Origin of the sequence: Microbacterium sp. ZKA21 (assembly GCF_050434165.1) — a bacterium.
Classification (GTDB): Bacteria; Actinomycetota; Actinomycetes; order Actinomycetales; family Microbacteriaceae; genus Microbacterium.
In genome coordinates, this window is sequence record NZ_JBNPVV010000001.1 from 1 (window position 1) to 55,568 (window position 55,568).

57 protein-coding genes, 2 tRNA genes, 1 other RNA gene and 1 pseudogene (1 of these 61 running past the window's edge) are annotated in these 55,568 nt (G+C 67.8%); 29 read left to right on the forward strand and 32 right to left on the reverse strand.

Annotation, left to right across the window (positions count from 1 at the left end; genetic code table 11):
• Positions 1-157: 157 nt before the first annotated feature.
• The gene (locus M2317_RS00005) at positions 158-1,342 is read right to left on the reverse strand and encodes a RimK family alpha-L-glutamate ligase (RefSeq protein WP_429456146.1); all 1,185 of its coding nucleotides are present in this window, start codon (positions 1,340-1,342) and stop codon (positions 158-160) included.
• 26 nt (positions 1,343-1,368) lie between these two features.
• On the opposite strand from M2317_RS00005, the gene M2317_RS00010 reads away from it, so the two are divergent.
• Positions 1,369-1,848, forward strand: coding sequence for an ATP-dependent zinc protease family protein (locus tag M2317_RS00010; RefSeq protein ID WP_429456148.1), 480 nt, complete (start codon positions 1,369-1,371; stop codon positions 1,846-1,848).
• An 8-nt stretch (positions 1,849-1,856) separates the two neighbouring features.
• On the opposite strand, the gene M2317_RS00015 is transcribed toward M2317_RS00010, so the two are convergent.
• Positions 1,857-2,219 (reverse strand): RDD family protein, encoded by a 363-nt coding sequence (locus M2317_RS00015; protein WP_429457613.1) that lies wholly within the window; start codon positions 2,217-2,219, stop codon positions 1,857-1,859.
• Positions 2,220-2,406: 187 nt separating this feature from the next.
• Between M2317_RS00015 and glnA the strand changes: the two genes are divergently transcribed.
• Both glnA and M2317_RS00025 read left to right on the forward strand, forming a co-directional pair.
• Entirely contained in the window at positions 2,407-3,831 is a 1,425-nt protein-coding gene (glnA, locus tag M2317_RS00020) for a type I glutamate--ammonia ligase (RefSeq protein WP_429456150.1), read from the forward strand.
• Positions 3,832-3,946: 115 nt separating this feature from the next.
• Complete coding sequence (locus M2317_RS00025; RefSeq protein ID WP_429456151.1) at positions 3,947-4,636, forward strand: HAD-IA family hydrolase; 690 nt, start codon at positions 3,947-3,949, stop codon at positions 4,634-4,636.
• On the opposite strand, the gene M2317_RS00030 is transcribed toward M2317_RS00025, so the two are convergent.
• Genes M2317_RS00030 through M2317_RS00050 form a run of 5 tightly spaced genes read right to left on the reverse strand, consistent with a single transcriptional unit; the run spans position 4,630 to position 10,663 of the window.
• On the reverse strand, positions 4,630-5,157 hold the full coding sequence (locus M2317_RS00030) for a GNAT family N-acetyltransferase (RefSeq protein WP_429456153.1): 528 nt from the start codon (positions 5,155-5,157) through the stop codon (positions 4,630-4,632). The two genes, M2317_RS00025 and M2317_RS00030, sit on opposite strands and share 7 nt — an antisense overlap.
• Positions 5,158-5,190: 33 nt before the next feature.
• Positions 5,191-6,102 (reverse strand): diacylglycerol/lipid kinase family protein, encoded by a 912-nt coding sequence (locus tag M2317_RS00035; protein WP_429456155.1) that lies wholly within the window; start codon positions 6,100-6,102, stop codon positions 5,191-5,193.
• Positions 6,103-6,137: 35 nt separating this feature from the next.
• On the reverse strand, positions 6,138-9,116 hold the full coding sequence (locus M2317_RS00040; protein ID WP_429456157.1) for a bifunctional [glutamine synthetase] adenylyltransferase/[glutamine synthetase]-adenylyl-L-tyrosine phosphorylase: 2,979 nt from the start codon (positions 9,114-9,116) through the stop codon (positions 6,138-6,140).
• A gap of 6 nt (positions 9,117-9,122) precedes the next feature.
• Positions 9,123-10,460: a glutamine synthetase family protein gene (locus tag M2317_RS00045; protein WP_429457615.1), complete on the reverse strand. Its 1,338-nt coding sequence runs from the start codon at positions 10,458-10,460 to the stop codon at positions 9,123-9,125.
• Between the two features lie 8 nt (positions 10,461-10,468).
• A complete protein-coding gene (locus M2317_RS00050) occupies positions 10,469-10,663 on the reverse strand; it encodes an SPOR domain-containing protein (protein WP_429456159.1) in 195 nt (64 codons plus the stop codon).
• 68 nt (positions 10,664-10,731) lie between these two features.
• Between M2317_RS00050 and ppgK the strand changes: the two genes are divergently transcribed.
• A complete protein-coding gene (ppgK, locus tag M2317_RS00055; RefSeq protein WP_429456161.1) occupies positions 10,732-11,478 on the forward strand; it encodes a polyphosphate--glucose phosphotransferase in 747 nt (248 codons plus the stop codon).
• A gap of 63 nt (positions 11,479-11,541) precedes the next feature.
• Here the strand turns inward: ppgK and rnpB are convergent.
• From rnpB to M2317_RS00075, 4 genes are all read right to left on the reverse strand, one after another.
• Positions 11,542-11,898: RNase P RNA component class A (gene rnpB, locus M2317_RS00060), an RNA gene on the reverse strand.
• A 15-nt stretch (positions 11,899-11,913) separates the two neighbouring features.
• The gene (locus M2317_RS00065) at positions 11,914-13,599 is read right to left on the reverse strand and encodes a bifunctional 3'-5' exonuclease/DNA polymerase (RefSeq protein WP_429456163.1); all 1,686 of its coding nucleotides are present in this window, start codon (positions 13,597-13,599) and stop codon (positions 11,914-11,916) included.
• Positions 13,600-13,620: 21 nt separating this feature from the next.
• On the reverse strand, positions 13,621-14,352 hold the full coding sequence (locus M2317_RS00070; protein WP_429456164.1) for a zinc ribbon domain-containing protein: 732 nt from the start codon (positions 14,350-14,352) through the stop codon (positions 13,621-13,623).
• A gap of 32 nt (positions 14,353-14,384) precedes the next feature.
• Positions 14,385-14,756 carry a YchJ family protein gene (locus M2317_RS00075; protein WP_429456166.1) on the reverse strand — a complete coding sequence of 124 codons (372 nt, stop codon included), beginning with the start codon at positions 14,754-14,756 and terminating at the stop codon, positions 14,385-14,387.
• Positions 14,757-14,808: 52 nt separating this feature from the next.
• On the opposite strand from M2317_RS00075, the gene M2317_RS00080 reads away from it, so the two are divergent.
• Positions 14,809-15,648 carry an aldo/keto reductase gene (locus M2317_RS00080; protein WP_429456167.1) on the forward strand — a complete coding sequence of 280 codons (840 nt, stop codon included), beginning with the start codon at positions 14,809-14,811 and terminating at the stop codon, positions 15,646-15,648.
• A 2-nt stretch (positions 15,649-15,650) separates the two neighbouring features.
• Here the strand turns inward: M2317_RS00080 and M2317_RS00085 are convergent, their stop codons facing one another.
• A complete protein-coding gene (locus M2317_RS00085; RefSeq protein WP_429456169.1) occupies positions 15,651-16,118 on the reverse strand; it encodes a hypothetical protein in 468 nt (155 codons plus the stop codon).
• A 103-nt stretch (positions 16,119-16,221) separates the two neighbouring features.
• On the opposite strand from M2317_RS00085, the gene M2317_RS00090 reads away from it, so the two are divergent.
• The 10 genes from M2317_RS00090 (at position 16,222) to M2317_RS00135 (ending at position 26,054) form a co-directional block, all read left to right on the forward strand.
• Positions 16,222-16,297, forward strand: a tRNA-Val gene (locus M2317_RS00090).
• A gap of 78 nt (positions 16,298-16,375) precedes the next feature.
• A complete protein-coding gene (locus M2317_RS00095) occupies positions 16,376-17,074 on the forward strand; it encodes a hypothetical protein (protein ID WP_429456171.1) in 699 nt (232 codons plus the stop codon).
• Between the two features lie 3 nt (positions 17,075-17,077).
• Positions 17,078-17,734 (forward strand): polymorphic toxin type 15 domain-containing protein, encoded by a 657-nt coding sequence (locus M2317_RS00100; RefSeq protein WP_429456172.1) that lies wholly within the window; start codon positions 17,078-17,080, stop codon positions 17,732-17,734.
• Between the two features lie 9 nt (positions 17,735-17,743).
• Positions 17,744-18,304: a T6SS immunity protein Tdi1 domain-containing protein gene (locus tag M2317_RS00105; RefSeq protein WP_429456174.1), complete on the forward strand. Its 561-nt coding sequence runs from the start codon at positions 17,744-17,746 to the stop codon at positions 18,302-18,304.
• Positions 18,305-18,449: 145 nt separating this feature from the next.
• Complete coding sequence (aceE, locus tag M2317_RS00110) at positions 18,450-21,176, forward strand: pyruvate dehydrogenase (acetyl-transferring), homodimeric type (protein WP_429456176.1); 2,727 nt, start codon at positions 18,450-18,452, stop codon at positions 21,174-21,176.
• 31 nt (positions 21,177-21,207) lie between these two features.
• Positions 21,208-22,401 (forward strand): PucR family transcriptional regulator, encoded by a 1,194-nt coding sequence (locus tag M2317_RS00115; RefSeq protein WP_429457617.1) that lies wholly within the window; start codon positions 21,208-21,210, stop codon positions 22,399-22,401.
• Between the two features lie 85 nt (positions 22,402-22,486).
• Entirely contained in the window at positions 22,487-23,407 is a 921-nt protein-coding gene (locus M2317_RS00120) for an ACP S-malonyltransferase (protein WP_429456178.1), read from the forward strand.
• Positions 23,404-24,405: a beta-ketoacyl-ACP synthase III gene (locus M2317_RS00125; RefSeq protein WP_429456180.1), complete on the forward strand. Its 1,002-nt coding sequence runs from the start codon at positions 23,404-23,406 to the stop codon at positions 24,403-24,405. The genes M2317_RS00120 and M2317_RS00125 overlap by 4 nt, the downstream gene beginning before the upstream one ends.
• A gap of 68 nt (positions 24,406-24,473) precedes the next feature.
• Complete coding sequence (locus M2317_RS00130) at positions 24,474-24,722, forward strand: acyl carrier protein (protein WP_017830435.1); 249 nt, start codon at positions 24,474-24,476, stop codon at positions 24,720-24,722.
• Positions 24,723-24,818: 96 nt separating this feature from the next.
• A complete protein-coding gene (locus M2317_RS00135; RefSeq protein WP_429456183.1) occupies positions 24,819-26,054 on the forward strand; it encodes a beta-ketoacyl-[acyl-carrier-protein] synthase family protein in 1,236 nt (411 codons plus the stop codon).
• 142 nt (positions 26,055-26,196) lie between these two features.
• On the opposite strand, the gene M2317_RS00140 is transcribed toward M2317_RS00135, so the two are convergent.
• The gene (locus tag M2317_RS00140; protein WP_429456185.1) at positions 26,197-26,700 is read right to left on the reverse strand and encodes a DUF3145 domain-containing protein; all 504 of its coding nucleotides are present in this window, start codon (positions 26,698-26,700) and stop codon (positions 26,197-26,199) included.
• Positions 26,701-26,848: 148 nt separating this feature from the next.
• On the reverse strand, positions 26,849-27,622 hold the full coding sequence (locus tag M2317_RS00145; protein WP_429457619.1) for a hypothetical protein: 774 nt from the start codon (positions 27,620-27,622) through the stop codon (positions 26,849-26,851).
• A gap of 175 nt (positions 27,623-27,797) precedes the next feature.
• Between M2317_RS00145 and M2317_RS00150 the strand changes: the two genes are divergently transcribed.
• From M2317_RS00150 to M2317_RS00165, 4 genes are all read left to right on the forward strand, one after another.
• Complete coding sequence (locus M2317_RS00150; RefSeq protein ID WP_429456186.1) at positions 27,798-29,795, forward strand: DUF262 domain-containing protein; 1,998 nt, start codon at positions 27,798-27,800, stop codon at positions 29,793-29,795.
• Positions 29,796-29,854: 59 nt separating this feature from the next.
• Positions 29,855-30,088: a hypothetical protein gene (locus tag M2317_RS00155; RefSeq protein ID WP_429456188.1), complete on the forward strand. Its 234-nt coding sequence runs from the start codon at positions 29,855-29,857 to the stop codon at positions 30,086-30,088.
• 94 nt (positions 30,089-30,182) lie between these two features.
• Positions 30,183-30,359, forward strand: coding sequence for a hypothetical protein (locus M2317_RS00160; protein ID WP_429456190.1), 177 nt, complete (start codon positions 30,183-30,185; stop codon positions 30,357-30,359).
• On the forward strand, positions 30,356-30,562 hold the full coding sequence (locus M2317_RS00165; RefSeq protein ID WP_429456192.1) for a hypothetical protein: 207 nt from the start codon (positions 30,356-30,358) through the stop codon (positions 30,560-30,562). Before M2317_RS00160 ends, M2317_RS00165 begins: the two co-directional genes overlap by 4 nt.
• Before the next feature lie 2 nt (positions 30,563-30,564).
• On the opposite strand, the gene M2317_RS00170 is transcribed toward M2317_RS00165, so the two are convergent.
• The 3 genes from M2317_RS00170 to M2317_RS00180 all read right to left on the reverse strand — a co-directional run bounded on the left by M2317_RS00170 (position 30,565) and on the right by M2317_RS00180 (position 32,201).
• Positions 30,565-31,518 (reverse strand): L-lactate dehydrogenase, encoded by a 954-nt coding sequence (locus M2317_RS00170; RefSeq protein WP_429456193.1) that lies wholly within the window; start codon positions 31,516-31,518, stop codon positions 30,565-30,567.
• 36 nt (positions 31,519-31,554) lie between these two features.
• Positions 31,555-31,631: transfer RNA gene (locus M2317_RS00175), tRNA-Ile, on the reverse strand.
• A gap of 33 nt (positions 31,632-31,664) precedes the next feature.
• The gene (locus M2317_RS00180) at positions 31,665-32,201 is read right to left on the reverse strand and encodes a gamma carbonic anhydrase family protein (RefSeq protein WP_429456195.1); all 537 of its coding nucleotides are present in this window, start codon (positions 32,199-32,201) and stop codon (positions 31,665-31,667) included.
• Positions 32,202-32,341: 140 nt separating this feature from the next.
• Between M2317_RS00180 and M2317_RS00185 the strand changes: the two genes are divergently transcribed.
• Entirely contained in the window at positions 32,342-32,827 is a 486-nt protein-coding gene (locus M2317_RS00185; RefSeq protein WP_429456197.1) for a Dps family protein, read from the forward strand.
• A gap of 47 nt (positions 32,828-32,874) precedes the next feature.
• Here M2317_RS00185 and M2317_RS00190 read toward each other — a convergent pair whose 3' ends face one another.
• The 6 genes from M2317_RS00190 to M2317_RS00215 form a co-directional block, all read right to left on the reverse strand.
• Positions 32,875-34,338, reverse strand: a complete 1,464-nt coding sequence (locus M2317_RS00190) for an amidohydrolase (RefSeq protein ID WP_429456199.1) — start codon at positions 34,336-34,338, stop codon at positions 32,875-32,877.
• On the reverse strand, positions 34,335-34,979 hold the full coding sequence (locus M2317_RS00195; protein ID WP_429456201.1) for an FMN-binding negative transcriptional regulator: 645 nt from the start codon (positions 34,977-34,979) through the stop codon (positions 34,335-34,337). The genes M2317_RS00190 and M2317_RS00195 overlap by 4 nt, the downstream gene beginning before the upstream one ends.
• Positions 34,980-35,044: 65 nt before the next feature.
• On the reverse strand, positions 35,045-36,508 hold the full coding sequence (locus M2317_RS00200) for an alanine/glycine:cation symporter family protein (protein ID WP_429457621.1): 1,464 nt from the start codon (positions 36,506-36,508) through the stop codon (positions 35,045-35,047).
• Positions 36,509-36,607: 99 nt separating this feature from the next.
• A complete protein-coding gene (locus M2317_RS00205) occupies positions 36,608-37,639 on the reverse strand; it encodes an Fpg/Nei family DNA glycosylase (protein WP_429456203.1) in 1,032 nt (343 codons plus the stop codon).
• Position 37,640: 1 nt separating this feature from the next.
• Complete coding sequence (locus tag M2317_RS00210; protein WP_429456205.1) at positions 37,641-38,126, reverse strand: ribose-5-phosphate isomerase; 486 nt, start codon at positions 38,124-38,126, stop codon at positions 37,641-37,643.
• A 42-nt stretch (positions 38,127-38,168) separates the two neighbouring features.
• Entirely contained in the window at positions 38,169-39,353 is a 1,185-nt protein-coding gene (locus M2317_RS00215; protein ID WP_429456207.1) for a ferrochelatase, read from the reverse strand.
• Between the two features lie 123 nt (positions 39,354-39,476).
• Between M2317_RS00215 and pepN the strand changes: the two genes are divergently transcribed.
• The 4 genes from pepN (at position 39,477) to M2317_RS00235 (ending at position 45,301) form a co-directional block, all read left to right on the forward strand.
• The gene (gene pepN, locus M2317_RS00220) at positions 39,477-42,029 is read left to right on the forward strand and encodes an aminopeptidase N (protein WP_429456209.1); all 2,553 of its coding nucleotides are present in this window, start codon (positions 39,477-39,479) and stop codon (positions 42,027-42,029) included.
• Between the two features lie 76 nt (positions 42,030-42,105).
• Positions 42,106-43,197, forward strand: coding sequence for a mechanosensitive ion channel family protein (locus M2317_RS00225; RefSeq protein WP_429456211.1), 1,092 nt, complete (start codon positions 42,106-42,108; stop codon positions 43,195-43,197).
• Positions 43,194-43,637: a globin gene (locus M2317_RS00230; protein ID WP_429456213.1), complete on the forward strand. Its 444-nt coding sequence runs from the start codon at positions 43,194-43,196 to the stop codon at positions 43,635-43,637. Before M2317_RS00225 ends, M2317_RS00230 begins: the two co-directional genes overlap by 4 nt.
• Positions 43,637-45,301, forward strand: coding sequence for an FAD-binding dehydrogenase (locus tag M2317_RS00235; protein WP_429456215.1), 1,665 nt, complete (start codon positions 43,637-43,639; stop codon positions 45,299-45,301). Before M2317_RS00230 ends, M2317_RS00235 begins: the two co-directional genes overlap by 1 nt.
• On the opposite strand, the gene M2317_RS00240 is transcribed toward M2317_RS00235, so the two are convergent.
• Positions 45,298-45,963 carry a hypothetical protein gene (locus tag M2317_RS00240; protein WP_429456216.1) on the reverse strand — a complete coding sequence of 222 codons (666 nt, stop codon included), beginning with the start codon at positions 45,961-45,963 and terminating at the stop codon, positions 45,298-45,300. The genes M2317_RS00235 and M2317_RS00240 overlap by 4 nt on opposite strands.
• A 50-nt stretch (positions 45,964-46,013) precedes the next feature.
• Between M2317_RS00240 and M2317_RS00245 the strand changes: the two genes are divergently transcribed.
• Positions 46,014-46,904 carry an acyl-CoA thioesterase gene (locus tag M2317_RS00245; RefSeq protein ID WP_429456218.1) on the forward strand — a complete coding sequence of 297 codons (891 nt, stop codon included), beginning with the start codon at positions 46,014-46,016 and terminating at the stop codon, positions 46,902-46,904.
• Positions 46,905-46,934: 30 nt separating this feature from the next.
• On the opposite strand, the gene M2317_RS00250 is transcribed toward M2317_RS00245, so the two are convergent.
• From M2317_RS00250 to M2317_RS00265, 4 genes and pseudogenes are all read right to left on the reverse strand, one after another.
• Positions 46,935-47,447: an acyl-CoA thioesterase gene (locus M2317_RS00250; RefSeq protein WP_429456220.1), complete on the reverse strand. Its 513-nt coding sequence runs from the start codon at positions 47,445-47,447 to the stop codon at positions 46,935-46,937.
• Positions 47,398-49,077, reverse strand: coding sequence for an energy-dependent translational throttle protein EttA (ettA, locus tag M2317_RS00255; RefSeq protein WP_429456222.1), 1,680 nt, complete (start codon positions 49,075-49,077; stop codon positions 47,398-47,400). Before ettA ends, M2317_RS00250 begins: the two co-directional genes overlap by 50 nt.
• A gap of 73 nt (positions 49,078-49,150) precedes the next feature.
• Complete coding sequence (locus M2317_RS00260; RefSeq protein WP_429456224.1) at positions 49,151-49,663, reverse strand: DUF6993 domain-containing protein; 513 nt, start codon at positions 49,661-49,663, stop codon at positions 49,151-49,153.
• A gap of 44 nt (positions 49,664-49,707) precedes the next feature.
• Positions 49,708-50,061 (reverse strand): annotated as a pseudogene (locus tag M2317_RS00265) (single-stranded DNA-binding protein); the annotation flags it as partial.
• Positions 50,062-50,099: 38 nt separating this feature from the next.
• Here M2317_RS00265 and M2317_RS00270 point away from each other — a divergent pair.
• From M2317_RS00270 to M2317_RS00280, 3 genes are read left to right on the forward strand one after another with little or no spacing between them, the layout of a single operon-like run.
• Positions 50,100-51,590, forward strand: coding sequence for a recombinase family protein (locus tag M2317_RS00270; RefSeq protein WP_429456225.1), 1,491 nt, complete (start codon positions 50,100-50,102; stop codon positions 51,588-51,590).
• A 17-nt stretch (positions 51,591-51,607) separates the two neighbouring features.
• The gene (locus M2317_RS00275) at positions 51,608-51,781 is read left to right on the forward strand and encodes a hypothetical protein (protein WP_429456227.1); all 174 of its coding nucleotides are present in this window, start codon (positions 51,608-51,610) and stop codon (positions 51,779-51,781) included.
• Entirely contained in the window at positions 51,778-52,056 is a 279-nt protein-coding gene (locus M2317_RS00280) for a hypothetical protein (RefSeq protein ID WP_429456228.1), read from the forward strand. Before M2317_RS00275 ends, M2317_RS00280 begins: the two co-directional genes overlap by 4 nt.
• Positions 52,057-52,121: 65 nt before the next feature.
• Here the strand turns inward: M2317_RS00280 and M2317_RS00285 are convergent, their stop codons facing one another.
• The 4 genes from M2317_RS00285 to M2317_RS00300 form a co-directional block, all read right to left on the reverse strand.
• Positions 52,122-52,580 carry a hypothetical protein gene (locus M2317_RS00285; RefSeq protein WP_429456230.1) on the reverse strand — a complete coding sequence of 153 codons (459 nt, stop codon included), beginning with the start codon at positions 52,578-52,580 and terminating at the stop codon, positions 52,122-52,124.
• A 105-nt stretch (positions 52,581-52,685) separates the two neighbouring features.
• Positions 52,686-54,515, reverse strand: coding sequence for an AAA family ATPase (locus M2317_RS00290; RefSeq protein ID WP_429456232.1), 1,830 nt, complete (start codon positions 54,513-54,515; stop codon positions 52,686-52,688).
• The gene (locus M2317_RS00295; RefSeq protein WP_429456234.1) at positions 54,512-54,847 is read right to left on the reverse strand and encodes a hypothetical protein; all 336 of its coding nucleotides are present in this window, start codon (positions 54,845-54,847) and stop codon (positions 54,512-54,514) included. Before M2317_RS00295 ends, M2317_RS00290 begins: the two co-directional genes overlap by 4 nt.
• Entirely contained in the window at positions 54,844-55,035 is a 192-nt protein-coding gene (locus M2317_RS00300; protein WP_429456236.1) for a hypothetical protein, read from the reverse strand. Before M2317_RS00300 ends, M2317_RS00295 begins: the two co-directional genes overlap by 4 nt.
• Before the next feature lie 364 nt (positions 55,036-55,399).
• Here M2317_RS00300 and M2317_RS00305 point away from each other — a divergent pair, with 364 nt between their 5' ends.
• A protein-coding gene (locus tag M2317_RS00305; RefSeq protein WP_429456238.1) for a helix-turn-helix domain-containing protein crosses the window boundary here: on the forward strand, positions 55,400-55,568 show its beginning. It continues 203 nt past the right edge of the window; 169 of the gene's 372 nt are visible here — the first part of the coding sequence; it begins with the start codon at positions 55,400-55,402; its stop codon lies beyond the right edge, outside the window.

A 55,568-nucleotide genomic window follows, 5' to 3' on the forward strand; every position in this document is an offset into this window, starting at 1 on the left:
CGCGCCGGGCGCCCTGAGACCCCCCCCCCGCCCCCCGCGCGCCGCCCCCCCCGCCGCCCCCCCCCCCCCCCCCCCCCCCCCCCCGCCCCCCCCCCCCCCCCCCCCCCACCACCCCCCCCCCCCCCCCCCCCCCCCCCCCCCCCCCCCGCTTCTGCATTCACCCGCGTGCGTCCTTGGGCAGGCGCCGCACCTTCGCTCGGCGACGACGCCGCTCCGGGATCATGGAGCGCATCTCGTCGAGCTTGCCGAAGCAGAGCAGGCGATCGCCCGCCTCCAGGACGACGTGCTTGCGCGGATTCGGGATGACCGTGACGCCGCGGTGCAGAGTCAGCACGGTGATGTCGCGATCCCACAGGCCGAGTTCACCCAGTTGCTTGCCCACCTGCTCCGCCCCCGAGTGCATGAGCAGCTCGGCAACGCCGTACCCGGTCGACACGCTCAGCCGCTGGCGGACGTCGATCTCTGGGAAGGCGACCTGTCCGGCGATGTAGTCGATGATCGCGCCGGCGACGTCGAGATTCGTCGCCTGCTCGATGCCCTGCAGCCCCGGCGACGAGTTCACCTCCATGACGAGCGGGCCATCATCGCCCTCCAGCATGTCCACGCCGGCGACGCGCAGTCCCATGATCTGCGCCGAACGGACGGCCGTCTGCTCGTAGATCGGGTCCAGCTCGACCGGTTCGACCGTGCCTCCGCGGTGCACGTTCGAGCGGAACTCGTCGCCCGCCGCCACCCGGCGCATCGCCGCGACGACGCGGTCGCCGACGACGAGGGCACGGATGTCGCGCCCTCGGCTCTCCGCGATGAACTTCTGGATGAGAACGTTCTGCTTCGTCGAATGCAGGGTCTCGATGATCGCTTCGGCGACCTTGACCTGCGGAGCGAGGATCACGCCGATGCCCTGCGTTCCTTCGAGGAGCTTGATCACGACCGGAGCCCCTCCGACCAGCTCGATCGCTGGCCGCACGTCTGCGCGATTGCGCACGAAGGCGGTGGCGGGCATCGCGATGTTGTGCCGGGACAGGATCTGGTTGGCACGCAGTTTGTCCCGCGCCTGTGAGATGCCGTTCGCTGTGTTCGGCGTGTAGACGTCCATCTGCTCGAACTGGCGGACGACCGCGGTCCCGAAGTACGTGATCGAGTTGCCGATCCGCGGAAGGATCGCGTCGTAGTCGCTGAGCCGGCGTCCTCGGTACTGCAGGTCGGGTTGATCCTCGGTGAGATCGATCGCGAACCGCAGCGTGTTGAGCACCTTGACGTCGTGTCCGCGCTGCAGCGCAGCCGTACGCAGCCGCTGGGTCGAGTAGGCGTGCGGCGCACGAGAGAGAACGGCGAGCTTCACAGAGATTTCCTGCCAGGATGTAGAGCATGAGTCGGACACCCCATTCAAACACCCTCACGGGGTGGCGTGAATGGGTCAGCCTTCCGGATGCCGGAGTCGACTGGATCAAGGCCAAGATCGACACCGGTGCGCGCACTTCGTCCCTGCATGCCTACGACGTCGAGGAGTTCCAGCGCGAGGGCGAGGACTGGGTCCGCTTCCGCGTGAAGCCGTGGCAGGAGAGCCACGCCGACGCCACGATCGTGGAATGCCCCGTGCACGACAGGCGACGGGTGCGCAGCTCGTCCGGCCACCAGCAGGACCGGATCGTCGTCCTGCTGGCGATCCGTCTCGTCGATCGGCTCGTCGTCTCGGAGGTCACGTTGAGCAATCGCGACGAGATGGGCTTCCGGATGCTGATCGGGCGCGAGGCTCTGCGCCGCGGCTTCGTGATCGACCCGGCGCGCTCGTTCCTGGGCGGTCGTGCGCCGAAGGAGATGCGCAGGCGCAACCGGGGGCGCAGCTGATCGCTGTGTCAGGCGCGCAGCAGGATCGTGCCGGCCGCCTTGTCGTGCAGTCCGCGCTGATCCTGGTCCCAGATGACGGCCGGGATTACCACGACCAGCAGGAGCGTCCGGACGATCGGACGCCAGAGACCGGGCCACGCGCCGTCGGCGCGCATCACGCGCAGCCCGACGATGCGGTGGCCGGGGCTACCGCCCAGCGTCGGGATGAAGACGATCTGCAGCACTGCGAACACGATCATGGGCGCGAACATCGTGACGCCGGCCTCGGCGGGGAGCGCGAACTGGTCGTAGCCGAAGAACGCCGTGGCGAGGATGGTGGCGGCCGCGTAGTCGATGACGAGAGCGGCGATCCGTCGGCCGATGCGTCCCATGCTCCCGGATCCGGTTTCGGGAAGCCCCAGTCCTTCGCCCGGGTAGGTGTTCGCAGCATCCGTCACACCCTGATTCTACTGAGCCGCCGTAACATGCCGGAAACATTCAGGACACGGCAGAGAAACCCCGCCACCCTAGCCTTCACGAAGACCTCTGGTCCCCAACCCGCGTTATCAGGAGTGATACATGTTCACTGATTCATCCGAGGTGCTGAGCTACATCAAGGAGAATGACGTCAAGTTCCTTGACATCCGCTTCACCGATCTGCCCGGCGTTCAGCAGCACTTCAACATCCCCGCGTCGACGGTCGACGAGGACTTCTTCACGGACGGTCAGCTGTTCGACGGCTCCTCGATCCGCGGCTTCGCGTCGATCCACGAGTCCGACATGCAGCTCATCCCCGACGTCACCACCGCGTACCTCGACCCGTTCCGCGAGGCGAAGACCCTCGTGATGATCTTCGACATCTACAACCCCCGCACCGGCGAGATCTACTCGAAGGACCCGCGTCAGGTCGCCAAGAAGGCCGAGAAGTACCTCGCCTCCACCGGCATCGCGGACACCGCGTACTTCGCCCCCGAGGCCGAGTTCTACATCTTTGACGACGTCCGCTACTCGGTCACCGCAGGCGAGAGCTTCTACAAGGTCGACTCCGAGGAGGCCGCGTGGAACACCGGCCGCGAGGAGGAGGGCGGCAACCTCGCCAACAAGACCCCGTACAAGGGCGGCTACTTCCCCGTCTCCCCCGTCGACAAGACGGCGGATCTCCGCGACGACATCACGCTCAAGCTCATCGACGCGGGGTTCATCCTGGAGCGTTCGCATCACGAGGTCGGCACCGCCGGTCAGCAGGAGATCAACTACCGCTTCGACACCATGGTGCACTCGGCGGATGACATCCTGAAGTTCAAGTACATCGTCAAGAACACCGCCGAGGAGTGGGGCAAGGTCGCGACCTTCATGCCCAAGCCACTGTACGGCGACAACGGCTCCGGCATGCACACGCACCAGTCGCTGTGGAGCGACGGCAAGCCGCTGTTCTACGATGAGGCCGGTTACGGACAGCTCAGCGACATCGCCCGCTGGTACATCGGCGGCATCCTCGCGCACGCCCCAGCGCTGCTCGCCTTCACCAACCCGACGCTGAACAGCTACCACCGCCTCGTCAAGGGCTTCGAGGCACCGGTCAACCTGGTCTACTCGGCCGGCAACCGCTCCGCCGCGATCCGCATCCCGATCACCGGCTCCAACCCGAAGGCCAAGCGCATCGAGTTCCGTGCTCCGGATGCTTCGGGCAACCCGTACCTCGCCTTCGCCGCGCAGCTGATGGCGGGCCTGGACGGCATCAAGAACCGCATCGAGCCGCACGAGCCCGTCGACAAGGACCTCTACGAGCTTCCCCCGGAGGAGGCCAAGAACATCCCCCAGGTCCCGAACTCGCTGCTGGACTCGCTGGATGCCCTGCGTGAGGACCACCAGTTCCTCCTCGAGGGCGGCGTGTTCACCGAGGAACTCATCGAGACCTGGATCTCGTACAAGATCGAGAACGAGATCCTGCCGATCGCGCAGCGTCCGCACCCGTTCGAGTACGAGCTCTACTTCGGAGTCTGACGACAGCCGAACGCGCTTACCGAGAACCCGCCTCAGCAGCCGCTGAGGCGGGTTCTCGCGTCTGAGCGGGCGCATGTCGGGGAATAGACCGCCTGCAGTCCCGATTGTCTCCGGTATGAGCCAGAACGCACCGGAGCGGACGACGCTCGTCTTCGACGTCCTCGGCACGCTGGTGGATCAGACCGGAAGCCTCGAGCGCGAGGTCGAGGCGGCCACCGGCTTCGACGCAAGCTCCGTCTCCGATCTCGTCCGGCGCTGGCTCGAGTACGTCACCTCCCAGGAGCAGGCCATCACCGCAGGACAACGGGCCTTCGCGCCCAGTGAAGTGCTGGATGCCGAGGCGCTCGCGAACCTGTCAGTGATCGGCTTGGTCTCCCCCGACGTGCCCGCCCGGCTCGACGGCGCTTCGGAACGCCTCTCACTCTGGGACGACACGCTGGACGGCATGAGCGCGCTCGCGACGGAGAACGCCGTCTTCGGACTGTCGAACGCCAGTAGACGTGTACTCACCGACCTGAGCGCTGGCACAGGCATGCGATGGCACGGGTTGCTCTCCGCCGAGGATGCCCGTGTCTACAAGCCGGATCCGGCCGTGTACCGGCTCGCGCTCGCAGATGTCCCGACACGCGTGGCGCCGCCGATCATGGTGGCGGCGCACGCGTGGGATCTCCGTGCGGCGAAGGCCGCCGGGATGCGCACCGCCTACGTGCCGCGCCCGAACGGCGATCCCCCGTTGCCGCGCGAGCGATTCGACATCCACGCCGTCGATCTCGAGGACCTGGCGGTGCAGCTGCGACGCTACTGATCCACTGACGATGAGTCGCCGACGGCGTCGAGATCGAGGGCCCATTCATTGCTTCTGAGAGGGGCGCCGCGGAACTCACCGTCCACCGCCCCCATGAGCGTGAAGCCGTTGCGCCGGCACACGCCGTTCGAAGCCGGGTTCTCGACCGAGGGGAATGCGGTGAGGTAGCGCCCGCGACCGGGCTGCCGTCGCGCCACCTCGATCACCATCGACAACGCTCCGGAAGCGACGCCATGCCCCTGGAAATCCGGCAGGACGAACCAGCCGGATTCCAGAGCCGGTTCACCGCGCCACTCGGTCGACCAGCACCCGATCGACCCGAGTCGACGATGCTCAACGTCCTCGATCACGAAGACCCTGGCCTCGCCGGTCTCCTCGTACCGCAGGTAGCGGGCGTGGCGATCGTCCACCTGATCCTCGGTTTCGGGCCCGTTGAGGTTCGCCGTCATCTCGGGGGTGTTCGCGGCGCGCAGCAGGTCTGCGTCGCCTGTGGACCACGGTCTCAGTCGGAGGTCATCCATCCACGAATCCTGGCACGGACCTCCGACAGCGCATCAGCGCACCGTGAGCGCCGCCGGTTGGACGCGCACCGTGAACTCCGACACCTCGCCGATCTCCTCGCCGTCGATCTCGAAGATCAGCGGCTTCTCGAGGCGCACACCGATGCGCTCCGCCGTCACATGATTCGTCGAGTCCGTGCTGACGGCGACGGCCTCACGGTCGAACATGCGCCGGATCCCGTTGTCCCACACCACGGATCGGACCGTGTCCATCCACTGCAGCGCGCCGTCGGCGCTGACCAGCAGGAGATCCAGTCGCCCGTCGTCGAGCACGGCGTCCGGCAGGAGACGGATGCCGCCCTGCAGCATCCCGCAGTTGCCGATCAGCAGCGTGTGGCCGCGGACCTCCTGCGCCTCGCCGTCGTCGATCGTCAGGGTGATGCCGGTCATCTCGGTGCCGGCCAGAGCCCGTCCCATGGCCTCGACGTACGCGAGCCATCCGGCGCGATCCTTCAGGTCGTCGTCGGTCTCCACGAGCATCTGGGCATCCACGCCGAAGCCCACCATCACCGCGAACGCCCGTTCGACGCCGTCGATCTCCACCCAACCGAGGTCGATGCTCCTCGATTCGCCCTGCGCGATGCGCTCGAGCGCCGCAGGGATGTCGTCGAGCGGCACCTCGAGGTTGCGCGCGAGCAGGTTGCCGGTCCCGCGTGGAACGATGCCCAGCGCGGCATCCGAACCCGCCAGAGCCTCCGCAACGGCACGGACCGTGCCGTCGCCGCCGACCGCCAGAACCGTGTCGCATCCGGCCGCCAGGGCCTTCTCCGCCATCCCCCGCCCCGGATCGTCGATGCAGGTCTCCCACCACTGGACCTGATCGCCGAGAATCGCCTCGACGGCCGAGCGCAGTTCCCCCTCTTCGACCTTGGACGGATTCCAGACGACGCCGATCGTGTTGCTCATGCTCTCAGCCTGGGTGCAACCGACCGATATGGCAACTATCCGTAGAAGAGCTCCTCGAACACGCGGCGCGCGCGGCGCGTGACGCCGAGATAGTCCTCCTCGACCTCGGTGGCCGAGCGATCCGGATAGTCCAGCAGCCGGCCGATGCCGTCGAGCTGACGGCGATCCGACGGGAGCACGTCGCTGGTCTGCCCGGTGAGCAGTGTGATGGCCGACCGCAGCCTGCTCGCCAGGCGCCAGGCCTCGCGCAACCGGTCGGCGCCGTCGGCCGGCACGAGATCCGCGGCGACCGCGGCATCCAGGGCCTGCAGCGTCGATGTCGTCCGGAGACCCGGCACGTCCGAGGCGTGCTGCAGCTGGGTCAGCTGCACGAGCCACTCGACGTCGCTGAGCGATCCGGGACCGAGCTTCAGATGGCGGCGCGGGTCGGCCCCCTGCGGCAGCCGTTCGCCCTCGACGCGCGCCTTGATGCGCTTGATCTCGCGCAGCCCTTGAAGATCGATCTGAGCCGGATACCGGACGCTGTCGGCGAGCAGCAGGAAACGCTCGATCAGGCGGGCGCTCCCGGCGACGCCCCTGGCACGCAGCAGCGCCTGCGCCTCCCAGGACAGCGACCATCGGCGGTAGTACTCCGCATACGCATCCAGCGTCCGCACGACGGGTCCGTTGCGACCCTCCGGTCGCAGATCCGCATCCAGGTCCAGTGGCACGCGCTGATCGGCGAGGTGCTCTCGCAGGCCGTTCACGAGCTTGACCGCGAGCTGCTGAGCCCGTTGCGGATCGACGTCGTTCGCCTCGTAGACGTACAGGATGTCGGCGTCAGATCCGAAGCCGAGCTCTGCCCCGCCGAAGCGCCCCATGCCGATCACGGCGAAATCGAGACTGTCGTCCTCGAGCGGAACCACCTCGCGCCTGACCGCGCGCAGCCCCGCCTGGATCGTCGCGTCCGTGATGCCGGTGAGCGCGGTCGCGATCTCCTCGATCGTGAGCACGTCCAGCACGGCCCCCATCGCCGTGCGCAGCAGTTCGCGGCGCCGCAGACTCCGCACGGCGCGCAGCGCATCGGCCGTCTTCTCGTGCCGGGTCTGGATCGCCCTCGCCTCGTCGTCGAGCGCGGCTTCACCGCGGGGACGCAGCGACTCCGCGCTGTCCAGCCACGCCACGGATTCCGGAATCCACTCCATCAGCTCGCCCACGTACCGCGACGAGGACAGCAGCTTCGTGAGGCTCTCGGCCGCACCCGAGGAGTCGCGGAGCATGCGCAGGAACCACGGGGTGTCGCCGAGGCGCTCGCTGATCCGACGGAACGCGATCAGACCGTAATCCGGATCCGTGCCGTCGGCGAACCACCGCACCATGACCGGCATGAGATGACGCTGGATCGTCGCCTTCCGGCTCACGCCCTTCGTGAGGGCGCCGATGTGACGGAGGGCGCCGGCCGGGTCCCGGAAGCCGATGGCCGCGAGACGGTCGTGCGCCTGCGAGGTGGAGAGGCTCCGCTCCTCCTCGGGAAGCGACGCGACCGCCGTCAGCAACGGCCGGTAGAACAACCGGGTGTGGATGTCGCGGACCTCGCGACGCACCCGCTCCCACAGCGACCACACGCCGGCACCGGAGTCAGCGAGCCCCGTGGCGCGTGCCAGCACGCGCAGCCCCTCCTCGGTCCGCGGCATGAGGTGCGTGCGCGAGAGCTCTCGCAGCTGCAGCCGATGCTCCAGCAGCCGCAGCGTCCGGTAGTGCTCACCGAACGCAGCGGCTTCCGCCCGTCCGATGTAGCCGCCCTCGACGAGCGCGTCGAGGGACTCCAGCGTTCCGCGCGTGCGGATCGACGGGTCGGTCAGGCCGTGCACGAGCTGCAGCAGCTGCACCGTGAACTCGATGTCCCGCAGTCCGCCCTCGCCGAGCTTGATCTGGTAGGCGGCGTCGTCCGGATCGATGTGGGCCGTGACCCGCTCGCGCATCCGCTGGACGCTGTCGACGAAGTTCTCCCTGGCGGCGCTCGACCAGATCTTCGGCTGCACCGCCTCGATGTACGCGGCGCCGAGGTGCGCATCGCCCGCGAGCGGTCGTGCCTTCAGCAGCGCCTGGAACTCCCAGCTCTTCGCCCAGCGGTCGTAGTAGGCGAGATGCGAGCCGAGCGATCGCACCAGTGCGCCCTGCTTGCCCTCGGGGCGCAGCGCGGCATCCACCTCCCACAGCGGCGGTTCGATCTCGATGCCGGACAGTCCGCGCATGGTCTCGCGTGCCAGCCGCGTGGAGATGTCGATCGCACGGCTCTCCTCCACGACTTCCTCATCGGCGGTGCCGCCGACGAAGATGACATCGACGTCGCTGACGTAGTTGAGCTCGCGTGCCCCCGCCTTGCCCATGCCGATGATGGCGAGCCGGGTGGCCGCCACGGTCTCGCGAGACGCCGTCTGCGCGACGCGTGTGCGGGCGATCGCGAGCGAGGCCTCCAGAGCGGCGCCTGCCGCATCCGCGAGCCCGGCGCTCACCGCCGGGATCAGATCGGCCGGACGCGGGTGCGACACATCGGCCACGGCGATCCGTGCGAGCTCCCGTCGATAGGCGACCCGCAGGCGCACCCATGCCTCGTCGTCCGCGGAGTCGGCGAATCCGTCCTCGGCTCCGACGGCTGCGAGCATACGGCGGCGCAGTTGTGCGGCGTCGGGCACGCCGACGGTCAGTTCGGACAGCACATCCAGCGCTTCCGGATGCCGGAGGAAGAAGTCCGCCAGCCCGATCGACGCGCCGAACACCGCCCAGACGCGCACCCTGACCTCGTCGACGCGCAGCAGCGCGCCGACCGCGGAGCTGTCGCGGCGCGCGATCCGGAGCATTCCGGACAGCGCGGCATCCGGATCGGCGCCCCGCGCGGCACCGTCGACGAGGGCCGCTCGATCGACGCGGGTGAGGTCAGCGAGTTCGGTGAGGGACTGCGCGGCCGCGCTGAGCTCGGTGAAGCCCAATCGCGCCAACGCGGACAGCGAGACGGAATCGACCGGCCGTGCCATGCGTCGTCAGAGCAGCTCGAGGTTGCTCTTCAGCTCGAACGGGGTCACCTGGCCGCGGTAGGCCTCCCACTCGCGACGCTTGTTGCGCAGCACGTAGTTGAAGACCTGCTCCCCCAGCGTCTCGGCGACCAGTTCGGAGCGTTCCATGTACTCGAGCGCGTGATCAAGGCTCGCGGGCAGCGCCTCGTAGCCGAGCGCGCGGCGTTCTGCGTCGCTGAGCGCCCAGACGTTGTCCTCGGCCTCCGGAGGCAGCTCGTAGCCCTCTTCGATCCCCTTGAGGCCGGCGGCGAGCATGAGCGCATAGGCGAGATACGGGTTGGCCGCCGAATCGAGACCGCGGTACTCGACTCGGGACGAGCCGCCCTTGTTCGGCTTGTACATCGGCACCCGGACGAGCGCCGAGCGATTCGCGTGTCCCCACGTCACGAAGCTCGGCGCCTCGTCGCCGCCCCAGAGCCGCTTGTACGAGTTGACGAACTGGTTCGTGACCGCCGCGATCTCGTTCGCGTGCTTCAGCAGACCGGCGATGAACTGCCGGCCGGTCTTGGAGAGCTGGTACTTCGCACCCTCCTCGTAGAACGCGTTGCGCTCGCCTTCGAACAGCGACATGTGCGTGTGCATGCCGCTGCCGGGGTGGTCGCTGAGCGGCTTCGGCATGAACGTGGCGTACACGCCCTGCTCGATCGCGACTTCCTTGATCACGGTGCGGAAGGTCATGACGTTGTCGGCCATGGTCAGTGCGTCCGCGTAGCGCAGGTCGATCTCGTTCTGGCCCGGCCCTCCCTCGTGGTGGCTGAACTCCACCGAGATGCCCAGGTCCTCCAGCATCCGCACCGAGCGGCGACGGAAGTCGTGCGCCGTGCCGCCGGGGACGTTGTCGAAGTATCCGGCCGAATCGACCGGGACGGGGCCCTCGGGACCGAACGTCGACGACTTCAGCAGGTAGAACTCGATCTCCGGATGCGTATAGAACGTGAACCCGGCATCCGCGGCCTTGGCCAGGGTGCGCTTGAGGACGTGGCGAGGATCGGCGACGGCCGGCTGCCCGTCCGGCGTCGTCAGATCGCAGAACATGCGGGCGGTCGGATCGATCTCGCCGCGCCACGGCAGGGTCTGGAACGTCGTGGGGTCGGGCTGCGCGAGCAGATCCGACTCCGACGTGCGCGTGAGTCCTTCGATGGCGGAGCCGTCGAAGCCGATGCCCTCCGCGAACGCCCCTTCGACCTCGGCCGGCGCGATCGCGACCGACTTCAGTGTGCCGATGACATCCGTGAACCAGAGACGGACGAACTTGACCCCGCGCTCCTCGATCGTGCGCAGAACGAAGTCCCGCTGCTTGTCCATCCCCATCGTCAAGAATCCCACCCGTTCTCTGCTGCTTCTTCTTCAGCCCACGCCGCTGCTCGCCGCTTGACGACCTCAGGGGCGTCGGCCGCTTCCTCCGCCGTGTCGAAGGGCCCGATGCGGTCCGGCGACGGCGAGATCATGCCGAACTCGACCTCGCCGGTCACGGAGTTGTACCAGTACTTGTGATCGTTGTCCGGCATGGCGGATCCCTTCGTAAGCTCCTGTCACGATCCTACTGTCGCCCGGCGCGCTGGGTAGGCTATTGCTCATGGCAAAAGCGATCGGCGTCGACATCGGCGGCACAGGTATCAAGGCAGGCATCGTCGACCTCGAGCACGGGAACATGGCGTCCGATCGCGTGCGCGTTCCCACCCCCGAAGGCGCGTCCCCGCAGGACGTCCTGATCGCAGTGCAGACGGTGCTCAAGACGCTCGATGTGCACGAGTCGACCCTGCCGCTCGGCGTCGCGTTCCCCGCCATCGTGAAGCGCGGGAAGACCCTCTCGGCCGCGAACGTGTCCAAGCAGTGGATCGACTTCGACGCGGAGCAGTTCTTCCGCGACGGCCTGCAGCGCAACATCGTGTTCGTGAACGACGCGGATGCCGCGGGCGTCGCCGAGGCGCGTCACGGGGCAGCACGGGATGTCATCGGCCTCACGCTCATGACGACGCTCGGCACCGGTATCGGCTCGGCGTTCCTCTACAACGGCGTGCTCGTCCCGAACACCGAGCTCGGGCACCTCAACTACGGCTCGTACGACTCGGTCGAGCGCTGGGCCGCGACGTCTGCTCGCGAGCGCGAAGGCCTCACGTGGGAGCAGTGGGCGGAGCGCCTGCAGGAGTTCTACTCCCACATCGAGTTCCTGTTCAGCCCCGACCTGTTCGTCGTCGGCGGCGGCGTGTCGAAGAACGCCAGCGACTTCCTCCCGCTGCTCGACCTCAAGACGCCGATCGTCCCGGCGATCCACCGCAACAACTCCGGCATCATCGGCGCCGCCTCGCTCGCCGGCGACTAGGACCAGAACGCCGAAGGCCTCAGCATCCTGTTTCGGGATGCTGAGGCCTTCGGCGTTCTGAGGTGAATGGGTCGGCCTGTACGCCGGGTTCTGTTCCGGGGTTCTTCGCCCCTTCGACGGTCATCTCTCTCGGCGGCACGTTGCCGTGACGCTCCAGCGGCCTACCCGAGGACTCGGCGAGCCGCGTCATCATCCCCTGTCTGGCCTTGCTCCGGGCGAGGTTTACCTGGCGGGCCGTGTCACCACGGCCCCCGGTGGTCTCTTACACCACCCTTTCACCCTTACCCCTTGCGGGGCGGTCTGCTCTCTGTGGCACTGTCTCGCGGATCACTCCGGGTGGGTGTTACCCACCGCCCTGCCCTGTGGAGCCCGGACGTTCCTCGGTGCGGTCTCCCGCCACGCGACCGTCCGGCCGGCCCATTCACATCATTCAGTCTACTTCTCGGCGGTCTCAGCCACTCGCAGATCCAGCGGCACGTCCAGCGGGAAGGAGCCGAACAGACGCTGCGTCGCGACCGCCGCGGCTTCGCGCACGGCATCCGCCGCCTGCTCCGCCGCCTCGGCGGGCACATGCAGGATCACCTCGTCGTGAAGGAAGAAGGCGAGATGCGCGGCCTGCGCGAAGGGTCCGGATGCCGAGGCCGGCGTCGCGGCGCCAGGCAGCGCCTGCAGCCGATGCCGGATCTCGGCCAGCCAGATCAGCGACCACTCGGCCGCCGTCCCCTGCACGACGAAGTTGCGCGTGAAACGACCGCGTTCACGCGCACGCCGCTGCGCCTCGCGGACCAGCGCAGGCGTGGCATCGGCGCCGCTCGCGGTGGCCTGAACGGCCAGCCACGCACTGGAGGGCTTCGGCGAGGAGCGCCCCAGCCATGTCGAGACGACTCCCCCGTCCTCGCCGGTGCGGGCCGCTTCGTCCACCAGCCGCATCGCCTTCGGGTAGACCTTGCGCAGTCGCGGCACCAACCGACCGCTGTCCCCCGTGGTGGCGCCGTACATCGCACCGAGCACGGCGTACTTCGCCTCCTCCCGGCTGGCCACCGCTCCGGAGGCGACCACGCCCTCGTACAGGTCGCGCCCTCTCGCGGCCTGAGCCATGGCCTCGTCCCGCGCCATCGCGGCCAGCATCCGGGGTTCGAGCTGCGCGACGTCGGCGACCACGAGCCTCCAGCCCGGATCGGCGCGGACGGCCGGACGGAGCATGCGCGGCAGCTGCAGCGCCCCGCCGCCCGCGGACGCCCATCGTCCCGTGACGACGCCGCCGGGGATGTACACGGGGCGGAAGCGGCCGTCCCGCACCCAATCGGAGAGCCAGGTCCACCCGTTGGCGCTGAGCAGCCGGGACAGCTTCTTGTACGCCAGCAGCGGTGCGACGGCGGGATGATCGTACTCCGCCAGTTCCCAACGGCTCGTAGACTCGGCCAGCACGCCGACCCGGTGCAGCGCGCGCAGCACCTTCTGCTGGCTGTCGAGATTCACCTGCGCGTCGCCGAGCTCGGCACGCACCTGCTGCGCGAGCTCCGCCATCTTCGCCGGCACGCCGCCTGCACGCCGCTCGCCGAGCGTGTCGACGAGGATGCGCTCGTGCGTCGCCTCGTCCCACGGGACACCGCCCGCGCGCATCTCCTCCGCGACGAGTCCTCCAGCCGATTCGGCGGCGCACAGCAGCGCCAGACGCCCGTCCGGAGCCGTGGACAGTGCGCGCAGCTGCGCGCGGTACTGCATCAGTACGTCGTCGACCGCATCGTGCGCGGTGTCGGCGGTCAGCGCGTCGAAGAGCGTCGGCGGCTCGATGTCGGTCGCGGCCGGCATCCACGCGCGCGACGAGGCGAGCGGCTCGGAGAGCAGAGCCGTATCGCGGAGGATCGCATGACACAGGACGAGATCATGCGTTCGGGTGAGTGCGACTCCGGCGTTCAGCAACGACGGATAGACCTCCCGCGCACTGCGGATGACCCAGCGGGGACTCGATGCCGCCTCCGCCGCTGCGATCCAGGCTGGAGCCGCCTCACGGTCGATCGCATGCCGTTCGAGCTCAGCGCCCTGCGCATCCAGTTCCACCGCGGCATACGCACCGCCCGTCTCGACGAGCGCGATGCGGCGTTCAGCGCTGCGCGACACCGTACGGGGCGCGCACGGGCGTCACAGCCCGGATTCCTCGGTGCGCACGAGGATGCAGCCGCACTCGGGACACGAGGCGACGTGATCGGCCGGAGCCTGACGGATGGTGGTGAGGTCGATGCCGGAGAGCATCATCCGGCATCCTTCGCAGGTCCCTGCGCGCAGGAGTGCGGCTCCGGTGGTCCGGGCGGCACGCCGGGTGTAGTCCGCGAGCAGCGCGGCGTCGATGCCCGCCACGATGGCCGCGCGGTCGCGCGCGAGGTGCTCGCCCTCGGTCGTGGCCGCGGCGATGCCGGCCTTCGCCTGCTTCGTGAGCTCGGTGCCCTCGGCGGTGGTGGCTTCGATCAGCTTCTGCTGAGCCGCGACGGCGGCTTCCGCCTCTTCCACGCGCGCCATCACCTCGAGCTCCTGATCCTCGAGGTCGCTGGTGCGCCGCGCGAGGCTCGCGAGCTCGCTCTCGAACGCCTGCGCATCCTTCGAGCTCGTCGCAGCGGCAAGGCGCTCGGCGTCGCGAGCCCGCCGCTGCTCGACCACCGCGACGTCCGCTTCCAGACGACGCAGGTCCGCCACCGCGTCGTCCCGCGTGCCGGCCAGAGCGGTGAGCTCTCGCAGCTGCGCCTGCCGGATGGCACTGAGTTCGTTGATGCGTGCGGCGTTCGCCGGCTGAGCACGGGCGCGCTCGGCCTGCTGGATGCGCCGATCCAGGTCGGCGACGTCGAGGAGGAGGCGCTGCTGTTCGGGGCTGGCGTTCACGTTCCCAACCTAGTCGCTGTCGACGACATCGTTCAGCCCGGTACTCCGTCGACGTACAACCACGCGCGTCCTTCCCGCACGAAGCGGCTGCGCTCCCGCATCGAGCCGGCGACCCCGCCCTCGCGGAAGAACGCCTCGAACAGGACGACACCGTCCCGGTCGAACGGACCGCCCCGCGTCGTCTCGAGCACGTCGAGGCGCGTCCACCGGATGCCGTCGTCGAGGTCGAGGTCGACGGGACGCGTGGACGGATGCCACGTTCGCAGCAGGTGGGCCGCGTCTCCGCGGGCGAACGCCGTGAAGCGCGAGCGCATCAGACGCTCGGCCGTCGGCGCCGCGCCCCCGTCGAGGATCGGACCGCAGCAGTTCTCGAATGTGTCACCGGACAGACAGGGGCAGCGCATGGATCCATTGTCGTCATTAGGCTGGAGGAACGCGTTCGACGAAGGAGATCCGATGACCTCGCTGCCCACGTTCACCGCCCACAACGGCTTCGCTCTGCCCGCGATCGGCCTCGGCACGTACGGCCTGAGGGGCGCCCGAGGTGCAGCCGCCGTCTCGGCGGGAATCGATGGCGGGTACCGGCTCGTCGACTCCGCGTTCAACTACGAGAACGAGGGCGCCGTCGGACGCGGAGTCGCGGATGCGGCGACTCCACGCTCCGAGGTGATCGTGACCTCCAAGCTTCCCGGACGCCATCACGCGACCGCCCAGGCGACGTGGAGCATCGAGGAGAGCCGTGATCGCCTCGGCCTCGACGCGATCGATCTGCACCTCATCCACTGGCCGAACCCGAGCCAGGACGAGTACGTGCAGGCCTGGAGCGCTCTCGTGGACGCGCAGCAGCGCGGGGTGGTCCGCCAGATCGGCGTGTCGAACTTCCTCCCCGAGCACCTGGAGCGCCTCGAGCGGGAGACCGGAGTGCTCCCCGTGGTGAACCAGATCGAACTGCACCCTTACTTCCCGCAGACCGAGCAAGTGACCTATCACCGCGAGCACGGCATCCTCACCGAGGCATGGAGCCCGCTCGGGCGCGCCAGCGACCTGCTCCAGGAGTCCGTGATCATCGAGATCGCCGCAGCGCACGGCATCACCCCCGTGCAGACGATCCTCGCGTGGCACGTCGCCCGCGAGGTCGTCTCGATCCCGAAGGCATCGTCGCCCGAGCACCAGCAGAGCAATCTGGCCGCGGCATCCGTGGTCCTCGAGGATGCCGAGGTGGAGGCCATCACGGCACTGGGCCGTCCAGACGGCAGGCTCTTCGACGCCGACCCGCGCACGCACGAGGAGTCCTGACCTCACGCCGCGGGAAGCGCCTCGCGGCGGTCATCGGCGCGGCGCTCCGGACGCGACGGCAGCAGCGCTCCGATCGCGATCAGGATGCCGGCGACGACGAGCGCTGCCGCCTGGGTGTACCCGGTTCCCGGCGGGACGTCCCAATGGCCGCCCACGATCACGAGCCACAACGCGTACTCCGTGAGGTGGTTCATCCCGATCACCAGCGCGAGCGCGCACACGCACAGCACGCGCTCGACGATCGAGCGTGCAACCGCGAACCCCCCTGTCGCCAGCCCGATGCCGATCAGCCAGATGATCTGGAGCGGCACGAGGTGCGCGGGCTGGCCCATTGTCGCGTAGCAGAGCTCGCTGGTCGGGTCGCCGGTGCACGCCTGCCAAGTGGCCCAGGTCAGGAAGAGGCCGAGGATGCCCAGGCCGATGAGGCCGAGCGCGATGCCCATCGCGGCGCTGCGGCGGAACACCCTCATGTCAGGACCCCCGATCCCTCACGCGGCGGTTCGCGCGGCGCTGGCACGAACGTACCGCGTGCACGACGCTGCGGCCAGGGGGCCCACTAGACTGGCAGGACCAGGGCCTTTAGCTCAGCTGGTAGAGCGCCACGTTTACACCGTGGATGTCGTCGGTTCGATCCCGGCAGGGCCCACCACAGGTGCATGGGCAGGACTACCCATTGTGTTCATGATCATCCGCGTCTTACAGTCTCCGCGGGAGGTCCCACATGGGCATGATGCTGCCGAATGAACTCATCTGGATCATGGAGAAGCTGGGCTTCGAGTGGCCGGATGTCGATGAGGACGAGCTGCGCCGCGCCGGCGACATCATCGGCACCTTCACCGGCGAGCTCGAGGGCCGCATCCAGGCCGTTGATCGGCAGATCAACGGTGATATGGCCGCTGCGATGCGCGGACAGGCCGGACCGGCCTTCGTGGCCGCATGGAACTCCAATCGGTCCGGCAACCTGCAACAGCTGCTCGACGCGCTTGGACCGGCACCGGTCGGACTGGATATCGCAGCAGGCGTCGTCGTCGGCCTGAAGGTGAAGGTCATCGCCGACATCACCACGACCGCGATCGCGCTGGTCGCGATGCTGACCAATCCGATCACAGCTGCGGGATCCGGCCTGATGCTGATCGCGAAGAAGAAGCTTCTGAACGCGGCGGTCGAGATCGCCCTCGAACAGGCCCTGGAGCAGATCCTGCCGATGGTGATCGAACCACTGGTCGAACAGCTTCCCGGTCTGGTGATGGCCGCGCTGGACGCGCCGTTGGTCGAAGGCGCCGTGGGCGACTCGGACGAGTTCTACGCGGACCTGCAGGCGCTCGAACAGGCCGAATCCGATCTGGACCTGCATGCCTCTGACATCGACGAGCTGATCGAGCGCCTCGGCACCGACCTCGCCGGCCTGAACATCACGGGAGACTGAACGATGGGAAGAGTGGGAGACGTGCTCGCGCGTCCGATCCTGAAAGCGCTCGACGACGCGGCGCCGAACCTCAAGGCGCTGGCCGACGTCCCCCGGAAGCTGCGCTGGAAGTCGCGGGGCAATCAGACCGGCGTCAGATCGATCGACCGCTACGACGCCGATGCGACGCATGCCGACATCTCGATCCGGCGGTTCAACCGGAATTCCGACCACCGTCCCGAGCAGTTCAACGATCAGCTGAACGAGCAGATCGACACGCTGGAGAACACGTCGATGGCGGATTGGGTCCTCAACCGCCTGGACTACCTCAGGAACGGGCGTCCCCACGACTCGACCGTCATGCAGGAGCTCACGCGAGACGCCGCGCGTCACGAAGCGCTGCTCGAGATCATGCGGGACAACCCGGGTCTCGACGAAGGGACAGCTGTCCGTCTCGTCGACCAGTGGATGGACACGCAGGCCGCGCTGCACCGTCTGGACGGCATCGCCGGCGGCGACGTGACCGACGTCCCTCGCGTGGGTGATGCGAACGTGAACTCCTCTCTCGGAAGCCAGTGGAAGGATCGCGTCGAGGATCTCGACGCCGCGGTGATCGAGTTCATCCGGAACAACCCGGGCGTCGACCTCAGCACCGTCTACATGAACATTCACTTCATATAGGTTGAGACAATGATCGAGATTTCGGACTTCGTGTCCCACGGCCCGGTCGAGTCGGACGTCATCGAGGCCTATCGGTCGCGAGTGCCAGACGATGTGATCGAACTGTGGGAGGCCTACGGCTACGGCACCTTCGCGTCCGGTTTCATCCGCGTGATCAATCCAGCGGTCTACGAAGCAGATCTGGCGGCTTGCATCGGCAAGACGCAGGCCGACGGCATCGCGATCCCCATCATGGTGACCGGCCTCGCCGATCTCATCACCTGGGAGCCGAGCGTCGGGGTCGTGGCGCTGAAGTACCGGGAGGGGCGCGCCGCCGGCCTCAGCCAGACGCTGACCTCGTTCCTGGAGCTGCTGAAGCTGGCGCCGAACGCGATGCTGTCCCGATCTCTCAGCTGGGACATCTTCCCGCAGGCCGTCGAGGCACACGGCGAGCTGCCGTACGACCAGTCGTTCACCTTCGTGCCGCTGCGTTCGCTCGGTGGGCCCGAGAAGGTCGAGAACCTGCACAAGCGCGAGACGATCGCCGCGATCCAGGTGATGGTGGAGTTCCAGGGCGTCATCGGTCACTGACCCCTCTCCGTCGGGCCCGGTGCGCGCCCGGGTCGTGGAACAGGGCTAGGCTGTTGGCGGCGCGCGTTGTGCAGAGCCGACAAGGCTCCCCGTGTCGCTTCCCGTTTCCTTGGCAAGACCTGCCAGCTTGACGAAAGGCTCCACCGTGACCGTCCACGATCAGGATCCGTACTCCCAGGGCTCTCTCGACAGCGATCCGGAAGAGACCGGCGAATGGCAGCAGTCCCTCGACGAGCTCGTCGACGCCAAGGGCCACGGCCGCGGGCGCGAGATCATGCTCAGCCTGCTCAAGCGCTCCAAGGACCTGCACCTCGGCGTGCCGATGGTGCCGACCACGGACTACATCAACACCATCGCCACCGAGAACGAGCCGGCCTTCCCCGGCGATGAGGAGCTCGAGCGCCGCTACCGCCACTGGATCCGCTGGAACGCGGCCATCACGGTCCACCGTGCGCAGCGCCCCGGCATCGGCGTCGGCGGTCACATCTCCACCTACGCGTCGGCGGCCTCGCTGTACGAGGTCGGCCACAACCACTTCTTCCGCGGTCAGGACCACCCTTCGGGCGGCGACCAGATCTTCTACCAGGGTCACGCCTCCCCCGGCATGTACGCCCGAGCCTTCCTCGAGGGACGGGTCACGGAGTCGCAGCTCGACGCGTTCCGCCAGGAGAAGTCCGGCGCGCCGAACGGCCTGCCCTCGTACCCCCACCCGCGGATGATGCCGGAGTTCTGGCAGTTCCCCACGGTGTCGATGGGTCTCGGTCCGATCAACGCGATCTACCAGGCGATGACGAACAAGTACCTCGCCAACCGCGGCATCAAGGACGTGGCGGACTCGCACGTGTGGGCATTCCTCGGCGACGGCGAGATGGACGAGGTCGAGTCCCGCGGGCAGCTCCAGGTCGCGGCCAACGAGGGCCTGGACAACCTCACGTTCGTGATCAACTGCAACCTGCAGCGGCTGGACGGCCCCGTCCGCGGCAACGGCAAGATCATGCAGGAGCTGGAGAGCTACTTCCGCGGCGCCGGCTGGAACGTCATCAAGGTCGTCTGGGGCCGCGAATGGGACGACCTGCTCGCCCGCGATACCGATGGTGCGCTGCTGAACCTCATGAACGTCACCCCCGACGGCGACTTCCAGACGTACAAGGCCGAGAACGGCGCCTACGTGCGTGAGAACTTCTTCGGTCGCGACGAGCGCGCACTGAAGCTGGTCGAGGGCTACAGCGACGACGACATCTGGCGCCTGCGCCGCGGCGGTCACGATTACCGCAAGGTCTACGCCGCGTACAAGGCCGCGATGGAGCACAAGGGCCAGCCGACGGTCATCCTGGCGAAGACGGTCAAGGGCTATGGCCTCGGCCCGCACTTCGAGGGACGCAACGCGACCCACCAGATGAAGAAGATGACGCTGGACGACCTCAAGCTCTTCCGCGACACGATGCACATCCCGATCACGGACGCGCAGCTCGAGGCCGACCCGTACCGCCCGCCGTACTACCACCCCGGCGCGCAGGACGAGACGATCCAGTACATGCTGGACCGCCGCCGGGATCTCGGCGGGTTCCTCCCCGAGCGCCGGAGCACGCACGTCGACCTCGCCCTCCCGGAGGACAAGGACTACGCGCTGCTGAAGAAGGGCTCTGGCAACCAGGAGGTCGCCACCACGATGGCGTTCGTCCGCATGCTCAAGGACCTCATGCGCGTCAAGGGCTTCGGCCAGCGCATCGTGCCGATCATCCCCGATGAGGCGCGCACGTTCGGCATGGACGCGTACTTCCCGACGGCCAAGATCTACAACCCGAACGGCCAGAACTACACCTCGGTCGACCGTGAGCTGCTCCTCGCCTACAAGGAGAGCCCGCAGGGCCAGATCATGCACGTCGGCATCAACGAAGCCGGTGCGACGGCTGCGCTGACCGCGACTGGCACGTCGTACTCCACACACGGCGAGCCGCTGATCCCGATCTACATCTTCTACTCGATGTTCGGCTACCAGCGCACCGGCGACGCCTTCTGGGCCGCCGCGGACCAGATGGCGCGCGGCTTCGTGATCGGTGCCACCGCCGGACGCACCACGCTGACCGGCGAAGGCACCCAGCACGCCGACGGCCACTCGCCGCTGCTCGCCTCCACGAACCCCGCGACCGTGACGTACGACCCGGCCTTCGGGTACGAGGTCGCGCAGATCGTGCAGGCCGGACTCGAGCGCATGTACGGCGGGACGCATTCGGACCCGAACGTCATGTACTACCTGACGGTCTACAACGAGCCGATGAAGCAGCCGGCGGAGCCGGAGGATGTCGATGTCGACGGCATCCTCAAGGGAATCCACCGCATCTCGGTCGGCGAGGGCGACGGGCCGCGCGTCCAGCTGCTCGCCTCCGGCGTCGGAGTGCCGTGGGCGCTCGAGGCCCAGGAGCTGCTGGCCAGCGACTGGGGCGTCGTCGCCGACGTGTGGTCCGTGACCAGCTGGACCGAGCTGCGCCGCGACGGCCTCGCCGTGGACGAGCACAACTTCCTGCACCCGGAAGAGGAGCCGCAGGTCGCGTATCTGACCCGGAAGCTCGGCTCGACCGAGGGACCGATCGTCGCGACGAGCGACTTCATGCACGCGGTGCAGGATCAGATCCGCAAGTGGGTCCCCGGCGACTACTACACGCTCGGCGCCGACGGCTTCGGGTTCGCCGACACCCGCGCGGCGGCGCGTCGTTTCTTCAAGATCGACGGACCGTCCATGGTCGTCCGCGCGCTGCAGGGTCTGGCCGATCAGGGGCGCCTCGACCGCTCCGTCATCGGACAGGCGATCGCGAAGTACGACCTGCACAACGTCAACGCCGGCTCGAGCGGGAACGCCGGCGGCGAGAGCTGAGCCGGATGTGACAGGCTCGTCCCCCGCTTCGATGGACAAGACGGCGACGCTCGCGTGGCTGCGCCGGATCTCCGGTGACATCGCGACGGTGACGATCAAGCGCCTGGAGGACACCCTTCCCTGGTACGCCGACATGCCACCGGCCCGCCGCTCCGCGGTCGGGCTGGTGGCTCAGGCCGGCATCACCTCGTTCATCCAGTGGTACGACGACCCCACCTCGACGCCGTGGATCGCCGCGGACATCTTCGCCGCGGCCCCGCGCGAGCTGCTGCGCAGCGTGAGCCTGCAGCAGACGCTCCAGCTCATCCGCGTCACCGTCGAGGTGACCGAGGAACGCGTGGCCGGAAAGGGCGAGCATCTCCGCGAGGCGATTCTGCTCTACTCCCGCGACGTGGCGTTCGCCGCCGCGGACGTGTACGCCCGTGCCGCCGAGGCGCGGGGCCTGTGGGACGCACGCCTCGAAGCCCTCGTCGTCGACTCGATCCTCACCGGCGAGGCCGATGAGGAGCTGCCGAGCCGGATCGCAGCGCTGGGATGGCACGGCCACGGCGAAGTCTGCGTGATCGTCGGGACGACCCCGCCGCAGTTCGACATCGACCAGGTGCGGCGCACCGCTCGCAAGCTCGCCGTCGACGTCCTGGTCGGGGTGCAGGGCTCGCGTCTCGTGCTCGTCATCGGGCGCGCGCACGACACCGACCACGAAGGCGATGACGACGAGCTCGCCTTCGACGAGATCGCGACGCGCCTCGAGCCGTCGTTCGGTCCGGGTTACGTCGTCGTCGGCCCCGCCGTGGCGGCACTGGTGGATGCCGGACAGAGCGCTCGTGCGGCACTCGCCGGATTCGCGGTCGCCCGCGCGTGGCGCGGCGCCCCCCGCCCCGTCGAGGCGGACGACCTGCTCCCGGAGCGCGCTCTCGCCGGAGACCCGCTCGCGAAGCACACGCTGATCGAACGCATCCATCGCCCGCTTCAGGCGCACTCCACCGACCTCGTCACGACGCTGTGGAGCTACCTCGACAACGGCCGCTCGCTCGAAGCGACCGCGCGGGAACTGTTCGTCCACCCGAACACGGTCCGCTACCGGCTCAAGCGCGTCAGCGAAGTCATCGGCTGGGACGCCACCGGTCCGCGCGAAGCGCTCATCCTGCAGACGGCGCTGATCCTCGGTTCGATCGGCACCATCGAACCGACCAGAAGACGCACGAACCCCCGCCGACCCCGCTGAGCGCTGTACGCCACACACAAGGGATCTTCACAATCTTGTGAGAGATCCCCCACTGTCCGGGGCGGATCGTTGGCAGACTGGACTGGTGATCGTCGTCGCCTGCCCTGGACAGGGCTCTCAGACCCCCGGCTTCCTCTCCCCCTGGCTCGAACTGGATGGCGTTGCGGAGCGTCTCGCGGCGTACTCCGAGGCCGCTCAGGTCGATCTCGTCGAGCACGGAACGGTGTCGGATGCCGACACCATCCGTGACACGCGCATCGCGCAGCCGCTGATCGTCGCGGCCTCGCTCATCGCGGGGCAGGAGCTCGAGAAGCGTGCCGGCCGCCGCGCGGACGGCACCGCCGGGCACTCCGTGGGCGAGATCGCCGCCCTCGTCGGCAGCGACGTGATCGACGCCGAGACCGGCATGCGCCTGGTCGGCATCCGTGGTCGGGTCATGGCGGATGCCGCGGCCCAGACCCCGACCGGCATGAGCGCGGTGCTCGGCGGCGACGAGGATGCGCTGCTCGCTCGCCTCGCCGAACTCGAACTCGCGCCTGCGAACTACAACGGCGGCGGTCAGATCGTCGTCGCCGGCGCCCTCCCGGCGCTGGAAGCACTCGCCGCCGAACCGCTCAAGGGCACCCGCGTCATCCCGCTGCAGGTGGCAGGCGCCTTCCACACCGCCTACATGCAGTCAGCCGTCGAGACGCTGCGGGATGCCGTGACCGCCGTCGAGACATCCGATCCGTCGCTGACGCTGTGGACCAACCGCGACGGCTCGGTCGTCACGAACGGCGCGCAGGCACTCGATCTCCTCGTCGGCCAGGTGGCGTCCCCCGTGCGATGGGACCTGTGCATGACATCGTTCACCGCGCACGGCATCACCGGCCTGATCGAGCTGGCACCGGCCGGTGCGCTCACGGGCCTCGCCAAGCGTGGTCTGCGCGGCGTGCCGACCGTCGCCGTCAAGACTCCCGAAGACCTCGATGCAGCGGCAGAGCTGCTGAACGGAGCAGCCGCGTGAGCGTCACACTGAAGCAGGCGACCGGTCCCGCGTACACCCGCATCTACGCCTACGGCGCGGCACGCGGTGAGAACGCGGTCCCGAACGAGGACCTCATCGAGCCGATCAACTCGAGCGACGAGTGGATCCGCCAGCGCACCGGCATCATCACCCGTGCACGGGCGGTGCCCGAGACCGACGCGATCGATCTCGCGACGACGGCTGCGGCCGAGGCCATCGAACGCAGCGGCGTGGATGCGGCGGACGTCGATCTCGTCATCGTCGCGACGATCAGCAATCCGAAGCAGTCGCCCTCGGTCTCGGCGATCGTCGCCGACCGCGTCGGCGCCAACCCCGCGGCCGCCTACGACATCAACGCGGCCTGCGCCGGTTACGCCTACGCCGTCGCGCAGGCCGATGCGCTGATCAAGTCCGGTGCTGCGCGCTACGCACTCGTGATCGGCACCGAGAAGCTCTCGGACATCGTCGACCCCGCCGATCGCAGCATCTCCTTCCTGCTCGGCGACGGCGCAGGCGCAGCACTCATCGGCCCGAGCGAGACCCCCGGCATCGCGCCGGCCGTGTGGGGTTCGGACGGATCCAAGGCGGATGCCGTCGGCATGAACCACACCCTCACCGAGTTCCGCGACGGAGCGGCACCGTGGCCCACTCTTCGCCAGGAGGGCCCCACGGTGTTCCGCTGGGCCGTCTGGGAGATGGCGAAGGTCGCCCGCGAAGCGCTGGACGTCGCCGGCATCGAGGCGACCGACCTCGCCGCCTTCATCCCCCACCAGGCGAACATGCGCATCATCGACGAGTTCGCCAAGCAGCTGAAGCTGCCGGAGACCACGGTCATCGCGCGCGACATCGAGACGACGGGCAACACGTCGGCCGCGTCGATCCCGCTCGCAAGCCACCGTCTGATGGCCGAGCACCCCGAGCTGTCCGGCGGTCTCGCGCTGCAGATCGGCTTCGGTGCTGGTCTCGTCTTCGCGGCGCAGGTCGTCGTCCTGCCCTGATCCGCGCCCGTGGTTGCCTAGACTGTTCCACGGTTCCGATAACAACCCGCAAGAAAGAGGAAGACCACATGGCTTTCACCAACGATGAGGTCCTCGCCGGCCTCGCAGAGCTCATCACCGACGAGACGGGCATCAACGCCTCCGAGGTCGCGCTCGAGAAGTCCTTCACCGACGACCTCGACATCGACTCGATCTCGATGATGACCATCGTCGTCAACGCCGAGGAGAAGTTCGGCGTCACCATTCCGGACGACGAGGTCAAGAACCTCAAGACCGTCGGTGACGCGGTCAGCTTCATCGTCGCCGGCCAGGAGTAAGACCTGACGGATGCCACCCCCGCGTCATGCGGGCGTGGCATCCTCCGGCTCACCCCGCACCACCTGCTCCGCTCCCGCTCGAAGGAACCACACCCCATGACCAAGCGCATCGTCGTCACCGGCATCGGCGCCACGTCCGCGATCGGCGGCACGGCCCCGGAGAACTGGACCAACCTGCTCGCCGGCATGTCCGGAGGCCGCACCCTCGAGCACGAATGGGTCGCCGAGCTCGAACTCCCGGTCACGTTCGCCGCCGAAGCGATCGTGCGCCCCGAAGAGGTGCTCGCCCGCCCGGTGGCCAAGCGCCTCGACCCGTCGTCGCAGTTCGCCCTGATCGCCGCCATGGAAGCGTGGGAGGACGCCGGAGCCCCGGACGTCGACCCCGAGCGCCTCGGCGTCGATTTCGCCACCGGCATCGGCGGCGTGTGGACGCTGCTCGACGCCTGGGACACCCTGCGCGAGAAGGGCCCGCGTCGCGTCATGCCGATGACGGTCCCGATGCTCATGCCGAACTCGGCAGCGGGCAACCTCTCCCTGCACTTCACGGCCCGTGCCTTCGCCCGCACCGTCGCATCCGCATGCGCGTCCAGCACCGAATCGCTCGTGAACGCGTACGAGCACCTGCAGGCCGGCCTCGCCGACGTCGTGATCGCCGGAGGCACCGAATCGGCCATCCATCCGATCACGATCGCGTCCTTCGCGTCGATGCAGGCGCTCTCGCGCCGCAATGACGACCCGTCGACAGCATCGCGCCCCTACTCCGTCGACCGCGACGGCTTCGTGATGGGCGAGGGCGCCGCGGTGCTCATCCTCGAGACCGAAGAGCACGCCAAGGCGCGCGGCGCCAAGATCTATGCCGAACTCGTCGGCGGCGGCGTCACGGCCGACGCGTACCACATCACCGCCAACGCACCGGAGGGTGCGACCCGCGCCGTGAAGCTGGCACTGGAAGCGGCCGGACGCACGCCGGACGAGATCACCCACGTCAACGCGCACGCCACTTCCACGCCGGTCGGCGACCCGAACGAGTACACCGCGCTGAAGAACGTCATCGGCGACCGCGTGCATTCCGTCCCGGTCTCCGCGACGAAGGCGTCCACAGGCCATCTGCTCGGCGGCACCGGCGCGCTGGAGGCGATCTTCACGGTGCTCGCGATCCAGAACCGCGTCGCACCGCCCACGATCAACCTCACCACGCAGGATCCGGAGATCCCCCTGCTCGTCTCCGGTGATCCGCAGCCACTGGGCGATGGCCCGCAGCTCGCCATCAGCAACTCGTTCGGATTCGGCGGCCACAACGCGGTCGCCGCGTTCGCCGACTACGAGGGCTGATCCGCGCAGACGTCGGCCCCGGTCCGGTTCTCCGGATCGGGGCCTTCGTCGTGCGGGGCGGGATTCGCTTTCTCAGCATCCGGGTCCGATCACCGGAGTCCGATACCGACGCCTCCAGGCGCCCCGGGTCTGTGTCGTCGGCTCAGCCGACCTTGTGCAGCCAGACGACGCGCGCGTCGTCGCTGGCGTGACGGAACGGCTCGAGCTCTTCGTCCCAGGCGGAGCCGAGTGCGACGTCCAGCTCGCGCTGAAGCTCGATGGCGCTGCCGGCGGCGATCTCCATGGCGTACCGGATGCGGTCCTCGCCGATCACGATGTTGCCCGCGGCATCCGTCTGCGCGTAGTGGATGCCGAGATCAGGCGTGTGCAGCCATCGGCCGCCGTCGTTGCGCGGGGTCGGATCCTCGGTGACCTCGAAGCGCAGGTGCTCCCACCCGCGGATCGCCGTGGCGAGGGCGGCACCGGTTCCGACCGGACCGTCCCAGTAGAACTCGGCACGGCGAGAGCCTTCGAGGACGGGCTGCTCGGCCCAGTCGAAGTTCACTGCACGACCGATAGCGCGTCCCACCGCCCATTCGAGGTGCGGGCAGAGCGCGCGAGGTGCGGAGTGGATGTACACCACTCCGCGTGCGTAAGCCGTCGCCATGATCTCTCCGTTTCATCAGGTGCGTCTTCCCCAACGACCTGAACCTCACGAAGAAGTGGCGAGAATATGCGGTTATGCGCCCATTCTCATACACGAAGGCGGAAATCACAAGCATGTGATTCCCGCCTTCGTGCGAATCGGAGGAGGGTCAGGCCTCGCTCATGGCCTGCTTGACCTGCTGGCCCTTCGCCGCGTAGTACGCGGCACGAGCGGCATCCTTGCGGGCCTGCTCGGCGTAACCGGCCTCGAGCACGTCCTGCGGCAGCTCGAACTGCGTGTGCGTGCTGGTTCCGTTGTACTTCTCGATGTAGGCGTCCAGCTCAGGACCCGACGTCCACGACGTGATCAGGTTGTAGCGCGGCTCGCTGCCCACGTGCGTCGCGGCGTGCCAGAGACGCTGCGTGTCGATGATGAGCTGTGCGCCGGCCGGCAGCGCGATGCGCACCTCACCGGCAGGGTCGGTGCGGTTCTCGCGCAGGACGAAGAAGCTGTCCTTGTCGTCCGAGAGGTTGAAGAAGCCCCGAACCACCCACCCTGTGCCGTCCGGGTTCAGTCGGTTGTTGTCGTCCTGGTGCAGGTTGTAGAGGCACTCGCCGTAGGTGTTCGGCTGCAGTTCGATCACGCGGCAGCGGCCGACGTTGGCGCCGGGTTCCTGCGCGCGTCGCGTGAGATTCGGGGCCTTGGCCGTCTGCTCGTCGATCCAGACGCCGTCCTTGTCAGTGCGCGGCGGCTTGTGGTTCCAGAAGCCGTTGCATTCGATCTCGCCCTTGGCGCTCGCGAGCGGCGCGAAGCGCGTGTCGCCGGAGGACTTCCAGTCGACGTACTCGATGTCGAGCCATTCCTTGGGGTCGAGCGCCTGGTTGTAGCTGTCGAGGACGACGAAGCCGGTCTCTTCGAGGGCTTCGGACTTGATGTATCCCATGATCCGAGTCATGTTCCTTTCATCGGGGGCCAGCACGTTTTAACAGGCCCTGATAAGGCAAGCCTAACAGCGAGCTCCGCGCGTGCCGTGGAGCTCGACCGTGCAAAATGCTCGCGGGCTAGACTCGATCAGGCGGGTCTCGGACTCCCGCTTTCTCCGGAGGCATCACTCAGTCATGGCAACGGCCACCAACGTCGAAGCGACCGCAGTACACACGATCGAATGGCTCGCAGCCCCCGCCACGACCATCGTCGTGCCGGTCTATCAGCGGCAGTACCGCTGGGACATCGGTGCATGCGAGCGGCTGCTGTCCGATGTCAGAGCCGTCTCCGATGAGGATGACGCGCACCGCCACTTCATCGGGTCGATCCTGTCGGCCCAGGATGCCGCGGCTGACGATCTGATCCTCATCGACGGTCAGCAGCGCATCACGACGCTGATGCTGCTGGTCGCAGCACTGCACCACGCCGTCCGCGGGCATGACGAGGCCATGGCCGCCGAACTCGAGCGCGTGCTCGTGCGGGCCGACGACTCCCGCCGGACGAAGCTGCGCCCGCACGATGCGTGGGCCGAGCTCTACGAGACCGTCGTGCTCGACCGTCGGGACGACGCCGAACGCGAATCGCGGTTCGACGACAACTACGCGTTCTTCCGCAGTCAGGTGCACGCAGACGAGGCTCCCCGCATCTGGCGCGGTCTGAAGAAACTCGAACACGTCTCGATCACTCTCGGCCCCGACGCCAACGCGCAGCAGATCTTCGAGAGCCTGAACTCCACGGGTGAACCGCTGCGGGATCACGAACTGATCCACAATTACATCCTGATGGGGCTCACGCACGCCGAGCAGCGGGACGTCGAGGAGCGGTTCTGGCTCCCCATCGAAGAGCACACCGGAGAGGCGATCGGCGCGTTCTGGCGGCACTACCTCGTCATGCGCACGGGGCGTGAGGTCACGGCCAACGGCGAGCACGGCGTGTACAGCGCCTTCCGGCACTCGTTCCCTCGCGTGGACATCGCGCACCTCGAAGCGGATGCCGCGCTCTGGCGTCACTTCGCCGAGATCTACGGCATCCTGTTGGATCCGTCGCGCGAGCAGGATGCCGACGTCCGCCGTCAGCTGCAGTTCGTGAACACGTTCGGTCGTGCCGCCTACCCGCTGGTGATGAGCGCCTACAGCGAGCACGCCCGGGGACTGATCCCTCGCGACGAGTTCATCGAGACGCTGGAGCGGGTGCAGGCGATGTATCTGCGCCGCGCGATCGTGAACCTGCCGACCGACCGGCTGATCGCCCGGCTGTGCCGCGCCCGGACCGCCGGGCGCGATTCGCTCATGCGCGCGATCGCCCGCATCACGCCGTCGGACGAACGCGTCAGCGCCGTGCTCAAATACGGTGAGCTCCCGCATGCGGCCTATGTACTCGGCAGGCTCGAGGACGTCGATGACATCGCGGAATACGATCTCGAGCACATCGTTCCCGCCGCCCCCGGCGACACCTGGTCCGGTGACGGGAAACGCGCGTGGAGCGAGCTGACCGAGGACGAGCAGAACAGCCATCGTGCCCTCGCGCCGACGCTCGGGAACCTCACGTTGCTGGAGCAGTCGCTCGCGGAGCGCGTGTTCGGCGAGTCGTTCCCGGACAAGCAGAGGGACGCGTATGCGCGCAGCGGTGTCGCCGCCACTCGCGCTCTCGCCGAAGCGGACGCCTGGGGCACCGCGGCGATCACGCAGCGCACGGTGCGACTCACCGAGGAGCTCGTCCGCATCTGGACGCGCCCCGAGCTGCCGGAGATCGACGACGACGGCCTCACCCCGATCCTGGACGCCGTGCGCCGTCGCGGCTGGCCGGCCGGATGGGACCGCGAGTTCTCGTACGTCGAGTACCGGGGCGAGCACTGGGACGTCCGCGATGTGAAGTACCTCTTCAACCGCGTGTTCCGGAGGGCCTGGACGGACGACCGTGCCGCCGCCCTGTCCTACAGTGCACGTCACGGCGGGCCGATCTACGACGCGATGGCGTGGAAGGGACACTGGGACGAACTCGACGACGCCCATTTCCTCTACATGGGCTGGGATTCCAACTACATGATGAGCGCCGTGCAGGGCGTGCTCGAACAGTCCGGCATCGCCGCCGAGGTCTTCGTCAAGTACTCCTACATCGGGGATGTGATGTGATGCGGCGCAAGGCTCCTGCCCTCTCGCCCTCGAGAGAATCGACCGATCCGCTCGAGCAGATGTTCGCGGACATCGCGCTCGGCTGGAACAGCGATTCTCCGCTCGAGTGCGAATGCGATCACGGCGATGATGATGCGTACTTCGCGTGCGGCCGTCGAGCGAAGTGGCGGGTGACGATCGATTGCACGTGCGGCGAGAACCATCCCCGCACGGTGGAGCTGCTGTGCACGAAGTGCCTGCGCACGGCACGCGAGGACCTCGGCGAGGAATCGGTCACCGCACGTCCGCTGTGACCGGCCCCGATACTCCGCGCGGTGCGGCGCGTCAACCCGGTAGGCCGATCCGGCGGCCGCTCCTACCGTGAGCACATCACGAGAGGAGACGATCATGTCGAACCCCTACCCCGCACCCTTCCCGTTCACACCGGATGACGCGGATGCCGAAGACCGCGTCACCCGCGAGGTCGACGGCGACGAGGTCCTCGATGAGGACATCGACGCCGATCAGGTGGACAGTTCAGAGGCCGACCGGCTCGCGGCCGGCGGATCGGACGACGACGCATGACCTCCTCGCCGGGCACGCCCGAGGAGCAGTCGGGCGAGAAGCTCCCCTCCGACGATGACTTGATCGAGCCGAGCACCGAGAAGGAGCCGTCCGACGAGCCGCAGGCCCCGCGCCGTACGGAACCCGAGCCGAGCCATGAAGCAGTCGGCATCGGCGTCGTCGGACGACCGCAGGTCGAGAACGACGCCACCGAAGAGCGCTGAGATCACCCGCGCAGCGACTCGGCCACCTCTCGCAGAGCGTCCGCCGAACGGTGCAGCAGCACTGCCTCCTCATCCGAGAAGGTCGTCGCGCGGATCGGCACGGCGCCCGCGGCGCTCACGACCGAGGGCACGGACAGGGCGACCCCGTCCACGCCGTGAAAATCCTCCAGCACAGTGCTCACCGGCATCACCGCGTGCTCGTCACCGAGGATCGCCTCGATGATCCGGGCGCTGGACAGCCCGATCGCGTAGTTGGTCGCGCCTTTGCCGCGGATGACCGTGTACGCGGCATCCCGGACGTCGACGGCGATCGCGTCGAGCTCTTCCCTGCTCATTCGCGGGTGCCCCGGCGTCTCCCACTCCAGGATCGGGACGGTGCCGATCGTCGTCCTCGACCAGAGGGGGAACTCCGTGTCGCCGTGCTCCCCCACGATGTACGCGTGGACGCTGGAGGTCGACACGCCGGCCCGCTCGGCGAGCTTCCAGCGCAGCCGCGAGGTGTCGAGGACGGTCCCCGACGCGAAGATCCGCTCCCGCGGGAGTCCGGTCGCCTCGCGTGCCAGCACCGTGAGCACGTCGCACGGATTGGTGACGATCACGTAGACAGCGTCCGGTGCGACCTCCAGCAGCTGCGGCATCATGCTGCGGATGATGCCGGCGTTGACCGCCGCGAGCTCGATGCGCGTCTGCCCCGGCTTCTGCTTCGCACCAGCCGTGATCACGACGACGTGCGAACCGGCCACGACGGAGACGTCGCTGCCGCCGACGATGTCGCTCGAGCCCGTGAACTGCGTGCCGTGAGCGAGATCGAGAACCTCGGCTTCGACTTTCTCCGTCGCGATGTCGTACAGCGCGACGTGTCGTGCCGATCCCCGGATCAGGGCGGCGTACGCCACGCTGGAGCCGACGCTTCCCGCGCCGACGACGGTGACCTTCGAGTTCTCGATGACTGCCATGCGCTCAGTCTGTCAGTCCGGCGAAAGGAGGACGAGTGGTGGGGCCGGTGGGACTTGAACCCACGATCGTCGGGTTATGAGCCCGCTGCCTTGACCAGCTTGGCCACGGCCCCGTAGGACACCAGCCTATCGGTGCCCGCGGCACGTCACAGCGCGGCCGCCGACTCGTGGGTCCTCACGTGCGCGAGGTACGTCTCGGCGTTCGCGGTCAGGCCGGCTCTCTCCTCATCGGTGAGCGCGCGGCGCACCTTCGCGGGGACCCCAGCGACCAGCGAGCCGTCCGGGACCTCGATCCCGGCGAGGACGACGGCACCGCCGGCGATGAGGCATCCGGATCCGATCACGGCACCGGACAGCACCACGGCGCCCATTCCGACCAGCGAGCCGTCTCCGATCGTGCAGCCGTGCACGACGGCGTTGTGCCCGACCGATACCCGGCGCCCGAGGACGACCGGATGCCCGCTGTCCACGTGCACGGAGACGTTGTCCTGCAGATTGCTCTCCGCTCCGATCGTGATGGATGACGAGTCGGCGCGCAGGACGGCGTTGTACCAGACGCTGGAGCCGGCCTCGAGTGTCACGGCGCCGACCACGCGTGCGCCGTCGGCGACGAACACGTCGTCGGCGATCGACGGGGTGCGCTCTGCGAGGGCGATGATGGATGCCGATGGCGAGATGCTCATAAGGCGAGACTACCCTCAGAAGCCCGGAATTCCGCGGGATTCCGGGGTCGTAAGCCGAGCCTCAGCTTGCTTGCGGAATGGCTGAGGCTGAGTACGGTTGTGTTCAACAGGTACGAAGAAGACGTCCGGGAGGAACCAGAATGAGCAAGGCACAGACCATCTCCACCACCGCCAGCGACCCGACGGTCGCCGCAGCCGCCGCACAGTTCCTCTCGCCGGTGGTCCTCGGGCTGCAGGCCCTCACGATCAACGGCAAGCAGGCGCACTGGCACGTCCGCGGTGCCAACTTCATCGGCGTGCACGAGCTTCTCGACACGATCGTCGCGCACGCCGGCGACTTCGCCGACACCGCCGCGGAGCGCATCGTCGCCCTCGGCCTGCCCATCGACGCCCGCGTGAGCGCGGTCGCCGCCAAGGCTCCGGACACCGGCGTTCCCGCGGGCTTCGCGCAGTCCGACGAGATCATCCGCACGATCGTCGCCGACATCGACGCGATTCTGGTCGACGCCAAGGCCGCCATCGACGGCCTCGATGAGATCGACCTCACCAGCCAGGACGTCGCGATCGAGATCATGCGCGGCCTCGAGAAGGACCGCTGGTTCCTCGTGGCGCACGTCGCCGCGTAAGCACAGTCGACCGAATGCCCCGGGATGACCTCCCGGGGCATTCGTCGTCATGCCCGATATGTGAGGCGCCCGGCCAGAGTCGTCGCGAGCACCGGCATGCGCCGCAGAACCTCGCGGTCCGCCGAGCGCGGATCGGCCCCGCACACCACCAGGTCCGCCGGGGCTCCCGGTCTGACCGAGGTCCGCACGCTCGCCGCGATCGCCTCATCGATGCTCAGTCGTTCGTCGGGATGCCACGGCTCGCCGCCTTCGGCCCCGCGAGTCACCGCGGCCGCGATCGCGTGCCACGGATCCAGGGGCGCCACCGGCGCGTCCGAGCCGAGGCGCAACGGGATCCCCGCTCGCAGCAGCGAGGCCAGCGGGTAGGCCAACGCCGTCTGATCGGCCCAGAGCAGTGCCGCCATCTCGCGGTCGTCCAGCGCGTGCTGCGGCTGCACGCTTGCGGTCAGTCCCAGCCTCGCCATCCGCGACAGATCCGCATGGCGGATCAGCTGCGCATGCTCGATCGTGCCGGCGGCTCCGGTCTGTGCGAACGCGTCGAGTGCGGATGCCGCGGCGCGGTCGCCGATCGCATGCACCGATGCCTCCAGTCCCGCGCCCGCGGCGCGGGTGAGCAGGTCGACCAGTTCGGCGAGTTCGACGGTCATGACTCCGCGGCCGTCGCCCGGATACGGCTCCGAGCAGGCGGCGGTGCGGGTGCCGAGCGAGCCGTCGCTGATGACCTTGAGCCGTCCTACGGTCACGATGCCGCCGGTGCCGACGGCATCCCCGGTCCGCAGTCCATCGGAGATGGCGCGGTCGAGGTCCGCAGGATAGACCGCGAACTCGACGCGATGCGCGTCGAAGCCCTCCGCCCGTCGCCGCTCCCATGCGTCCGCGTTCCACGCCATGTCGAAGTCGACGATGCCGGTGATGCCCCGCGCCGCCGCACGGTCGGCCGCCGCGCGCACGGCACGGTCAGCGTGCACCGGGTCCACGGCGTTGAGTCGGCGCGAGATCTCGAACGCATCCTCCTCGCGCAGCACGCCGTCCACGGACGCGAAGCCCTCGCGTGCGAGTGCGGTCGAGTTGAGCCAGACACTGTGCACATCCGCGTTGATGAGGTAGGTCGGAGCGTCGCCGGTCGCGGCATCCAGAACCGGACGGTCCGGTGCGTCCGGCCAGAGCGCGTCGCGGAACCCGGTGCCGATCCGCCGTCCATCCGACCGGACCGGTGCCGTCGACATCAGCGCGGCCGCTTCACGCGCCGACGCGGCATCGCCCAGCCAGCGGCGCTCCGATGCCAGCGCCCACTGCACCGCATGCACATGCCCGTCCCACAGTCCCGGCAGGATCCAGGCTCCTTCGGCATCCAGGACCTCGCCCGTCAGCGTGACGGCGCCGGTTGGCGCGATGTCGGCGATCCGACCATCGCGGAGCACGACATCGACCGGTTCGTCGTCGAACAGGAACTCCCGTCCTGGCCCGGCCACGCGTACGGCGCGCAGCGCATCGACGTACTCGCGGGTCACGAGACCGCCTGCGTGCGCGCGTCCTGCGCCCTGCGCATCTCCGCGGCCAGCGCCGGGTTGGCGTAGACGCCGTCGGACTGCAGTTCGGCGATCACGTTCTCGATCGTCGCGGCATCCTTGTTCTGGCTGAGCTTGCGCTTTGCGACCACCCTGGTCGGGGTGAGACGGAAGCCGACCGTCCCCGCCTCCAGCCGGCGCACGAACGCCTCATCGTTCGGGCGCTCCCACATGAGCCGAGGATCCGGCATCCGCGATTCGAATCGCTCCACGAGCCGGTCGAGCACCTGCAGGTTCTCCTCGGGCGTGAGCAGCTCGGGCACTCCGGACAGATGCACCGCCGTGTAGTTCCAGGTCGGCACGCTCGCCGCCTCCGGGTCGTACCATCCGGGCGAGATGTACCCGTGCGGGCCCTGAAGCACCACCAGCAGTTCGCGGTCGCCCATGCCGTGGATCAGGTCATCGGGGCGCCCGACGTGCCCCACCACGGTGAGGTCGTCGCGGTCCTCGTCCAGCAGCACGACGTAGTGCGACGCGACAAGACCGACGTCACCGGCACTGACGATTGTGGCCCACGGGTTCAGGTCGATCACCCGCCTCATCTCGGCGATGTCGGCGAGCGTGAAGCTGGGATTCTGGCGCATGGGTCCAGATTACGATGCGGCGGCGGGACCGTCGCCGCACCGCCGCATCGTCTCGTTCACGTCGGCTACTTCGCGTCGACGACCGGGATGGCCTGAGTCTTCCACTCCTCGAAGCCCTTGTCCCCCGCCATGAAGGCGTTGACCTCGGCCGTGCCGGCACGCAGCTTCGGATCGTTGTCGAGGTACTTCTTCGTCTCACGGGCGATCAGGCCGGACAGGACGAGCAGTCCGATGAGGTTCGGCAGCGCCATGAGTCCGTTCATCACGTCGGAGAACGCCCAGACGACGCCGAGCTGCACCGTGCAGCCCACGAACACGACGAGCGAGAACACGACCCGGAACGGCATGACCGCCCGCCGCCCGAGCAGGCGTTCGATGCAGCGTTCACCGTAGTACGACCAGCCGAGGATCGTGGAACCGGCGAACATCACCAGGCCGATCGTGACGATGTAGTGCCCCCACTCGCCCGGGAGACCGTGTGAGAACGCCTCCCCCGTCATGAGCGCAGGGCTGATCGCCTCGCCCGTCTCGGGGTCGGTCATGTTCCAGACGCCGGTCGTGATGATCACGAGGCCCGTGCACGTGACGACGATGATCGTGTCGATGAACGTCTGCGTCATCGAGACGAGGCCCTGGCGCACAGGGTGGCTGGTCTTGGCCGCCGCCGCCGCGATCGCAGCCGAGCCCATGCCGGACTCGTTCGAGAAGATGCCGCGGGCCACGCCGAACTGCACCGCGATGATGATCGCGGACCCGGCGAATCCGCCGATCGGAGCTGTTCCGGTGAACGCATCCGTGAAGATCTGCGCGAACGCGGCGGGTACGTCGGCGATGTTCACGATGAGGATGTACAGCGCCCCGAGCACGTAGAAGATGATCATGATCGGAACGAGACCGGCGGTGACCCGCCCGATCGACTTGATGCCTCCGACGAGCACCACCAGTGCGAAGGCCGTGAGCACGAGCCCTGTCACCCAGGTCGGGACGGAGAAGCTGTTCTCCATGTTCGACGCGATCGAGTTCCCCTGGGTCATGTTGCCGATGCCGAACGACGCGATCACCGCGGCGATCGCGAAGAACAGCGCGAGGAACTTCCCGAAGCGGTTCGGGATTCCGCGCTCCAGGTAGTACTGCGGTCCGCCCGACTTCTCGCCAGCGGCATCCGTCTTGCGGAACCGAACGCCGAGGAAGGCCTCGGAGTACTTGGACGCCATCCCGAGCAGGCCCGTGATCCACATCCAGAACAGCGCTCCTGGACCGCCGATGCCGATCGCGGTCGCCACGCCGACGATGTTCCCGGTGCCCACTGTCGCCGCCAGGGCCGTCGTGAGCGCCTGGAACTGCGAGATGTCGCCATCCGAGTCCGGATCCTTGCGGGTGAACAGCCCCAGACGCAATGCCGATCCCAGGCGCAGGAACTGGATTCCGCCGAGACGGATGGTCAAGTAGAGGCCAGTGCCGAGCAGCAGCGGGATGAGGACGAAGGGCCCCCAGATGATGCCGCTGAGCCAGGACAGGAAGCCTTCGATTCCGGAGAGATCCACAGGTGCTCCAATCGTGCGTCGTTGCACGGAATGCTTTCACAGCATGCACTCAGGATCCAGCGCGACCTGCCGGTTCCGGCCGAATCATGCCTGGCAGGACGGGCACCAGTACAGCTTGCGGGCGCCGATCTCCTCCAGGGCGATCTCGGTTCCGCAGATCCGACAGGGCAGCCCTGCGCGGTGGTACACCCAGTGCCGGTCGTCCCGACTCGCCATCGCCGCTCGGTACTGTGCGGGCGAGAGGTCGTCCATCGTCATCATCTGACCGGTCTCCACCCCGATCGCCAGCAGCCGCACCCAATCGCGCCACAGCTCCCGCACGAGCTCCTCCGGCACGTCGCGACCAGGAGTGTGCGGGTTCAAGCGCGCTCGGAACAGCATCTCGGCGCGATAGACGTTGCCGATGCCGCTGACGACGGCCTGGTCCATGAGGAGCAGCGCGATCGCGGTCTGCCGCTTGCGAACGGCGTTCACGAAGCGCTCTTCGCCCTCGTCCGGATCCCCGACGAGGGGGTCCGGCCCGAGCTTCGCGACGGTCGCGAGCATCTCCTCCGGGGTCTGGAGCACACATGCCGTGGGGCCACGAAGGTCGGCGCACGTCGGGCCACCGGCGAGTGGAGAGAGCGTGGGTGCCGTCATCAGCCGCAGGCGCACCTGCCCGACCACCGGCGGGGGCCACTGCGCATCGTCATCCGCGAGTTCTTTCGTCTGCTCCGACATCCGGACGTGCACGCGGGTCCTGCGCGGGGCCCCGATGGAGGAGAGCGAGTTCTCCCCCGCGTCATCCAGGATCGCATCGGCCTCGTCGAGGTCGGTGCCGCGCTGATTCGTCTGGCCCATCCGACCGTTCGCCGACGCGATCGTCGGATCGACGAGGATCTCCCCCGCGAAGTCCCACGCGCCGTACAGGCCAAGGTGCACCCGCAACCAGACATCGCCCTCGGTCTCGAGGAACATCTGCTTCCCGACGGCCTGAACGCTCAGAGCCTCGCGCCCGTCGAGCACGGCAGCGCCCTCGGCGAAGCGCCCCTGCGGACTCGATGCAGCCAGGCGCTTGCCGACGAAGTTCCGAGCGAACTGACGGGCGATGCGATGGACGGAATGCCCCTCTGGCATATCAGGCCCTGGGGTCCGGCAGCAGCGACCCGTCGCGCTCGTAGTCGGCGATCTGTCCGATGCGACGCACATGCCGCTCGTCGTTCGAGAAGGGGGTCGAGATGAATCGATCGATGAAGCTGACGACCTCGTCGAACGAGTGCTGGCGTGCGCCGATCGAGATCACATTGGCGTCGTTGTGCTCGCGGGCGAGTTCCGCCGTCGACAGGTTCCACACCAGCGCCGCGCGCACGCCCTCGACCTTGTTCGCGGCGATCTGCTCGCCGTTGCCCGAACCTCCGAACACCACGCCGAGCGCTTCGACGCCGGTGCGCTGGTCGCTGACGACGGCCTGGGCCGCGCGGATGCAGAACGCCGGGTAGTCATCCAGTGCGTCGTAATCGACGGGGCCGTGATCGACGACGTCATGACCGGCGCTGATGAGATGGTCCTGCAACTGGGTCGAGAAGTCGAGACCGGCATGATCGGTGGCGATGTGGATGCGCATGGTCCCATCCTATTGACGGTCGAGAAGCGCCGAAGTCGCGCGTTACGGGGCGAGACCCGCAGCCGCCGGCTTGAAGCCGGCGCGGATGTTCTCGCAGCATCCGGGGCGGCACACGTCGTACCAGGGACCGAGATCCGTGACGTGAGCGCGTTCTGCCGCCGGGCGGCCCTCCAGCCGCTCGACGATGAGGTCGACGATCCCGGTCACGAAGGTCTCGGACACGCCGGGCGTCGGTGTGCGCACGAAGGCGAGCCCCGCTTCTTCCGCGGCCTCGGCGGCCTCGGTGTCGAGATCCCAGAGGACCTCCATGTGGTCGCTCATGAACCCGAGAGGCACGACGACGACGGCGTTCCTGCCGCGATCGGGCAGCTCGCGGATCACGTCGCAGACGTCGGGCTCGAGCCACGGCTGCGAGGGCGGGCCGGAGCGGGACTGGTACACGAGCTCCCATTCCACATCGCCGGCGGAGGGGATCTCCGCCGCGATGCGATCCATCACCCAGGCGGCGACCGCTTCGTGCTGCGCAGCGTACGCACCGCCGGGCCCCCAGTCGACGTCCCTCGGCCCGGACCGCACGGCGTCATCCGTCGGCACGCTGTGGGTCGAGAACAGCACCTGGATCGCGTCAGCCGTCACACCGTCGGCCAGGTAGCCCTCGATCGCCGTGCGCACGCCCTCGAGGAAGGCATCGACGAACCCGGGGTGATCGAAGAACGGCCGGATCTTGTCGATCGTGACGCGATCGCCCAGGCCGGTGTCCTCGAGCACACGCGCGAAGTCCTCGCGGTACTGCCGGCAGCTGGAGAACGAGCTGTATGCGCTGGTCGCGAAGGCGAGCAGCGAGGTGTCCCCCGCCGCCTCGGCGTCGCGCACCGCATCGTCCAGATACGGCGTCCAGTTCCGATTGCCCCAGTACACCGGCAGGTCGATCCCGCGACGGCCCAGCTCCGCTTCCAGCGCCGCCTTCAATGCGCGGTTCTGGGCGTTGATCGGACTGACGCCGCCGAAATGCCGATAGTGATGTGCGACCTCTTCGAGACGCTCATCAGGGATGCCGCGACCGCGGGTGACATTGCGCAGGAAGGGGATGACGTCGTCCTGCCCCTCGGGGCCGCCGAATCCCGCGAGCAGAATGCCGTCGTAGGCGACCGGCGTCTCGACGAAGGGGACGCCGTCGGCCGCAGCGGGCGAAGCGAAGGGAACAGGAGAAGAGGCGTTCGCAGTCACGTCTCCATCCTTGCACTTCCGCTCGACCGTCCAGGCCGCGTCCTGGCGTAGGCTGTCATGGTTGCCGTCGGCGCCAGCAGCGTCGTGGAGCGGTCGCACCCCCTGACCCCTGGGAGAAGAGCTGTGCCTGGAGAGAACCTCACCCGTATCGAAGCGCAGGAGCGTCGAGCCCTCATCGATACGCAGTCGTATCAGGTCTCGTTGGACCTGACGAAGGGCGAGGAGGTGTTCGGTTCGCGCAGTGTGGTGCGCTTCACCGCCCGGCCGGGCAGCTACACCTTCATCGATCTGATCGCGCGCGAGATCCGCGAGATCTCGCTCAACGGCGTGCAGCTGGACCCGAGCGAGGTGTTCGCCGACTCGCGCATCGCACTGGCCGATCTGCAGGACGAGAACGTCCTCGTCGTCGACGCCGACTGCGAGTACACCAACACCGGTGAGGGCCTGCACCGGTTCGTCGACCCGGTCGACGGCGAGGTCTACCTCTACTCGCAGTTCGAGGTGCCGGATTCCCGCCGCGTCTTCGCGGTGTTCGAGCAGCCGGATCTCAAGGCCACGTTTCAGTTCACGATCACCGCCCCGGCGGCGTGGAAGGTCGTCTCGAACTCCCCCACACCGGAGCCGATCGTCCACGACGACCAGACCACCGCGACGTGGGGCTTCGAGCCGACGCCGCGCATCTCGTCCTACATCACCGCCCTGGTCGCCGGCCCTTACGAGTCGACCTTCTCGGAGCTGACGAGCGCTTCCGGCCGAGTCATCCCGCTCGGCGTCTACGGACGCAAGAGCCTGTGGCAGCATCTGGACGCCGACTACATCTTCGACAAGACCCGCGACGGCTTCGCCTACTACGAGTCGAAGTTCGGCGTGCCGTACCCCTTCGCCAAGTACGACCAGCTCTTCGTGCCGGAGTTCAACGCCGGAGCCATGGAGAACGCCGGCGCCGTCACGTTCACGGAGACCTACGTCTTCCGCAGCAAGGTGACGGATGCCGTGAAGGAGCGCCGGGTCGTCACGATCCTGCATGAGCTCGCGCACATGTGGTTCGGCGACCTCGTCACCATGAAGTGGTGGAACGACCTGTGGTTGAACGAGTCGTTCGCCGAGTGGGCGTCGACCATCGCCACCGCCGAGGCCACCGAGTGGACCGAGGCATGGACCACGTTCAACGCCATGGAGAAGACCTGGGCATATCGCCAGGACCAGCTCCCCTCCACGCACCCGATCGTCGCCGAGATCAACGACCTCGAGGACGTCCAGGTCAACTTCGACGGCATCACCTACGCCAAGGGCGGATCCGTTCTCAAGCAGCTCGCCGCCTGGGTGGGCATCGAGGCGTTCTTCGCCGGTGTGTCGCAGTACTTCCAGAAGCACTCCTGGGGCAACACCGAGCTGAGCGACCTGCTCACCGAACTCGAGGCGACCAGCGGCCGCGACCTCGGCACGTGGTCGAAGAAGTGGCTGGAGACCGCGGGCGTCAACACCCTCGCACCGATCGTCGAGACGGATGCGGACGGCCGGATCAGCCGTTTCGCCGTCACCCAGACGGCGCCCGCCGACTACCCGACGATCCGCCCGCACCGCCTCGGGATCGGGTTCTACACTCTCGTCGACGGTTCGCTGAAGCGCACGAACTACGTCGAGATCGATGTCGACGGCGACCGGACCGAAGTGCCGGAGCTCAAGGGGATCTCGCGCCCGGACCTCGTGCTGCTCAACGACAACGACCTCGCCTACGCGAAGATCCGCCTCGACGATCACTCCCTGGCCACGGCGGTCGCCCACCTCGCCGACATCTCGGACCCGCTCGCCCGTTCGCTCGTATGGGGCGCGGCCTGGGATCAGACCCGCGACGCCGAGAGCGCGGCATCCGACTACATCGACCTGGTCCTGGGGAACATCGGCCGCGAGACGGAGTCGACGACCGTCCGTACGACGCTCGCCCAGCTGCGCACGGCGGCGACTCTGTACGTCGCTCCGGCCGACCGCGCCGCGGCCAGGCAGAAGGTCGCCGACGGCCTGTGGGAACTCGCCCAGTCGGCGGAATCCGGCAGCGACAGCCAGCTGCAGTTCGTCACCGCCTTCGCCGGGAACCTCGTGACCGCTGAGCACGCCGGGATCGTCGGCCGCCTGCGCTCCGGTGAGGAGACGCTGCCGGGGCTCGAGGTCGATACCGATCTCTCCTGGCAGCTGCTGGTCGGCCTCGCCACGATCGGTGCGACGGATGCCTCGTCCATCGACGCGGCCCTCGCCGCCGACAACACGTCAAAGGGTGCCGAGTTCGCCGCTCAGGCCCGCGCCGCGCTTCCGACCGTCGCCGACAAGAAGATCGCGTGGGCGTCGCTCGTCGAGAAGGACGATGCCCCGAACACGATCGTCCGTTCGGCGGCGCTCGGATTCGTGCACCCCGCCGGTGTCGAGGTCCTGGGCGAGTTCGTTTCCGCGTACTTCGACATGCTCCTGCCGATCTGGGAGTCGCGGACGTATCAGATCGCGAACTACCTGATCGTCGGCCTGTACCCGACCGCTCTCGCCAGCCGCGAGCTGCGCGACGCGACGCGCGCCTGGATCTCCGCGAACGCGGATGCCGCACCGGCGCTGCGTCGTCTGGTGAGCGAGAACCTCGCCGACGTCGAGCGCTCACTCGCGGCTCAGAGCCGCGACGAGGAGCGCTGACCGCCGCATCCTGACCCCGGGCCTCTGCGTCGCCGACCCAGGCGATGCAGAGGCCCGATCAGTAGAATCGGGCCTGATGATCATCTCCGCCGAACCCACCGCCCCACCGGCCACCACCGAGATCTCGACGGCGTGGGGCGAGTTCATGTCGTTCCTCGGAATGGTCGGCGAGCGAGCCCTCCAGGTCGCGATCATCGTCGTCGTCGCCTTCCTGATCGGTCTCGCTCTCCGCTTCGTCGTGCACCGCGTCGTCAAGCGGATCGTCGACAGCGCCAAGTCCAAGGCGAACGTCGACGACACGCAGGCGCTCGAGCGCTCGCCGCTGGCCGACATGCGCCTCGTGCAGCGCACGCGCACGCTGGGGTCGATCCTCCAGAACATCATCAACGTGACCGTCACGGTCATCGCGCTGCTCATGGTCGTCTCGGTGATCTCCCCCGATCTGATCGGTTCGCTCACCCTCCTCACCGCGGCCGTCGGCGCCGGCCTCGGCTTCGGCGCCCAGAACATCGTCAAGGACGTGCTCAACGGCATGTTCATCGTCGCCGAGGATCAGATCGGCATCGGCGACGTGGTCGACCTCGGACTCGCCTCCGGTGTCGTGGAGTACGTCAGCGTCCGCATCACGCAGGTGCGCGACGTCAACGGCACCCTCTGGTACGTCCGAAACGGCGAGGTCACCCGCATCGGGAACATGTCGCAGGGCTGGGCGCGCGCCATCATCGACCTCGGCGTCGCGCCGGATGCCGACCTCGAAGCGGTCGAGAAGGCGATGCTGGAGACCGCTCAGGAGCTCTCCAAGGATCCGAAGTGGCGCACTCGTATCGTCGAGCGGCCGGAGATCTGGGGCCTGGAATCGATCACCGGGGATGCGCTCGTCGTGCGTGTCGTCATGAAGACCAGAGCCAACGCGAAGGACGACGTCGCACAGGAGCTGCGTGCCCGGTTGAAGAAGGCGCTCGACGGCCTCGAGATCGGCATCCCGAGCATGACGACCGTCACTCCGACCGGCTTGGACGGCGCCAGACGCGTCAGGGGTGCCAATCCCCCGCGGATGCGCCCCAACGCTGTCACGGGTGTGCCGCCGGTCGCCGAACGCGGCATCTGGCGGCGCAAGAAGTCCGGCGGCTCCGACGAGAGCACCGGCTCGGGAAGTGAGAAGAAGTGACGTTCTACGACGAAGTCGGGGGCATGCCGGCATTCGAGAAGCTGGTCACGGCGTTCTACCGCGAGGTGGCGCTCGACCCGGTGCTGAAGCCGATGTACCCCGAAGAGGATCTCGGCCCTGCGGCCGAGCGCCTGACGCTCTTCCTCGCGCAGTACTGGGGCGGGCCGACGACCTATGGCGAGACCCGCGGGCACCCTCGCCTGCGCATGCGGCACATGCCGTTCCACGTCGACCCGGATGCCAGGGACCGCTGGCTGCGCTGCATGCGGATCGCTGTGGATGAGGCGCAGCTGTCGCCTCTGCACGAATCCACGCTCTGGGACTATCTCGAACGCGCCGCCTATGCCATGGTGAACACATTCGAGCCGTCCGGCATCGGCACCACCGCAGCCGGACGTCCGACGCTCGAGACCCGCAGTCAGGATTCGACGGAGAACTGATGACGACCACGCCCCTGTCCGCTGATGTACTCGTGATCGGATGGGGGCTGGCCGGCCTCGTCGCCGCCTCGGAGGCTGCGGCCGCCGGTCGACGCGTGGTCCTCATCGACCAGGAGCCGCGCTCGAACCTGGGCGGGCAGGCCTGGTGGTCGTTCGGAGGTCTGTTCTTCGTCGACTCCCCAGAGCAGCGCCGAATGGGGATCAAGGATTCCCTCGAGCTCGCCACGCAGGACTGGCTCGGCACCGCCGGTTTCGACCGGGCGGAGGACGCCTGGCCGAGGAGATGGGCCGAAGCGTATCTGGAGTTCGCCGCCGGTGAGAAGCGCGCCTGGCTGCGGGAGAAAGGCGTGAGCTTCTTCCCGGTCGTCGGATGGGCCGAACGCGGCGGGTACGGTGCGCTGGGCCCCGGCAACTCCGTTCCGCGGTTCCACATCACGTGGGGTACGGGTCCGGGGATCGTCGCGCCATTCGCGGATGAGGTGGGATCCGCTGAGGATGCCGGGACGCTGACGATCCTCCCCCGGCACCGCGTGCGGGAGCTGCTCGTCTCGGACGGGGCCGTCGCCGGCGCACGCGGTGACGTGCTGCGGGACAGCGCCGAGGCGCGTGGCGTGGCGAGCAGCCGGGATGTCGTCGGGTCGTTCGAGATCAGCGCCGGCGCCACGGTCGTCGCCTCCGGCGGCATCGGCGGCAACCACGACCTGGTGCGCGCCGCCTGGCCGTCTCGGCTCGGGACGCCCCCGAAGCACATGCTCTCCGGTGTTCCCGCCTATGTCGACGGCTCGATGCAGGCCGTCTCGGCCACCGCGGGCGCGCACCTCATCAACGGCGACCGCATGTGGCACTACGTCGAGGGGATCACGAACTGGGATCCGGTGTGGCCGGCCCACGGCATCCGGATCCTCCCCGGCCCGTCGTCGCTCTGGCTCGATGCCACCGGCGCACGGCTGCCGGTACCGCTGTTCCCCGGTTTCGACACGCTGGGCACGCTCGCGCACCTGCGGGCGACCGGCCACGATCATTCCTGGTTCATCACGACCCGTCAGATCGTCGAGAAGGAGTTCGCCCTGTCCGGCAGCGAACAGAATCCCGACCTCACGGGGAAGGACATCCCGCTGCTGCTGAAGTCCCGGCTCGCGAAAGGCCCGACGGGCCCTGTCCAGGCGTTCCTCGACGAGGGCGAGGACTTCATCGTGGAGAACGATCTGGAGACGCTCCTGGAGCAGCTGCGGCGTGCTCCGGGCGGCGATCTGCTGGATCTGGACCACGTTCGGCGCGAGATCGTCGCGCGAGATCGGGAGATCGAGAACGACTTCACCAAGGACGCCCAGATCGGGATGCTGCGATCCATGCGCTCGTATCGCGGAGACAAGCTCATCCGCACCGCGAATCCGCACCGCCTGCAGGACCCGGCAGCCGGCCCGCTGATCGCCGTGAAGCTGCATGTGCTGACGCGCAAGTCGCTCGGCGGCATCGAGACCGATCTCGACGGGCGTGTGCTCGGGGATGACGGCACGCCGATCGCCCGGCTCTACGCCGCAGGCGAAGCAAGCGGCTTCGGGGGCGGCGGCGTGCACGGCTACCGCGCATTGGAGGGCACGTTCCTGGGCGGGTGCCTGTTCTCCGGACGGCAGGCCGGGCGCGCGGCCGCACGCTCCGTCTAGCTCGCCGCGCCCGTGCCGCGCACCGCTGTCAGGCCGGTCGCGACGGGACCGCGCGCGAGCACGTGACCGCGGCGGAAGGCCATGCGCGTCCAACGCCCGGAGCGCATCACCGGAACGTCCTCTTCTCCCGAGATGAAACCGAGCGCGTCGGCCGCGAACGCCATGCCGCGCGGAAGCTCGCCGAGATCCGGGTCTGGCTCGCCCCAGATGGCCGCCCGCAGGGCGCGGACGGCCTCTTCGCCTGCGCCGTCCGTCGTTCCGTGCGCGACGGCGCTGATGCCCCACTGCGCCCGTTGGGCGACGACGGATGCCGTGATCGCCGCCTCGCGCTGCCACTGGCCACGCGGCGGGGCGACGCCGGCCCATGGCGGGGCGAGCGCGGTCTCCGGCAGCTCCAGCATGCGGTCGTCGTCGGTGGCCGCGAGCGAGGCCACGACGAGATCGCATTCGAGTTCCGGGTCCGCTGCCACGACGCGCATCGCGAGGACTGTCGGCGTCTGATCGAAGATTCCGTGCGGGGCGAGGACCGCGGTGGTGAGCGCGAGAACGCCGCCTCTGGCCTGCAGCCGAACCCCTTCATCGGAGATGCGCGCGGCGCGGCCGACGAAGGTCAGAACGTCTCGGGTGGTTTCGGGATCGGCGAGCACGAGACGAGGAGGCACGCGCTCTAGACTACCGAGGTGTGCGGCGCCCGGCCGCGGGAGGGACCGTCATGACCGAAGAAGCACGCGCCGAGGCATCCGTCGATCTGCTGCTGGACGTGCTCGATCTGGACGAGAGTTCGGCGCGTACGACGGAGGACATCTTCACGGGTCGCTCGCACGCCATGCCGTCCGGACGCATCTACGGCGGACAGGTGCTGGCGCAGTCGCTCATCGCCGCCGAGCGGACCATGCCGCCCGAGCGCGCAGTGCACTCGATGCACGGATATTTTCTGCGCCCCGGAGACGCCTCGCAGGGACTGACGATCGCCGTCGATCGGATCCATGACGGTCGGTCCTTCTCGACCCGACGCTCGCAGGCGTACCAGAACGGCGTGCCGATCTTCTCGATGATCGCGTCGTTCCAGGACGAGAGCCCCGGTGTCGAGCACGCTGTGCCCATGCCGGACGGCATCCCGGCGCCCGATGATCTCGCGCCCGATGAGGAACTCGTCGCCGGTGTGCATCCTCTGTCGATGCGGATGCTGCGGGACCGCCCGGCCGATGTGCGGCACGTCGAGGGGCCGATCTATCTCGCCGTCGAGGGCGAGCATCGCCCGCACCAGGCGGTCTGGATGCGGATCCGGTCGCAGATGCCGGACGACCCCCGGCTGCACCGCGCGGCGCTCGCCTACCTCAGCGACATGACGATCCAGGAGTCGATACTGCGCGCGCACGGCGTCTCCTGGGCGCTTTCCGGATTGAAGGTCGCGAGTCTCGACCACGCCATGTGGTGGCATCGGCCCGCCCGTGCCGATCATTGGCTGCTGTACGTGCAGGAGTCGCCGAACGCCCGCGGCGGTCGAGGGCTCGCGTCTGGGCGCATCTACACGCGCGACGGCGCCCTGGTCGCGAGTGTGGCACAGGAGATCATGATCCGCGTGCCGGGCGAACCATCCTGACCGCCGGCCGCCGGGCCGGCTCGGCCGGGCTCAGCGGTGCGCGTAGGCGATCGATTCGCCCACGTACGGCTCCCAAACGGCCCGCATCTCGGGGGTGATACGGGTCGGGCGACCGGTGTGCGCATCGACGAGGACGATCACCGCCGTGGAGCGCGCGTAGATGACGCGCTCCACGGATGCGGGGTCGTTGTGCACCTCGTAGCAGACTTCGACGCTCGACCCGCCGAGCTTGCCGAACCACATCTGCACCTCGAGCGGATGCCGCTGATACGGAACCGGCGCGAGGTATTCGATCTCCTGCCGGGCGATGAGCGTGAGGACGCCCTGTTCGATCCCGGAGTCGAGCACCGCCGTCGACGGTGCCTGCTCCCCCGGGCCCGGCTTCCAGAAGGCGCGCACGCGCGCCTCCTCTAGGAGCTTGAGCATCGAGGTGTTGTTGACGTGATTGAACGCGTCGAGGTCGCCCCATCGCAGGTGGATGGGAATGTGCAGCCTAGTCACGCGTGAGCTTGCGATGCGTCGAACGGTGCGGGTTCGCCGCATCCGGGCCGAGGCGCTCGATCTTGTTCGCCTCGTACGCCTCGAAGTTGCCCTCGAACCAATGCCACTTGGCGGGGTTCTCGTCCGTGCCCTCGTAGGCGAGGATGTGCGTTGCGATGCGGTCGAGGAACCACCGGTCGTGGGTGATGACCACGGCGCAGCCGGGGAATTCGAGCAGGGCGTTCTCGAGCGAGCCCAGAGTCTCGATGTCGAGGTCGTTGGTCGGCTCGTCGAGCAGCAGCAGGTTGCCGCCCTCCTTGAGGGTGAGGGCGAGGTTCAGGCGGTTGCGCTCGCCACCGGAGAGCACACCGGCCTTCTTCTGCTGATCGGGGCCCTTGAAGCCGAACTTGGAGACGTAGGCGCGAGAAGGGATCTCGGTCTTGCCGACCGTGATGAAGTCGAGGCCGTCCGACACGACCTCCCACAGGTTCTTGTTGGGGTCGATGTTCGCGCGGGACTGGTCGACGTAGCTGATCTTGACCGTTTCGCCGATCTTCAGATCACCGCCGTCGAGCGGCTCGAGGCCGACGATCGTCTTGAACAGGGTGGTCTTGCCGACGCCGTTCGCGCCGATGATTCCGACGATGCCGTTCGGCGGAAGGCTGAAGCTCAGACCGTCGATGAGCACGCGGTCGCCGAAGCCCTTCTTGAGGTTCTTCGCCTCGATGACGATGCTTCCCAGGCGGGGACCGGCTGGGATCTGGATCTCCTCGAAGTCCAGCTTCCTGGTCCGCTCCGCCTCTGTGGCCATCTCCTCATAGCGCGCAAGGCGCGCCTTCGACTTGGTCTGGCGCCCCTTCGCGCTGGAACGCACCCACTCGAGTTCGTCCTTGAGCCGCTTGGCGAGCTTCGCATCCTTCTTGCCCTGAATGGCGAGACGCTCGCCCTTCTTCTCCAGGTAGGTGGAGTAGTTGCCCTCGTAGCCGATCAGGCGGCCGCGATCGACCTCGGCGATCCACTCGGCCACGTTGTCGAGGAAGTACCGGTCGTGAGTGATCGCGATCACAGCGCCCTTGTACGCCTGCAGATGCTGCTCGAGCCAGAGCACGCTCTCGGCGTCGAGGTGGTTGGTCGGCTCGTCGAGCAGAAGGAGGTCGGGCTTCTGCAGGAGCAGCTTCGCCAGGGCGACGCGGCGCTTCTCCCCGCCGGAGAGCGGAGCGATATCGGCATCTCCCGGCGGAGTGCGCAACGCGTCCATGGCCTGCTCGAGCTGGGAGTCCAGATCCCACCCGTCTGCGGCGTCGATCTCCTCCTGGAGCACTCCCATCTCGGAGAGAAGCGTGTCGAAATCCGCGTCGGGGTCGGCCATCTGCGCCGAGATCTCGTTGAAGCGGTCGAGCTTGACTTTGATCGCGACGCCGTCCTGGATGTTCTCGAGGACCGTCTTGGACTCGTCCAGCTCCGGCTCCTGCATCAGGATGCCGACGGAGAAACCGGGGCTGAGCTTGGCTTCGCCGTTGGACGGCGTGTCGAGGCCGGCCATGATCTTGAGGATCGTGGACTTTCCGGCGCCGTTCGGGCCGACCATGCCGATCTTCGCGCCGGGAAGGAACGCCATCGTGACGTCGTCGAGGATGAGCTTGTCGCCCACCGCCTTGCGTGCACGGACCATCGAGTAGATGTACTCTGCCACGGAAAACCGCTCCTTCTGTTGGCGTCGCGAATCGACACTCCAGCCTACCGGCTGCGTGCTGTGCGGATTCCGATCACCAGTCGATCGGACGCGTCGTGCCGATCAGGCAGCGCCCCTCGGCGAGCTGATCGGTCACCGTCGTGACCGGCTGGCCGGTCGAGGGACCCACTTGCCCGATCAGGCACTCCGTCTCGCCCCACCGGACCGAGAACTGCAGACTCTCGACCGGATTGCCGACGGTCGTCTCGTCAGCGGTGACCTGCATCGCGGCCTTGTCGAAGCCCGCCGCGACGAGCGCATCGATGTAGGCACGTCCCTGGTCCGCCTGCTCTGTGGCCCAGACTTCTGCTGTGACGGCCGTGAACAGCGCAAGATTGTCCGCTGCAGTGCCATCGGGAACGAGTTGCGGCGCCGCGGGCTCCGCCGGCTCCGCAGTGGCACCAGGACTGGGTGCGGTGGTCGCCGACGGCGCGGACGCCGTGGGATCCGTGGGTTGCGGAGTGCATGCCGCGAGAGCGATCGCGAGAAACGCTGCAACGGAGAACGCGATCGCACGCGCAGCGGAAACGGCAGGTCGGCGAGGCACGGTTCGAGTCTAGGGGGCGCGCATCGCCGACTCCGTGAGCGGTGTCAGGCGGCGCTGTGGGTCGGCTCCAGCCCCCAGGCCGGATCCGCCTCGCCTTCCCCGTCGCGAACGGACTCCTCCTCCATGTCGGACTCGGACGCGGGATCCCGCTCGGCCGGCACCTGGTCCACCGACTCGGAACTCGTTGCGCGCGCGACCGGCGGCCGATTGCGGACGAATGCGCTGGTCCCCCACCGCAGGTCGTGGCCGATCGCCTCGGCATCGATGTCGAGACTCGTGCCGCGGGCCGTGCCGTTGTCCCAATCCCGGACGCGGAGCCGACCCGTCACGATGACCGGGTGCCCTTTCTGCAGCGACGCGCGTGCCTGGACGGCGAGCTGCCGATAGGCGGAGACGTTGTACCAGTTGGTCCCGGCGTAGCGTACATTTACGCGGTATGCGCAACCGAGCCGTCATCTACGCCCGTATCTCTCGCGATCGCGAGGGGCGTGAGGTCGGCGTTGACAATCAAGTCGCCACCTGTCGCAAGATCGCTGAACGCCACGGTCTGACCGTTCAGCGAGTCTACGTCGACAACGATCGCGGCGCGTCGAGCCTCTCGAAGAAGCCGCGCCTTGACTATCAGGCGATGACCGCAGCGGCCAAGCGTGGCGAGTTCGAATGGATCATTGCATACTCAATGAGCCGTGTATCCCGTCGCCCTGCCGAGTGGGAGGAACTCATCGCGCTGTCGGCCAACGACGGCATCCAGTTCCTCTATGAAGTGTCGCCGCGCTACGACCTGAACACCGCGGATGGGCGTGCAACCGCGCGCACAGTATCCGCATGGGATGCCGCCGAGGCTGAGCGCACAGGCGAACGCGTGAGGCACGCTAAGGCCGCGACACTCGCCGCAGGTAAAGACATCGGCGGGCCTCGCCCCTTCGGCTGGGAACCCGACCGCCGCACCCACCGCGCCGCCGAGGCCGACTTGATCCGATCCGGTGCCGCCGCGATCCTCGCGGGCGCGTCCGTGCGATCGGTAGCAATGGCATGGAACCAGTCGGGCATCACTCCCCCGCGTGCTGGCGTCAATAACCGAGGTGGGCGTCCGGCGTCGTCTTTCTGGCGTCCTCAGACTGTGCGAAGCATCCTGTCCAACCCTCGGCAGATCGGACACATGGTCGTGAAAGGCGTCGACTATGGACAGGTTGCCGATCCGATCCTGACGGACGAAGATCACGCGGCATTGCTCGCGATATTCGCGAACCCAGCGCGCAAGCCGAAGCGCGGGCCCGAGCCACTCAAGAGCACCGCCCTGCAGTTGGTGACCTGTGGTGTCTGTGGTGGACAGATGAGGCTCGCGAACTCACGCGGGCATCGGTACGTGAAGTGCGCTGACGCTTCCTATGAGCCTGGGCCGCATCCGTCCGTAGCCGCGCACATTGCCGAAGAGCAACTCGGCCTCGGCGCCCTTTGGCTCCTAATCGGGCAACAGCCTGAGGATTATGCCGACGCCCGACCTGAAGTTGCCGCTTTGCAGTTGCGGATCGCGGACGACAAGATGCGCCTCGAGCGAGTGACCGCCGCCTACATTGACGGCATCGGAGATCTCGACCACCTCGCGCGCGAGTCCGCCACGCTCAAGGCCGCGATCGCCTCCGGCCAAGAACGGCTGGACACTCTGCTCGCCGCGAACGACTCTGCGGGCGCTGTCGCCGTCGCGCGGCAGTTCGTCGATGGATGGGGCGACGACGTGTCCTCGGTCGGGTACCTTCCCGCACTGCGTGAACCCTGGCTCGAGTACTGGCACAGCATCGACGTGGCCGCTCGCCGTCGCCTCTTGCGAGGACTCAGCCAGGACATCCGCACGGCGTTCGCCACCGAGGAACACCCAGGGCGCTTCACCTATGACCAATCCACTATCGATCCCACGACCGCATTCTGAGAGAGCAGGAACGACCGATGAACACCTACGACAACGCCGAGAACTTCGTCAGGCACGCTTGGCTACGGATCGCAGCCGAGGCGCTCGGGCGGCACCGCGCCGCGGGTCCGATGTCGCCGAACGCGGCACGCGAGGCAGACGCGTTCGCAAAGATCACGGACCTGGCCGCGCTCGAAGGACAGTTCGCATGACTGAGGGCGAAGAGCGCAAGTTCCGGTTCGGCTCGCGTGCGATCGATGCGAGCATGGAAGAGATCGAACAGGCCGAGCAGTGGCTCTACTTGGTCGGCTATCACACGGGTTATGGCCGCGCCGTACTCGACCTCGCTGACCGCCTCGAGGCCGAGGCTGGCCCGCTCGGTCTGCCGCTCGAGGTGCTGCAGGAACTCCGCCGCACCGGCAACACCTCCCAGCGCACGGGTGAGCGCTTCGCGGACGATCTTCGCGGTATGGGCTGGGAGATCTAGCGCCGCGCAGCTCTACGCACGGAAGCGCCCCGGTATCTCTACCGGGGCGCTTCCGTGCGTAGTCACTAGTCTCGCGCCGAGATCCCGAGCGACCAGCCTGTCACGTCGGCCAGCGTCCCGCGCCATATCGCGAGTTCGATCGTCGCGCTACCTGAGAAAACGCGCACATCGCGCATATGGATGTACTGGCGCGCAGGAACGTTCTTCCCCTGCTCCGCCAGCTTCTCGTTTGTAGCGTCAAACTCAGCCATGTCTTCAGCCCAGCGCTTCAAGAGCGGCTCGAGTGCGTCCGTGCCGGCCGTTTTGAACTGTGCTCCAAGGATCGTCAGAAACGCTTCGGTAGTGATCATCATCCCGCTGATCGTTGCACCGTTGCTCTGGATCGTAAGCCCAAGACTCGACTTACCGTCCGCGCCGCCGTAGATCCTTGCAAGCGCCTCGAGCATCCAGTCTTTCGGCCTGGCGTCAGCGAGCGTAACTTCATCATCAGCTTCGTGAGATTCCTGCGCGGTGTCTTCAGTCAATTGGTTTGCCCCTTCCGGCGTTAGGGATCTCACTGTAATCGCCACCCCCGACATCGAGAGCCGACCGAAATCACCCCCAAGCGGGGACTGCTCTCGTTGACCTTCTTAAGCCGCTTGCGCGAGCGACGGGATGACTCGATACAGCTTGCCGCGACCATGGCCTTCGGAAGTCACTTCGCCTGCCTCGGCGAGCGCCGCAAGCTTGCGCTGCACCCTGCGCCGAGCACCCTCGGAAGAGTCTCCGAGGATGAGCAGGATCTCCGTGACGGAGTGCGATCGTCCGTCCTCGAGCGCCTGCTCGATCGCCTGCGCGTCAGGACTCGCCACGCGCTCACGATCGACCACCGCCGAGCCGCCGAGGCTCCGAAGGAAGAACCCGCCTTCGACCAGAGGCTCGGCATTCTTGCTCTTGCCGTTGTCCTGGCTCGAGGTCGAGAGCAGGAATGAGTCACCGGTTTTGGCCTTCGCGACGATGACCGTATCCGCGTTGTCGCGGATCGCGCTTGCACCGCGCACGGCGCCCGATCCCTTGTTGACGTGATGAATGATGAGCACCGAGCAACCGGGGCGAGCCTGTCGAATCGCACGCGCCTGGCGCATAACCGCCGCGAGCTGCGCATTGTCGTTCTCGGACTCGATCACCGACAACTGCGAGAGTGTGTCGAGCACGACAAGATCAAGCTCGCGCTCGAGCACGACCTCGCGCATGTAGTCGACTGTCTCGGCCTCGGACAGGCTGAACCCTTCTTCCACGAAGAGCAAGCGGTCCTCAGGTACGTCGCGCGCGTTGAACTGCTCCCACGATGTAAGGCGCTGCTCGAAGTACTCCGCGCCTTCGCCGACGACGTACAGCACTCGGCCATGCTTGACCGCGCGATCCTCCCACCGCTCCCCCGTGGCGATCCGGCATGCCCAATCGAGCGCAAGGAAGGTCTTACCGAGGCCACCTTCACCGGCGAGTACGACAACGCCGGCGCCCTGTAGGAGACCGTCGATCAGCCATTCAGGGCGTGGCCGATTCCGCAGATCGGATCGCGTGAGCACGGCGAACGGCGCTTTGCGCTCGGCGACGCTTGTCACCTGGTCGTCCAAGATCACGGGCGCGTCAAGGTTCGCACTGCGCTGCCCGGCGATCTCGATCGCCTTGTCAAAGGCTCGAGCGGCGGCGGCGCGATTCTCATCGGTAGACCAGTCCCCCGCCGCATAGCGCGTGATGAACTGCTCTCGCGCCTGCGCGCCGCCCCGGCTGAACTGCGCCGCCCTGACCAGCGGGAGCGCGAGCGGGAGAAGGTTGTCATTGCGCCACTCGGGAGCGCCGTGAACGGGCAGCGCGGCCAGCGCCTCGAGCAAGCGCGTGTCCGGCTCCCCCGGATTGCCCGCGAGCCACTCGGCGACCTCGACGCCCGCCGCCGCCGACCGCGCAACCGGGCGCCGTACTGACCATGCCGGCGCGGGCGTGAACGACCACTGCTCAGGAACTTCCCCCGTCCACGCCACCCAGGATGACCCCGCCTTCACATCGACACCGGGCAGCACTGCGCCGCTGGTCACATCGGCCGCAGGCGCCGCGTAGACCGCGTGCGCGCCCGTGCCGCTCACCGAGGCATGCGACCAGGTTTGCGGCAATTCGACGCCTGCGGAGTGGATGCTCTCGAAGCCGTCAGCGCCGCCCGGATGCCTATCGATGTCCACGACCAGGATGCCGTTCGCGCCTGTCGGCACGCCTACGGCGTTCGCGGTCGGCGCCGCGAAGAACATATCCGCGACCGCCTGAGGATCGGCGCTCGCGTCAAGATGTCCGCGCGCCGTCAGCGGCACCTTGCGCCACCGGCCAGCCTCATCGGCGCTCACGTGGATCGGGAAGACCTCGACGCCCTGCGCGGCAAGGCGCTGCGCCTTCATCATCGGATCCTGCGCGGCGCTCTCAGCGGTCAAGCCGCCGCTCCCGAAGCGCGGCTTTCCCAGCGCGCGCGAAGCTCAGCGGCTGCCGTCGAGAAGATCTTGTCCCAGCCCGCCTGGCGCATCTCGCGCAGGCGCGCTTCGTCGTAGGCGGGCGAGTTGATCTCGGCTAGGAGTTCGCGCAGCTCTTCGCTGCGCCGTCGCCGCGAGGCCGCGAGCGTGGCCACCTCGGCCAGCTTGGCGCATTCGGTTTCGTCCAGTGCGATCAGCTCGGGCGAATCGTCGCGTTGCAGGATGAACAGGTTGCCGTCCATCGACCAGAGGTGCAGACCGGCGATGATCTCACGGTCAAACACGGGCGCACTCATGCTGCGACCTCGTGCACGTCGACCTTGGCGATCTGCGCCCACGGGACGACGGCCTGCCTGGCGCGCCCCTTGAACGCGTATGAGATGCGCACGTCCGCGCCGTCATCCTCGATGACGATGCCCTCGATCGTCCACCATGCGCGGGGATCGACCGGGATGAGTGTGACGTTTTCGCCATTCTTCAACATTGTGGTTATTCACTTTCTCGCGTACTGCTTCAGTATCCCTTTACTCGATCCACGCTAAGGCATCCGGGAGTACTTAAAACGCCCGCCGCGAGAATGTACATATTCGTACCGCGCACGTCCCGGGGAAAGCGGTACGAATATGTAAACCCCGACGCTCGCAAGTGTCGCGATGTCGCAATCCTTCGGCCAACTCCCCCGGAATCATGCGACAAAACGGCATGTCGCCAAACTTGGCGACACCCACGTCACATCTTTAGTGTGACAGTGTGACGTGAAGTGCGTCGTCGTGAACCTATAAAAGCGTTACAGGCTCGAATAACATTCTCTCCGGTTTAAGCAATGCCGATTGTGCTGGACTTATTGGATGGCACGCACAGAGCACAAACTGACATTGCTGGATGACTCCGGCATTACATCAGTGGCCGTCTGCGTCTGCGGTCGCACGTTCATCGGCGTCGGGCCTGAGCGCAACGGGGACGCCCGCATCGAGCTGGCCGTGCACGCACACACGGCGCTTACTCATCACCTGACAC

What these genes read in the sequence shown, in the direction of transcription:
- M2317_RS00010 (WP_429456148.1), top strand. Translation starts at nt 1,369, where the DNA reads ATGAGTCGGACACCCCATTCAAACACCCTCACGGGGTGGCGTGAATGG.
- M2317_RS00015 (WP_429457613.1), bottom strand. Translation starts at nt 2,219, where the DNA reads ATGGGACGCATCGGCCGACGGATCGCCGCTCTCGTCATCGACTACGCG.
- glnA (WP_429456150.1), top strand. Translation starts at nt 2,407, where the DNA reads ATGTTCACTGATTCATCCGAGGTGCTGAGCTACATCAAGGAGAATGAC.
- M2317_RS00025 (WP_429456151.1), top strand. Translation starts at nt 3,947, where the DNA reads ATGAGCCAGAACGCACCGGAGCGGACGACGCTCGTCTTCGACGTCCTC.
- M2317_RS00030 (WP_429456153.1), bottom strand. Translation starts at nt 5,157, where the DNA reads ATGGATGACCTCCGACTGAGACCGTGGTCCACAGGCGACGCAGACCTG.
- M2317_RS00035 (WP_429456155.1), bottom strand. Translation starts at nt 6,102, where the DNA reads ATGAGCAACACGATCGGCGTCGTCTGGAATCCGTCCAAGGTCGAAGAG.
- M2317_RS00040 (WP_429456157.1), bottom strand. Translation starts at nt 9,116, where the DNA reads ATGGCACGGCCGGTCGATTCCGTCTCGCTGTCCGCGTTGGCGCGATTG.
- M2317_RS00045 (WP_429457615.1), bottom strand. Translation starts at nt 10,460, where the DNA reads ATGGACAAGCAGCGGGACTTCGTTCTGCGCACGATCGAGGAGCGCGGG.
- M2317_RS00050 (WP_429456159.1), bottom strand. Translation starts at nt 10,663, where the DNA reads ATGCCGGACAACGATCACAAGTACTGGTACAACTCCGTGACCGGCGAG.
- ppgK (WP_429456161.1), top strand. Translation starts at nt 10,732, where the DNA reads ATGGCAAAAGCGATCGGCGTCGACATCGGCGGCACAGGTATCAAGGCA.
- M2317_RS00075 (WP_429456166.1), bottom strand. Translation starts at nt 14,756, where the DNA reads ATGCGCTGCCCCTGTCTGTCCGGTGACACATTCGAGAACTGCTGCGGT.
- M2317_RS00080 (WP_429456167.1), top strand. Translation starts at nt 14,809, where the DNA reads ATGACCTCGCTGCCCACGTTCACCGCCCACAACGGCTTCGCTCTGCCC.
- M2317_RS00085 (WP_429456169.1), bottom strand. Translation starts at nt 16,118, where the DNA reads ATGAGGGTGTTCCGCCGCAGCGCCGCGATGGGCATCGCGCTCGGCCTC.
- M2317_RS00095 (WP_429456171.1), top strand. Translation starts at nt 16,376, where the DNA reads ATGATGCTGCCGAATGAACTCATCTGGATCATGGAGAAGCTGGGCTTC.
- M2317_RS00100 (WP_429456172.1), top strand. Translation starts at nt 17,078, where the DNA reads ATGGGAAGAGTGGGAGACGTGCTCGCGCGTCCGATCCTGAAAGCGCTC.
- M2317_RS00105 (WP_429456174.1), top strand. Translation starts at nt 17,744, where the DNA reads ATGATCGAGATTTCGGACTTCGTGTCCCACGGCCCGGTCGAGTCGGAC.
- M2317_RS00115 (WP_429457617.1), top strand. Translation starts at nt 21,208, where the DNA reads ATGGACAAGACGGCGACGCTCGCGTGGCTGCGCCGGATCTCCGGTGAC.
- M2317_RS00130 (WP_017830435.1), top strand. Translation starts at nt 24,474, where the DNA reads ATGGCTTTCACCAACGATGAGGTCCTCGCCGGCCTCGCAGAGCTCATC.
- M2317_RS00135 (WP_429456183.1), top strand. Translation starts at nt 24,819, where the DNA reads ATGACCAAGCGCATCGTCGTCACCGGCATCGGCGCCACGTCCGCGATC.
- M2317_RS00140 (WP_429456185.1), bottom strand. Translation starts at nt 26,700, where the DNA reads ATGGCGACGGCTTACGCACGCGGAGTGGTGTACATCCACTCCGCACCT.
- M2317_RS00145 (WP_429457619.1), bottom strand. Translation starts at nt 27,622, where the DNA reads ATGGGATACATCAAGTCCGAAGCCCTCGAAGAGACCGGCTTCGTCGTC.
- M2317_RS00150 (WP_429456186.1), top strand. Translation starts at nt 27,798, where the DNA reads ATGGCAACGGCCACCAACGTCGAAGCGACCGCAGTACACACGATCGAA.
- M2317_RS00155 (WP_429456188.1), top strand. Translation starts at nt 29,855, where the DNA reads ATGTTCGCGGACATCGCGCTCGGCTGGAACAGCGATTCTCCGCTCGAG.
- M2317_RS00160 (WP_429456190.1), top strand. Translation starts at nt 30,183, where the DNA reads ATGTCGAACCCCTACCCCGCACCCTTCCCGTTCACACCGGATGACGCG.
- M2317_RS00165 (WP_429456192.1), top strand. Translation starts at nt 30,356, where the DNA reads ATGACCTCCTCGCCGGGCACGCCCGAGGAGCAGTCGGGCGAGAAGCTC.
- M2317_RS00170 (WP_429456193.1), bottom strand. Translation starts at nt 31,518, where the DNA reads ATGGCAGTCATCGAGAACTCGAAGGTCACCGTCGTCGGCGCGGGAAGC.
- M2317_RS00180 (WP_429456195.1), bottom strand. Translation starts at nt 32,201, where the DNA reads ATGAGCATCTCGCCATCGGCATCCATCATCGCCCTCGCAGAGCGCACC.
- M2317_RS00185 (WP_429456197.1), top strand. Translation starts at nt 32,342, where the DNA reads ATGAGCAAGGCACAGACCATCTCCACCACCGCCAGCGACCCGACGGTC.
- M2317_RS00195 (WP_429456201.1), bottom strand. Translation starts at nt 34,979, where the DNA reads ATGCGCCAGAATCCCAGCTTCACGCTCGCCGACATCGCCGAGATGAGG.
- M2317_RS00205 (WP_429456203.1), bottom strand. Translation starts at nt 37,639, where the DNA reads ATGCCAGAGGGGCATTCCGTCCATCGCATCGCCCGTCAGTTCGCTCGG.
- M2317_RS00210 (WP_429456205.1), bottom strand. Translation starts at nt 38,126, where the DNA reads ATGCGCATCCACATCGCCACCGATCATGCCGGTCTCGACTTCTCGACC.
- M2317_RS00225 (WP_429456211.1), top strand. Translation starts at nt 42,106, where the DNA reads ATGATCATCTCCGCCGAACCCACCGCCCCACCGGCCACCACCGAGATC.
- M2317_RS00235 (WP_429456215.1), top strand. Translation starts at nt 43,637, where the DNA reads ATGACGACCACGCCCCTGTCCGCTGATGTACTCGTGATCGGATGGGGG.
- M2317_RS00245 (WP_429456218.1), top strand. Translation starts at nt 46,014, where the DNA reads ATGACCGAAGAAGCACGCGCCGAGGCATCCGTCGATCTGCTGCTGGAC.
- M2317_RS00250 (WP_429456220.1), bottom strand. Translation starts at nt 47,447, where the DNA reads ATGCGGCGAACCCGCACCGTTCGACGCATCGCAAGCTCACGCGTGACT.
- M2317_RS00270 (WP_429456225.1), top strand. Translation starts at nt 50,100, where the DNA reads ATGCGCAACCGAGCCGTCATCTACGCCCGTATCTCTCGCGATCGCGAG.
- M2317_RS00275 (WP_429456227.1), top strand. Translation starts at nt 51,608, where the DNA reads ATGAACACCTACGACAACGCCGAGAACTTCGTCAGGCACGCTTGGCTA.
- M2317_RS00280 (WP_429456228.1), top strand. Translation starts at nt 51,778, where the DNA reads ATGACTGAGGGCGAAGAGCGCAAGTTCCGGTTCGGCTCGCGTGCGATC.
- M2317_RS00295 (WP_429456234.1), bottom strand. Translation starts at nt 54,847, where the DNA reads ATGAGTGCGCCCGTGTTTGACCGTGAGATCATCGCCGGTCTGCACCTC.
- M2317_RS00300 (WP_429456236.1), bottom strand. Translation starts at nt 55,035, where the DNA reads ATGTTGAAGAATGGCGAAAACGTCACACTCATCCCGGTCGATCCCCGC.